We start from the raw sequence: 56,780 nt of genomic DNA, 5'->3' as shown, positions 1-56,780 counted from the left end.
CCATCATCGGCGCCGACAATGACTACCACCGTGAGCCGATGTTCAGCGCGGGCGCCTGGCGTTTTCTTGCCGCCCAGTTCGGCGCGGGAGAGCGCCTCGGTCGACTCGCGGCGCTCGCGCTCACGCGCGCCGGTCGCGATGGCGATCCGCATCAGCGTGCACGCATGGCCGACGTGGCGATAGCCGTGGAATCGGCGGCGCTTTGGGTGGAGCGCGCACGCTGGGCGGCCGATAGCGATGCGTCTTGTGCGGAGATCATCCATATCGTGCGCATGGCCCGCCTTGCCGTCGAACGCCAGCTGCTCGAGGTTATCCAGTGGGTGCACCGGTCGGTGGGCCTTGCGGCGTTCCGGCGGGATAACCCGATCGAGCGCATCACGCGCGACCTGGAAACCTACCTGCGGCAGCCGGTACCGGATCTGGTCAGGGATCGCATCGGCGAGCACATGCTCAGCTTCGCGGTGCGCCCATGACGTATGCCCAGGCGATGCAGCGTTTGCCGCTGGTGGCGCCAGAAACCCTGCTGGCGCAGCGCGGGCTGATGGTGGTAGCGCCGCATCCGGACGATGAAACGCTGGGTTGCGGTGGCCTGCTCGCGTGGGCGGCGCGCTGCGATCTGTTGCGCCATGTGGTGTTCCTTACCGACGGTGAGTGCTCGCATCCCGATAGCGAGCGCGATATGGGAGCGATCCGCCGTGGCGAGGCGATCATTGCGGCGGCGCATCTGGGCCTGAAGCCATCGCATCTGAGTTTCATGGGCCTGCCCGATACCGGCCTGTTGACCCTGGGCGGCGAGCAGCGCTTGTGGGCGACGCATTGGCTACGCCATCTCGCCGCCGAACGCAGCCCGTGCCTGATCGTGGTCACCGCCGATACCGATCCCCACGGCGATCACCGCGCGGCCTGCACCCTGATCCTGGAAGCCACGCGCGGACTGCACGGCGTGGAGGTGATGACGTATCCGATCTGGAGCTGGCTGCTGCACGACGAGCCGGCGTCGGTCAGCGGCATCCGTGTCGATATCAAAGCACATCGTGCCATCAAGGCATCGGCGATCGAGGCTTACGCCAGTCAGCAAGGCCGCCTCTCGCTCGACGTCGATGGTTTCAAGATACCCGAGGAGTTATTGCGCCATGTCCACGCCGACACCGAAGTTTTCCTCCGCCCCCAGCTATGACCATGAGTTTTTCGAGCACTTGTATACCGGCCAGGTCGATCCCTGGTCGGTACTCACCAGTGCCTACGAGCGCGACAAATACGAGGCAACGCTGCAGGCGCTGAGCAAGCCGCGCTATCGGCATGCACTGGAGCTGGGTTGTTCGATTGGTGGGCTTACACGCTTGCTTGCCACCCGCTGCGATGCCGTGACCGCAGTCGATACCAGCGCCACGGCGCTGCTGCGCGCCAGGCAGTTGTGTGACGCGCCGAACGTGACTTTCGTGCAAGCCCATCTTCCCGATGGCGACTGGGGAGGCTCGTACGACCTGGTGGTGTTGTCCGAAGTCCTCTACTACTTCTCGATACCCGCCCTGGTGCGGCTGGCCGACCGACTGTCCAAAGTGGTCATGCCCGGTACGGAATTCGTGGTGGCGCATTGGACGGGCGAGACCGACTATCCACTCACCGGCGATCGCGCCACCGAGCTGTTTCAAAGCCTGATGCGCGCCGACCTGCGCAGCCGCACGCGCCATCCCAAGTATCGGCTGGAGAGCTGGATGGCGAGCGGGACCTCGTGACTGCGCACCTCACCACGTGCGAGAGCGCACGCTAGACGTGCGCGTTCTTGGCGGCAGGCCGCGCGACAGCGGCCTCGACCACACGCACCAGATCGGCGCGACCGAATGGCTTGGGCAGACGCAGCACGTTCCTGGCCGATCCTTCGGGCAGCTCCGCATAGCCGGACGCCAGGATGATGGGCAGGCCGGGCCAGCGCGACTGGACTTCTTCGATCAACTGCAGCCCGTTCATCACCGGCATCGCGTAGTCGGTGATCATCACGTCGAAAAAGGTTTTCTGCGACAGCTGTTCCAGCGCCTCGCGCGCGGAATGCGCTTCGACGGTGACGTGGCCCAGGTCATTCAACACCGCGGTGATGGTCATGGCGATCAGCGGATCGTCGTCCACCACCAGGATGCTTTGCGCGGTGGCGTTGGCCTCGGGCTCAGGCTCGGGCGCGCGTGCCGGCGCGGCGACTGAGGTCCCGGCCATGGGCAGCCACAGTTCGGCGGTGGTGCCGCGTCCTTCCTGGCTGCGCAGCAGCAGGCGTCCGCCGGATTGCTCGGCCAGGCCGTGCACCATGGACAAACCCAGGCCCGTGCCCTTGCCGATGCCCTTGGTGGTGAAGAACGGCTCGGCTGCGCGCTCGAGCGTGGCGGGATCCATGCCGTGGCCATCGTCGGTCACGGAGAGGCTCACATAGTTGCCCGGCGGCAGGGCGGTGCGATGGCCGCTTTGCTCGATCGTCTCGTTCCTTGAAGTGATGATGATGTGCCCACCCTCGGGCATCGCATCGCGCGCATTCATCACCAGATTGAGCAGGGCCAGTTCCAACTGGTTGCCGTCCACCAGGGTCTGATGCAGCGTGAGCGGAAAGACCGTGTCGATGGTGATGGTGGGGCCGGCTGAGCGCTGCAGCAGGCTGCTGATCTCCTGCACGAGTGCGCGCAGATCGATCGCGGTGGGCTTGAGCTCCTGCTTGCGCGCGAACGCCAGCATGCGTTTGGTCAAGGCGGCACCGCGACGCGCACCGGCCAGGGCATTGCCCAGCAGATTGAGCGCCTGCGGATCATGCGTCAGCCGCGGCTCCATCAACTCCAGGCTGCCGATCACCGCCATCAGCAGGTTGTTGAAATCGTGCGCCACGCCACCGGTGAGCTGGCCGATCGCCTCCAGCTTCTGCGACTGGAACAGCGCCTCGCGTGCGTCGGCGAGCGCGGCGTCGGCATCGCGGCGTGCGGTGATGTCGCGGGTGACCTTGGCAAAACCCACGTGACGTCCGTTGTCATCGGTGATGCGGTCGATGATTACGTGCGCCCAGAACGAGGTGCCGTCCTTGCGCACGCGCCAGCCTTCGGCCTCGAAGCGACCCGTGCTCGCGGCGACACCGAGCGCGCGCTGCGGCTCGCCCGCGGCGCGATCCTCCAGCGTGTAAAACGTCGACAGATGCTTGCCGAGTATTTCCTCGCGCGTATAGCCCTTGATGCGCTGCGCGCCGGTGTTCCAGCTGGTGATGAAGCCGTCCTGGTTGAGCATGTAGATGGCGCAATCGCCGACGCCTTGCAGCAACAGGCGAAATTGCTCTTCGCTGTGGCGCAGGCGGTCTTCCGCCTGCTTGCGTTCGGTGAGGTCGCGCGTGACCGAGGCGTAGCCGATCGGCGTGCCGTCCGAGGTTTTCACCAGGTCGAGCACCATATTGGCCCAGTACTGCGTGCCATCCTTGCGGCAGCGCCAGCCCTCCGCTTCCACGCGACCTTCTTCGTAGGCGGTGACCAGCGCCAGTTCGGGTTCGCCGGCGGCGCGCGCCTCGTCGGTATAGAACATGCTCAGATGTGCACCCAGCACCTCGGACGCGGTGTAACCGGCACTACGCTCCGAACCGATGTTCCAGCTGGCAATGGTTCCATCCAGATTGATCAAACAGATGGCGTAGTCGACAACGGAGTCGACCAGCAGCTCGTACTTGTTTTGTCCCGTGGTGTTCAAGCGCCCCTCTTGGTACCGCGTAGGACTGGGTGGTCATTGTTTGTCGAGGAAACGTGTAGAACGCGTCAAATTCACGGGCTTGTTTGGTTGCTGCGTCCAGGACGCACGTCACGTGACCTGGCGCTGCCTCTTCAAGCCGTCAAAACCGATCGGTGCTCGCCAGATACCGCCATTGACCCGGCTGCAGGCGGGACATCGGGATGCGGCCGATGCGCAGGCGCCTGATCGCCAGCACCTTCAGGCCCACCGCGTTGCACATGCGCTCGACTTTCTCGATCGCAATCCGCTTCAAGGCGAAGCGCAGGTGGTTTTCGTTCTGCCAGCTCACCTTGATCGGCGGCAGCGCGTAGTTGTCGAAGCTGAGCCCATGGTTGAGCAGGGCGAGGCCATTGGGCGCCAGCTTGCCGGTCACTTCCACCACCAGTTCCTGCTCGATGCGGTCGAAGTCTTCTTCCAGGCGACGCTTGACCCGCCAGTCCTGCGTGAATACCAGCAGGCCACTGGCCGCGTCGGGCAGGGCCAGTGGCGACTCCAGTCGGGCGAAGTGACGCTTCAGCAAGCGCACGCCCGAGGCGTCGTCTTCGGCGCGGCTTTCCACGCGGACCAGCGCGCGAGCCTCATCGACCGTGACGCCGGCGGGTTTGTGCAACACCAGGGTGGCCGGTTCGGCGGGCTCGAGCTTGGCGTGCGGATCGATCTCGATGTGCTGTTCCAGCACCTTGAACTGCGGCTCCTCCACGGTCACGCCGTCCACGCGCACCCAGCCGCCTTCGATATACATTTCCGCCTCGCGTCGCGAGCACTGGGTCAGGGCGGCGACACGTTTGGCGAGGCGTTCGGGTTCGGTCATCAGCGTTGCCAGGGAGGGATGTGCGCCATTATAGGCGCTGCGGTGCCGGGTGGAGCCCGTCTTCGCAGCCGGCTGGGGCGTCGCCCTGTGGTGGCATCGTGTCTTCAGGGACGATCAGAGCAGGGGGCAAGCCATGTCGGATCACGAATCGATGAAGGAGGCGCGGCCTGTGGGTCCCGAGCGACGCATCGTCGCCATTGATGTGTTGCGGGGCGCGGCGCTGTTCGGCGTGCTCTGCGTCAATCTCATTAATGAGTTTCGGGTGTCCATTTTCCAGCAGTTTCTTCCCGCATCCACTGACGGTTCCTGGCTGGATCATGCCGTCCAGGCGACGGTGAGCATCGGCATGGAGTTGAAGGCCTTCGCGCTGTTCTCCCTGCTGTTCGGTGTGGGCCTGGCCATTCAATTCGAACGACTGGCAGCGACCTCGCGCCGTCTCCCGCTGCTGAGCCGGCGACTGCTGGTGCTGCTTGGGCTTGGCCTTATCCATCTGTGCTTTATCTGGAACGGCGACATTCTCACCGAGTACGCGCTGGTGGGCTTGCTGGCCTTGCCCTTCCTCTATGCGTCAAACCGCCTTCTTGCCGTGGCAGCCGCGGTCGCCCTCGCGATCTATGCGGCCTTGCCGTTCTGGCTGCCGGATACGTTCTTCTGGCCGAGCGGCGTCTCGCTCCAGCAGTATGTGCAAACGGCTACGGCGGTGTATGCAGGCGGCACATGGGCGGACGTCATCCGCTTCAATCTCGCTGAAATACCGCATTTGATACCGCTGCATGTGCTCGTCGCACCGCGCACGTTCGCGTTGTTCCTGCTGGGTGTGATGGCATGGCGAAGCGGTCTGCTGCGACATCCCGAGCATTATCGTCGCCTGCTTGTCGGCATGGCCGTGGTGGGCGTGGTCTTGGGATTCGCTATGAATTTGCTGGATCCATCCTCGGCTTGGCGCAGCTGGGCGCCGGTCATCTCGGTGCTAAGCACGCTCGGCCCGTTGGTGCTGGCGATAGGCTACGGGGCTGCGATCACGGTGCTTTATATGTTCACCCGGGCCGGCCGTGTGCTTGGTGTGCTGGGTCCACTCGGTCGCATGGCCTTCAGCAACTACCTGGCCCAGTCGTTGATCTTCGGCTGGATCTTCTTCGGCTATGGATTGGGTCGCTTCGGCCAGATGAGTCCATCGCACGCCATGGGCCTTGGCGTAACCGTCTATGTGTTCCAGATCATGGCCAGCCGGTGGTGGCTCGGGCGATACCGTTTTGGCCCGATGGAGTGGCTGTGGCGAACGCTCATGTACGGCGCTCGGCAGCCCTGGCGGCGCTCGACCGACACGTATGGCGAAGAGAGCGCTGGCGCCGCGTCCGAGCTGAAGTAGACTGCCGACCAGTCCATGAGTCACCGACCGCTCCGCTCTCGCTGAAACCACCATCGCACGCACACGAAGGAGTTTGGCATGGCCAGGCAATTGCTCCTGAAAGCGCTCGCCCTGATGTTCACCGGCGCGTGTCTGTACTGCGGCCTCACGGCCACGGATTTCCACGCGCTGACAGTCGGTGCTGCCGACGAGTCCACGAGCTGGCCCAAGGTGATACTCGCGGTTGCCTTCGGCATAGCGGCCGTCACTGCGCTCTACTTGTCCGCTCCGGCGAAAGAAAAAGCGTCGGAGCGTTGAAGAGGGCGGTCGGGTGAAAAAGTGGCCCGCCGGGAAGCAGCTCCCATGGCGAGGCGGGAAAGGATCCAGGGGGCACGGAAAGCCAACCCCGGCGTTATGTGCGCCAGCTGGCACTTCTAGGCTGATCGATCTAATTGTGCACCCATGGATGCCGTGACAGGATTTCCCATTCGATCTCAAGGTTGCCATCGCCCTCGCAAGCTACGGCGTCGTCCTCAAGCAAGGGCAGGTGGTACCGGTGGGCGAAGGTGCGACGTGAGCTGCCGGCTTCCGACCCGGAGCGGACGGTCGTAGTCATCGCGTGGAAGCAGATCTATCCAGGGAGCAGGGGGATCAATGCAGCCTGAAGGTTTGAAAGTCATCATCATTGCCGTCATCGCCATGGCACTCTTCGGTGCGAGCTTTGTTGGTTACATCGCCCATCTGAAGAAGGTCGCTCCCGCAAAAAGCGATCCCGCCTGGCAGGTGACCGGTGTCGACGCGGACAAGCGCTTTGCGAGATTGGGCGGGCACAAGGCATGGACAATCAGGTGCATTCAGGCTCTTTCTTTCGTGTTTTGTATAGCCACTTTTACGGCTGTGGCAGAAGATCTATCCCCGTCCCTGGGCAATCTTCCCGCACGCTACACCGAAGCGTTCAAACTCTACAAAGCTAAGCAATACGCCGAGGCCGCTGCCATCCTGGAGCCATTTCTCAAGGCCGGTTCGGAGGGCATGGATGAGCGCTGGAATCTTGCCATGTACGACCTGGCATGCTTCGAGGCTCTGGCGGGTCGCAAGGAGCTGGCGATAGATGCCTTGATGGCCTGGGAGGCCAAGGGTGGTAGTGGGTCCGCGGAGCATTTGGCCACCGATACGGATCTCTCGTCACTCCATGGAGACCCTCGCTTCGTGCAACTGGTCGAAGCGGCCCGCAACCAGGAGCATCTGTGGGCGCGCGAGCCTGGACAGGGGCTGCCAGCGGTACCGGATCTGAACGATGACGCAAAGGTGGCGGGGCTGTCCGTGGTGTGGTCGGAGACGCGCTTCAACTTTGCCTTCTTCGATCGGCAACCGGGCCTGGACTGGAACCAGGCCTATCTGGACTTCCTGCCCAAGGTGCGTGCCACCTCAACCACCGAGGAGTATTACCGCACGCTGATGCGGTTCGCCGCCATGCTCAAGGACGGCCACACCAACGTGTATCCCCCTGAGGCCCTTCAGGACGCCTTCTACGGCAAGCCTGGGTTGCACACCCAGCTGGTAGAGAGCGCGGTCGTGGTGACGAACGTGGATGACCCGGCATTGCTCACGCAGCGGTGGCGGGTAGGTGACGTGTTGCTGACGATCGACGGGGAAGACATCCGACGCTATGCGGAGCGACAGATTGCGCCTTACCAGAGCTCGTCCACGCTACAGGACTTGCAGGTTCGTACGTTCGACTACGCCTTGCTCAGCGGGCACGCAGGCAGCCAGATCCATGTGAGCGTGAAGACGGCCGCGGGCAAACTAGAGGCGCGGAGCCTGACGCGACTTGCGCTAGCGGACTGGGCGGCGTTCAAGCGAGAACGCGCTTCGTTTCAGCAAAGGCCGGACGGTATCGCCGTGCTCACCATCAACGAGTTCGAGGACACGGAAGGCACCAAGACGTTGCTGGCGAACCTGCCCAGTATCAAGGTGGCCAAGGGGCTGGTGATCGATGTCCGCGCCAATGGCGGCGGCAGCACGCCCGTGGACCTGCTGCAGGTGCTGGCCAAGGAACCGATCCGCGGCCCCCTAATCCGCACCCGCAGTTATCGCGCCGCCGACCGCGCGCGTGGCGCGCTGCCCGGCTGGACGGACCTTCCTGCGTTCCAGGCACCCGTCGACCCGGTCCACCACATCGATGTGCCGGTTGCGGTGCTGACCAGCGCACATACCTTTTCCGCAGCGGAGGATTTCGTGGCGATGTTCAAATCCATGCACCGGGGCATAACGGTGGGTGAGACCACGGCGGGAAGCACCGGGCAGCCATTGTTCTTCCAACTACCCGGTGGCGGCAGCGCGCGCGTTTGCACGCGCAATGATCGTGCGCCTGATGGGACCGTGTTCGAGGGGGAGGGCCTGCGCCCGGACATCGAAGTTTCGCCTACCGTGGAAAGTATCAAGCGAGGCAGGGACATCGCTTTGGAACGCGCGGTAAAGGCGCTGTTGGTCGCCAAGTGACGAGGCGCCCTGGCGTCTGAAACGATACGTGACCAACCGGGGGGCGCTTTCGATCCAAAGCGGACCTCGAAGCGTCAGTGGGTCTCGGAGGCCTCGGAAGGAGCGGCTACAAGTCGACAGCGGCTTTCGAGCAGTACCTGATTGATCGCGAAACAGCAGCCAATGCCGGGACCCCGATCTTGATTCTTGAGATCCAGGGGATCCCTAAGGACTTGGGTATCCGTGACGTAGTTCTGAATTTGAAAGATGGCTCCACCTGCCCTACAGGACTTCAATAATGGACGCGGGCTTCTCGCTCAAAATCGGTTTCTTGACGTTTCTTACGTGTCTTAGTTCGACGAGTTGGGCCTTATGTACGAGGGGTCATCCAACGGTCGATCAGGAGGCTGCAAGGAGCAGCGAAGTGATCATTGGCAAGGTCTTGGGCAGTAAAGATGTTATGTCGGAAGACGCACCCGACATAGTTGGCAAGACGGTTTACCGGGTGAATATAGTCAACACTTTTAAGGGCGAGAAACTGTCAGAGGTCGAAATAACCTCCGACAACACGTCTTCCAGATTCAACATGGAGAAAGGGAAGCAGTATTTACTCTTCGTGCAGACTTTTGACGGCGAGAGCCTAGTTGACTCGTGTGGAAACTCCGGAGAGCTAGGTGAGCGCGCAAGCACTGTGAAGTACCTGATGCATCTCAATTCACCAGAATAGTTCTGTGCCTTATGCACACGAATACGGGGTGCTTGATCGAATCAAACGATGGCGCGCATCAAACAGCTCTAGCGTAAGGATGAAGCTGTCTGCAAATCCCTGATGAATCATCGAAACGTCGAGTTCGCGGACCACAATCCGATGCGCGCACTTACGTGTCTCTCGTCCGCCTTCCAAGCCAAGCATATCTATCAACTTCGCCGCATCGATATAGAGGTTCCCTACGGGACAGGTCTGCGCGGAAGCTCGGTGAGGATCAGGTTTGACCACGATAGAGCCGTGGGCGGACAACTATTGAGCATTACCGCAGAAGGATATTAAGAGCGTGGGCGAGATTGTTACTGCTAATGTCTGATTCCGGACCGTAGCGGACGTGGTCGCTGTAGCAGCATTGGACCGACGTGAGGTGGGGTATGGCTATATCGTCAGCAGGTTCGCGCAACATCATCGTTGACGAGTTCAACTACAAATGGCTCGTCCGCCGTAAAGGGACCTATAGCCAGTCAAATGCCTGGACAGGGCTAAGCTTTGCAGCTGAGCTAACTGATGGTGGTGGGAGCACGTTGCATGTGACGCTGTCAGCCCCTAGGTCTGATAACTACCTTGGCGTTCCCTCAGGCGTGGTTACCCCAGGACTTGTTGCAAAGGCGATTCGAGGGGCGATGGCCGCTGGCTGGGAACCGACCAAGCGCGGGCCGAGCTTTGAGATGCAATTTGACTGCTCGGATGGGGATGACACATCCCTCGTGCCACTGGGCTAATGTCCGCTTCCGACCCGAAACGGACATTTCCACAGAGCCAAGAATGCGAGCGAGACGTGGTCTAGGTCGGGAAGAAAGTTCATGCCCATTTGAGCGTTAAGGAATGCCATGCGTACGGTGACGGTGGATCAGTTGGAGTTTGAAGACCCTCAGACCGAAGAGCACTTGGAGATAGCGATCGCATCCAGCGCTCAATTTCCGTTTCCTGACGTCGAGAGCTTCGTTTTGTCTCGAGTGGACCCCGAGGCCATGCCGAAGCCGGGCGGTTGTCACCATGGGAGGATGGATCATGACGTTGCATGATCGCTTAGGGATATTCGTCGGCTTCTTGATCGGATGGCTGGCGAGCCCGTTGGTGCTGGCGGCCGACGCAAAGCCCGAACCGCTGATCGATGGCCAGGCCGCCAGCAACATCGCGGTGATGCTGGCGGGCCGCGTGACGGGTAGCCATGACTTTGCCGTGCCGGGCATTAATTTTGACCCGGCGGCTCGCGAGTGGGTGATCCAGATCGACGCGTCGCTCGATTCCCAGACCACGAAGCACTTCGTGGCGCGAGTCAACGAGTCCACCGCTCTTGCATGCCTTGAAGCGCCGCCCGCGACGGATTGCGTTGCCAAGGAAGATCTCCATTCACTGGTGGCCAGCATCCGTCAGAAGACGGATGCATTGGCGCTGGCCAGGAAACATCCCGCGCCTGACTTGAAGCAGTTGGCGGAAGTCATCCTGCGATATCAGGTGAATGCGGATCGTCCCAGGAACACTGCTGCGCCGAAGACGCGTTATTTCGTGAGCATTCCCTCCCCGGACACCGGAGGGCAAGTGGACCTGCCACCAGAAAACCTCGCCGACCTCCGGAAGGACCATATCGAAGCCTTTCCGGGAAGCACCTGGACACAGGGGGCGGCGAACGGTTCCATGGCCATACGCTTTGCCGTCGGCCTTCCGGTTCGTCGTCAGGATGGCAATTACGACGTGGCCTATAGCTACTACTGCGGTCCCCTTTGCGCCGGCTGGTATACGGCGGTGATGGCGCATGACGCGAGCGGATGGCACGTACTGTCTTCGGTGATGAGTGCTGTTTCGTGAGGGCGAATCGGCATGGAGGGCACCCATGCACGATCGACGCGCCTTCTAGTGTCCCTTGCCAATTCGCCAGCACGCTTCAAGAAAGCGCCGACGTTCGACCTCGCCATCGATCTCTGGTGCGAGGCGTCGGGCGAGCGTCTCCAGATCGCAGCCGCCCAGCGTGGCCCGACGTACCAGATGTCCGGCCACGGGGCCGATGTGCCTGGCCAGTTCCATTTCAAGCAGGCGCAGATGCGCCGCGTCGACGCTGGCGGTTGGATGCGTGGTGCCCGTATGCGCAGTGTTCCGACCTGGCTGCTGTTCGGTGATGGAGTCGATGGTGTCGACTCTGCCGAGCGCGTTGTCGAGGTAATCGCATAGACGATCGATATGCGGCTCTAGCGGTGGCGGGAAGGCATCCATCCAGTGCTGGGTGCTGAGGAAGTACTCCAGGCTCTTGGATGGCAGTACGTTCTCCAGCCGAAACGGAAGGATCGGCAATTGCTTGTGCACGGCCCGCTCGACCTCGCGCCGCACCTGACCCGAATCGTTGCTGCTGGCGGAGAAGATCAGCAACATCAGTCGTGCACTGGTGATCGCATCGATGATTTCGGCGGCCCAGTCTGCTGCTGGGGAGATGTCGCGCGGTGCGATCCATACGCGCATGCCGCGCGCCTCCAGGCGCTGCACCAGCGCGAACGCCACTTGTCGATCCGGCTGCGAATAGCTGACGAACACGTCGTGTGCCATGGTCAGCGGCCCAGCAGTTTCATTGCCTTGTCCAGGCTCTTGCGCATGCGGTTGAAGGCCGCCGACAACGCGGCCACTTCAGAACCGCCGCCGCTCGGAAAATCGGGAGCTGAGTCATCGCCCAGGCTCACCTGGTCGGCTATTCGCGCGATGCGCCGCACCGGGCGGATCACCAGCACGTAGAGCGACGCATTGACGACCATGAGCACGATGACCAGCATCGCGGCGATGGCACTGAGCACGTCGCGACGAACGCGCCCGGCGCTGGCTTCGGCGCTGGCGAATGGCACCGAGACGATCTGCGCGCCGACCACTTCGTTCGCTTGCCAGCCAAAGCCGTTGTCGCTGCCGTAGCGCGCGAGCATGGTTGCGGGCGCTGCCGAGGGCAGGCTGTGGCAACCCAGGCAGCCGGCATCGACACGGATCGGGCGCGCCAGGTAAAGCGTCCGCCCCATCGGGGTATCGCGTGTCCCGCTCATCTCCCGGGCGCTGCTGTCGTTGCGGAAGCGCTGCACGATGTCGGCCTCCCAGTCCGTCGCGCGATCGCGTGGATTGGTCGGATTGAGCGTGGCTTCCTTATAGGCGTAGTCGGGGTGTGTTTTGTGCAGCGTGAGGAAGTTCTGCGTCGCCGCATAGAACGGCACGCTCTGCGGGCGAAACGCGCTGGCCATCTTGTCGTCCAGCAGTGGGACGATCTCGGTTTCGGTGTAGTAGCGGATCGCCGCCGCGCTGTCCATCATCAGGCCGGCCTGCGCCAGCACTTCGCGCGTCGCGTTTTGCTGCAGGGTGGAGGTCACCACCAGGGAGATCGCGATCATGCCGAGCGCGAAGGCGACGAGCAGTATCAGGTTGATCCGCAGCAGCACGCTCGGCTCCCTTGCCGGAACGCAGATCTGCCGACCTGGTCCCGACGGAGTTCATGACGGTTGGAACGTCCGTTGCGTCCTGCAGTCACGTTACTCCTGCCACCGGGAAATCATGACACAAAGCGCCGGAGGCGGGGCTCGGCCGCTTGACGTTGGGTTTGGAGCTCATTGGGGGTTTGTCAGCGCGGCAAGGGGCGCGGTAACGTCAGGTGCGCAGGCCCGGCCCGTCCATCGGAACGTTTGCCTCGGCTCGTTGACCATCCCAACCCCGGTTGCCGAAAGGAACGCCATGAGCAGTGCCGCACCTCCGTTTTGCGCCATCTACCGCTGGCGCTTGCATCCCGGCTCCGAAGCGACCTTCGTCGAAGCCTGGTCGAGGATCACCCAGTTGCTGCGTAGCGAACGTGGCTCGCTGGGTTCGCGCCTGCACCGGGGACCGGATCGACTTTGGTACAGCTATACGCAATGGCCATCGGCGGAAGCCAAGGCCGAAGGGTTGGCGCGCGCGTCGGTCGATCCGCAAGCGTGGCAGCGACTGCGGGATTGCATTGCTGAAAGCCTGCCGGAACTCGTGCTTGAGCCGGTGGCGGATTTCCTGGCGCCGCTTGCGCACGACGCCGATGAAGCGACGCCGTCTGCGTGATGACGTCGCGAGCGGGCCGGCCACCTGCGCGGTCGTGCATCCGTTGTGCTGCCTGGGCGTGGTCATCACGCGGAGAAGTGCGCATTGACTGATGATCCAAACGGACCCTGTGCGTCCTCGTGGGTTCGCGAGCATCCCAACTGCAGGATGCATCAGGCCGGTCTCGCCGATGAATGGCAGCGGTAGGCGCTACACCAATGTCACACGTTCGTGACTTGATGAAAGTAAGTGTGTTGCGCGGCGACTCTGCCGTTGGCGCAAGACACTTCGATTCGCAAGAAAATGTGACATTGAATAAGGACGCAACTCATGAAAACGACACTAGCCGCAGCGATGGCCGCCGCGCTTCTCCTCTCCAACGCAGTGATGGCCCAGGAGCACGAGCATCCCCCCGGCGATGAGCATCATCAGGAAAATGCCGTGATGCATGACCGTGGTGCGAAAGAAGGCTGGTACAAGAAGGGCGGCGCCGTTCCGCGCGAGTATCGCGACGACCGCTACGTGGTTTCGGACTGGCGCTCGGAGCATCTGCGCGAGCCGCCACGCGGCTACCACTGGGTTCGTAGCGACAATGGCGAATTCCTGTTGGTAGCAGTTACCTCCGGCGTGATCGCCGACATCTTGATGAGCCACTAGTCGATCCAGCTTCAGTCGCCTCAGGGCTGTCCATGGCGCATCACCGACGTTGCCGCAATCGATAACGCCCCGGTGATGCGCCAAACTGCCTGCGGAACGCGCTGCTGAATGCAGCGAGGCTGAGATAGCCGCAATCGAGCGCGGTTTGCGCCACGCTGGCGCCGGTGGAGAGCATCGTGACGGCGTGGATCATGCGAGCCTTTTGTCGCCAGGCTTCGATGGTCAGTCCGGTCTCCTGTGGAAACAGTCGTTGCAGGGTGCGCAAGCTGGCGCCTGCCTCGTTGGACAGCGCTGGCAGGTCGCGCTCATCGCCAGGCGCACAAAGAAGTATCTCTGCCAACTTCGCTGCGCGTCTGCTCTGCGGCAGGGGCAACATCAGGTCTTCGCTACGCGCCTGGCACAGCAGGTCAACCAGCAGGCCCGCCAGGCGATCGTGTTGCGGCTGCTCCGGCGTGAGCATGCCGATCCCAACGACATGCAGGATCAACTCGCGCAGCAGCGGCACGACTTCAAGCACGGCGGGCTGGCCTGGCAAGGGCGTCGCGCGCGAGGGACGGATGTAGAGCGTGCGCAGGCTGACTTCACCCTGCATCCTGATGCTGTGCCTGATGCCGGCTGGCAGCCAGATGGCCCGCGTGCCGGGGATAAACCACGCCGCCGTATCGGTGATGACCTGCATGACGCCAGAGGCTGCGAACACCAGCTGGCCCCAGCGATGCTGGTGCTCGGCCAGCAACGTGCCCGCGTGAAAGCTCAGCGCGAGCGTGCGGACGTCCTGGTTCTCGCCCTCGTCATTCAATCGAACACGCCCGGCTCGTATTGCATCGCGCCGACAAAGTTGCCTTCCGTGTCTTCGAAATAGATCAGCTCGCCGACGCCGTCGATGCGGTAGGGCTGCATCAGGATCTTGCCGCCGCTGGCTTCGATGGCGGCGATGGTGGCCTTCAGATCCGCCACGCCGAAACTCGCTTCGTAGCCCGCCATGCGTACGCCGGGAACGATGTCGCGCCGTTCCTGCAGTGCGCCGAGCAGTCCTTGTCCGGCGTTTTTGATCTGGTAGAAGCCGGGCGGCCCCCAGGGCGTGAACGACCAGCCAAACACGCGCTCGTAGAAACCCCTGGCGCGTCCCACATCGTCGGCGTTGATCGCGAAGTGACGAAATACGGCGGGCATCGGGCAGCTCCTTGGAGGAAGAACCACGATCAGCTTATCCGCGCCGGCAATGGCGCGCGCCCTAAGATATGCCAGAAACCGACTGTCGTGCGCCACTATGGCTCGCGCTGCCGCCGTCCGCTTTTCAGCTGACGCCGGTGACGATGCCCGCCGCGATCCAGCTGGCCAGCAGTTCGCCGGCCCGGGCGATGCCTGCGTCTTCGCCGAGGCGCGCCACCAGGGCATCGCAGAGCGCGCTGAAACGTGGATCGTCGCGCAGCAAGAGCAGGGCGTCGTGTTCCACCGCGTCGATCTGCTTCAGCTGGCAGGTATAACCCTGCCGCCACGTCACAACTCCGCCAGGCACCGCGAGCATTTCGCTTTCCGGTACTTCGGCGGCCTGTTGCAACGTAGACCACAGGTCCGGCGCATTCGTCGTCACCGATCGCTGGCGCAGGCTCGGCGCGAGTTGGAGGCGTGCCGTATCCCAATCGACGTCGGCCAGCTGATCGCTGCACAGCGGCGTTGCATCCGGCGCCACGAAGGACTCGGACAAGGACCATTCGATCCACGCGAGCTCGTGCACGTCGGGATTGTCCGGCAGCATGCCGCGCAGCGTGTCGTCGAAATCAGCGCCATACGCATCGAGCGTCCAGCCATGCGGCGGTCGGCTGTCGATATGGCGGATGGCCGCTTCAAGAAACAGCGTCGAACCCAGCCAGGCGTGCAGCAGCGGATAGCTCGCTTCCAGCACGCTCACCAGCTGGGCGCGGTAATTGTTCTGGTAGACCGTCATGCCCATCCCCGCGCGGGGATCGACGCGCCGCGCGGCGTCGGGCGAAGCCCGGGTCAGCCAGTCGCGAAAATCGCGCTGCAGCTCTGCGAGCGTCATGCGGCCTCCCGCAGGTCCCGGGCGCGCTCGCTGATGCAACGTGCGATCGCCAGTTCGTCCAGCAGTTCGGCCAGGGGCGGAATGGCATCGTCGCGCTCGATCATGCTGGCGACTGGTCCGAGCAGCGACATGGCCTCGGCATAGAGCGACCACACGTCGTCGCATACGGGTTGGTCGTGCGTGTCGATCAGCAGATCAGTGACTTCGGTGTGGCCTGCCAGATGGATCTGGCGCACGCGCTCGGCAGGCAGGCCGCGCAGGAAGGCGTACGGATCAAGGCCGTGGTTGCGCGAGCTCACATAGACATTGTTCACGTCCAGCAGCAGCCCGCAGCCGGTGCGACGCGACATCGCCGCAAGGAACTCCCACTCGGTCATGTCGCTCTCGGCAAAGGCCACGTAACTGGAGGGGTTCTCGAACAGCATCGAGCACCCCAGTGCCTCCTGAGCCATGTCGATATGTCGGCAGACCAGATCGAGCGCTTCGTTGGTATACGGAAGCGGCAGCAGGTCGTGGGAGTTGAAGCCCGCCACGCGTGACCAGCTCAGGTGATCGGACACGAACAGTGGCTGGATCTCGTCGACGAGCGCACGCAGTCGGCGCAGGTAATCATGGTCGAGACCGTCGGCCGAACCAATCGACATCGACACACCATGCAAGGCCACCGGATGACGCTCGCGCACCTGGCGCAGGATGTGACGCGGCTGGCCGCCATCCACCATGAAGTTCTCGGAGATCACCTCGACGAAATCGACCGGCACCTTGGTCTCGAGAAAGTCGCGGTAATGCTCCTTGCGCAGGCCGAGGCCGAAACCAGCAAAGCTTGGAGGTGGCATGAACATGGCAGGGTCCTTAAGAGGAGAAAGCGGGGCTTGCACCATGCAGAGCCCCGCAAGCGACTTACTTCGGTTCGGTAAGCGTGCCGCCTTCGGCGACGCAGGCGCTCTTGGTCTTCACAACGACGCCCTGGCCCTTGCAGGTGTTGAGGCCCTTGCAATCGTTCTTGGCGGTGGCGCACAGGCTGGTGCCCTTGCAGGTGTTGACGCCGTAGCAACGCACGGGCTCTTCTTTGGCGCCGGACTGATCGGCCGCACGCACGGGCGAGGCGATCGAGGCGACGGCGAGGGCGACGAGCGCGGCGGCGGAGGCGAAGCTGGTGCGCTTGATGGAGGCGGTAGTCATGCTCAGATTCCTTGATGGATGAAGTTCGATGGGACGGGACGGGATGTGCTCAATGCACACTGGTGGCGGCTTCCTCGATCACCTTCGCCACCGCTTCGGGCTGCGAGATGTAGACGAGGTGGCTGGCCTTGATTTCGGTGACCTTGGAGCCGGCACGCTGGTACATCCAGCGCTGCAGGTCGGGGCTGAGTGCATGGTCTTCGGTGGTGAGCACGGCCCAGCTGGGCTTGCTGTGCCACGCGGCCGCAGACACCGTGGCGTTGAACGCGGCTGAGGTGGCCTGTGCCTGCGACACGGCGAAGAAGTTGGTGCGGTTTGGGGTGAGGTCGGCGGCGAAATCGGCAGCGAATTTCGACGGCTCCACATACAGGTGGCCATCCCGAGTGGCGACGATGTCGTTGCTCGGCGACGGCATCGAGCCGACCAACTGGCTCAGGCTCTCGCCTTCGCTCGGCTGCACGCCGGCCACATAGACCAGGGCCTTCACCTTGTCGCGATTGCCGGCCATGGTGATGACGGCGCCGCCATAGCTGTGGCCGACCAGAACAACGGGACCGTCCTGTTGGCGGATCAGCTCGCGGGTCAGGTCGATATCGTCGGCCAGCGTTTCGATGCGCGGCTGCTCGACGGTGACGTGGTAGCCCTTGTGGATCAGGATGTCGTGCACGACGCGCCAGCCGGAGCCGTCGACGAAGGCGCCGGGCACGATCACGATGTTCTTGACGCCAACGGGGACGGAGGTCGGCGTGGGTGCGGCTTTGGGCGCCTCGTCGGCGAGGGCAGGGCCCATCGATGCCATCAAGGCGATGGTGAGGCTCAGCAGGGTACGCATGGGTGTGTCCTTTCGGTAATCAGGGATGAAAAGTCGTGGTTGAGGTCGTCGTGTTCAGTGCGGCGTGCGGCGCTGGCGCAAGAGCTGGTCGAGCGACCACGTGCCACCACCGCGCACGGCCAGCGGCAGCAGCAGCGCCGCCCAGCTCAGATGCGTCGGCCATGCGTCCGGGTATACGAAAATCTCGATCACCGTGGTCATGCCCAGCAGCGCCAGTGCGGAGATCCGCGTGGACAAACCCAGCACCAGCAGCAGCGGGAACAGATGTTCCGCACCCGTCGCCAGGCGGGCGGCCCAGTCGGATGGAATCAGCGGCAGGCGGTATTCCGATGCGAACAAGTCGTACGTCGAGGGCTTGATCGAGAGGAAACCTTCGACCTTCGTGCGTCCCGACTGGAAGAACACCGCCGCAATGCCCAGACGCGCCACCAGCAAGAGCAGTGCGTCGGGCAGCAGAGACGAGTGGCGTCGGGCGGTCAGCGTCCTCGGCGACTGCGCGACGATCTGCGTACTGATCACGACTTGGCCTCGAGCGTGCCATGCCCTTTGGGCGTCTTGATGGTGGTGCAGGTGCCTTTGTCGACCAGTACCCAGGCATTGCCCTGAAAGTCCGCCTTGGAGGTGCCGGCGCAGCTGGTGCCGGGACCGGCTGCGCAATCGTTCTTGCCGGCAAGGGCGACGCCGTAGCACTTTTCCATCGGCTTCTTGGCGTCTTCGGCGTGGCCGCTCGCGGCGAATGCGGCGAGGCTGAGGGCGAAGGTGGCGGCGAGCGTGGCACGTGTGCGATTCATCGGAGGATTTCCTTGGGTTCGATGGCTGGGATGGCTCAGACGAGCGTGATCACGACGTCGATGTTTCCGCGCGTCGCCTTGGAGTACGGGCAGGTCTGGTGGGCGGCGTCGATCAGCTGCTGCGTGACGTCGCGGTCGACGCCCGGCAGGGACACGTTGAGACGCGCCTGCAGCGCATAACCGTCGCTGCCCTGCACCAGGTCCACTTCAGTGGACACGCGGGTGTCTGCCGGCAGGGCGATCTTGTTGGCGCGAGCGGCAAGACCCATGGCGCCGATGAAGCAGGCCGACCAGCCTGCGCCAAACAGCTGCTCCGGATTCGTGCCGGCCTTGCCGGAACCCGGGGGCGACAACTTGATGTCGAGCTGGCCGTCGCTGCTGTGCGACTGGCCATCGCGGCCGCCGGTGGTGGTGGTCTTGCCGGTGTAGAGAACGGTGCGGTCTGACATGGGAGGTTTTCCTTGGCTTGGTTTGGTTGGCTTGGCTGTCGATCAGCCGGTGTGGCCATGAAACCGTCGCCGCGTATCCGCGATGTGTCGCGCTCCTGGTCGAACAGCATCGAAATGTGTAACGGCGCCCCGCCGATACATTCGGATACAAACCGGCGCCCGCCAGGCCCCATGCGGGCTGGCAGGGCAGATACAAAGCGATACAAAAAGCCGGTGCGCACGACATCCCCGATACAAACCGGGCTGTTCTCATACACATCACCCTGGCGCGTGCGCCGTCCCTGATGTCCTGAGGAGAACCCCATCCATGAAACTTCTGCGTTATGCCCTTGCTGCCGCGGCTTTCGGCGCAGCCCTGGTCGCCGCCTGGCCCGGTGCGTCGAGCATCGCCAATGCACAGACCCCCACCACCCAGGCGGTGGCCCCCGATTTTGCCGGCGCCAATCAATGGTTCAACTCGCCGCCGCTGACCATGCAGTCGCTGCGCGGCAAGGTGGTGCTGGTGGAGTTCTGGACGCGTGAATGCATCAACTGCGTGCATGTGCTGCCGCATACCAAGGCGCTCTACGACCGTTACGCGGTTGACGGCCTGGTGGTGGTCGGCGTGCATACCCCCGAGTACGACGAGGAGCGCGATGCCCACGCACTCAAGGACGCCATCGGCGCGCTCGACATCAAATATCCGGTGGCGATGGACAACGACTACCGGATCTGGAACGCCTGGGGCAATCGCTACTGGCCGGCGATCTATCTGATCGACCGCGAGGGCCACGTGGTCTATCGCCACGTGGGCGAAGGCGACTACGATCGTACCGAGGAACGTATCCGCCAGCTGCTCGGCAAGGCGTAAGGCAGGCGATACGGCATCAGATCATGGGAGACAGCATGGAACACATCGACCAGGTCCTGGTCGTCGATGACGACCACGGCATCCGCACCGGCATCGTGGATTACCTGCGCAAGAACGGCTTGCGCGCCACCGGCGCCGCCGACGGCCGCGAGATGTTCGCGCAGCTGGATACCTCGGCGTTCGACCTGGTCGTGCTCGACATCATGATGCCCGGCGACGATGGCCTGGTGCTGTGCCGCACCCTGCGCGGCGGCAAGCACAAGCATGTGCCGGTGGTGCTGCTCACGGCGCGTGACGACGAGACCGATCGCATCATCGGTCTGGAAATGGGTGCGGACGATTACGTCACCAAGCCATTCTCGCCGCGTGAGCTACTGGCGCGCATCAAGGCGGTGATACGCCGCACGCGCATGCTGCCACCCAACCTGCGCGTGACCGAGAGCAGCGACAGCATTGCGTTCGGACGTTGGCGCCTGGATACCACGGCGCGCCATCTGCTTGATGAGGACGGCACGGTGGTGTCGCTGAGCGGCGCGGAATTTCGCCTGCTGCGCGTGTTTCTCGATCATCCGCAACGCGTGTTGTCGCGCGACCAGCTGCTCAACCTCACCCAGGGCAGGGACGCGGAGCTGTTCGATCGTTCGATCGATCTGCTGGTGAGCCGCCTGCGCCAACGTCTGCAGGACGGCGCCCGCGACCAGACCTATATCAAGACCGTGCGCAGCGAGGGCTATGTGTTCTCGATGCCGGTGATCCTCAACGGTCAGGAACCATGAACGCCGCAACCGTTATCGAGCCGCGTCGCTGGCTGCCGCGCAGCATGGCGTCGCGGCTCTACCTGATCATCTTCGCGGGCTTGATGCTGGCGCAGGGCCTGTCGTTCGCGCTGCTCTATATGGAGCGGATGCAGAGCGCGACCGCGGTGATGTTCAACACGTTGGAACACGACGTGGGCACCTCGGTGGCGGTGATCGACCGGCTGCCGGCGGCGGAGCGCCCGCGCTGGCTCAACCGCCTGGAGCGCGACAACTACTTCTACATCCTCGGTCCAGGCGAGCCCGGCAATCATCTCTCCAACCAGCGCTCCGCGTACGTGACCAGCATGATCGCCAAGGAGGTCGGGCCCGACTTCCGCGTATACGGCAATACCATTTCGACGGCGCCTGAACGGTATCAGGTCCACTTCACCCTGCACGACGGCTCGCCGCTGACGCTGCAAATCACGCCTTACATGAAGCCGGTCGCCAGCTGGCTGCCGTTCGTTTTCATCCTGCAGGTGATCCTGCTGTTGATCTGCACGTGGCTGGCGGTACGGTTTGCCACGCGTCCGCTGAGCACGCTTGCGGCCGCCGCCGATGCCATGACGCCCACCGCTGACGGCCCGCGCATGTCGCAGGAAGGACCGGTCGAAGTGGCGCGTGCGGCCAAGGCGTTCAACACCATGCAGGACCGCATTGCGCGCCATCTGCAAGAGCGCCTGCACATCCTCGCTGCCATCTCGCACGACCTGCAGACGCCGATCACCCGCATGCGTTTGCGCGTGGAAGCGTTGGACGAGTCGCCAGAACAGCAGCGCATTGTCGAGGATCTGAAGGAGCTCGAGCATCTGGTGCGCGAAGGCGTGGCCTATGCGCGCAGTGCGCACGGCGGCTCGGAAACACCGGTACGAATGGACCTGGGCGCCTTCGTCGAGAGTCTGGTGTTCGACTATCAGGATGTGGGGCGGCCGGTATCGATGACCGGTCAGGTGGCTGCCACCGCCACCGTTCGCCCGCAGGCCTTGCGTCGCGTGCTGGCCAACCTGATCGATAACGCGATCAAGTACGGCGGTGCGGCGGAGGTCGCGGTGCAGGACGACGGATCGGGTGGATTCAGCGTCATCATTGCCGATCACGGCCCCGGCATTCCCGAGCACGAATTGGAGCAGGTGCTGCAGCCGTTCTATCGCCTGGAATCGTCACGCAATCGTGACACCGGCGGCGCGGGGCTGGGGTTGGCCATTGCCGCACAGCTCATCGCTTCGATCGGCGGTCAGCTGCGGTTGTGCAACCGGGAAGGGGGTGGCCTCAAGGCCATCATCAGCCTGCCGTGAGCGGCAGGTGTTGCGTAGAGCAATGGGCTTTTTTGTCAGCGCCTACACGCTCCACGCGATATGAGACTGGGCAAACCCTGAGCTCGGTGGCGGCCATGGGGCTTCACTAAGTTCCAAGCCCGCCGCGGCACGCCAGTTCTTCTACTACAGGCCCGAGTGAAGTGTCCTATGCCCGAACCCGTTGTCGGCAGCACGCAGATGGAATTTGCTCCCTCAAGCCCAGGCAGCTTGGGGGCCGCCATGCGGGATCTTGACTGGTCGCAATCGCCGCTGGGTTTGTCCAACACCTGGTCCCCGAGCCTGCGCACCACGGTCGGCATGCTGCTGGCAGCGCAGGCGCAGATCGTGTTGTTCTGGGGGCCGCAGTTCGTCGCGCTCTACAACGATGCGTATGCGCCCACTATCGGCGACAAGCACCCGCGCGCATTGGGTCGCCCAGGTGCGGAAAACTGGGCGGAGCTTTGGGACGATCTCGAGCCTTTGCTGACAGGCGTGCGCACGACCGGCCGTACCTTCACGGCGAACGATCGCCCGTTCTATATCGAACGCCACGGTTACGGTGAAACGGTGTACTTCGATGTCTCCTATTCCGCGGTGCCCGAAGCGGACGGCTCGGTCGGCGGCGTGTTGTGCATCGTCTCGGAGACCACCGGCCGGGTAGTGAGCGCGCGGCGGCAGGCATCCTTGCTGCAGCTGGAAGACTCCTTGCGCCAGATCGCCGATGCGGACGGCGCCAAAGCCGTGGCAGTTGAATTGCTGCAACGCGAATTGCCGGTGGAAGCCGTCAGTTACGCAGACTTGGGTGGCGATGACATGGCGGCCGATCCTTGTCGGCTCGACATTCCCGTATCGCGCAACCACATCGCCGTGGGCGCCTTTCACGTCACCTATCCGGCTTCGCGCCACTGGAATGATGACGATGCGCAGTTTGCGCGCTCGGTTGCAGAGCGCACCTGGTCGGCCTCCGAACGCGCACGCGCCGAGACCTTGTTGCGCGAGTCCGAAGCCCGCCAGCGACAGGATGCCGACCGCGTGCAGTTGGCGCTGTCGGCTGGCGCGATCATCGGCACCTGGATGTGGGATCTGCCGCATGATCGCCTCACCGTCGACGAAAAGTTCGCGGTCAGTTTTGGACTTGATCCTGCACTGGGGCGCGTCGGGCTGAGCCTTGCGCAGGTCCTCGCCACCGTCCATCCCGACGACCGGCCGCGCCTGGAACGGGCGATTGCCGAGGCGATCGAGCACGGCGGTCCGTATGCGCACCAATATCGCGTGCGCCGTGCCGACGGCAACTACTACTGGGTCGAAGCCAATGGTCGCGTCGACCAGGGTGGCGACGGCAAGGCCGCTTCGTTTCCTGGCGTGCTCATCGATCTGGAAGAGCGCCGTCGCGCGGAACAGAAACTCGCGCTGAGCGAAGCGAAGTACCAGACACTGTTCAACGAGATCGACGAAGGCTTCTGCGTCATCGAGTTCCTGGACGGACCACATGGACCGTTGAGCGACTACGTGCACATTGAGGCCAACCCCGCATACAGCGTGAACACGGGCATTCCCAACATCGTCGGCAAAAAGGTGCGCGACATGGTGCCCGATGAGGCCGGGGCATGGGTGGAGATCTATCGCCGTGTGCTGCTCACTGGCGAAGCCGTGCGCTTCGAGCGCGAGCTGGAGGCGACCGGCCGCTACCTCGAACTCGCCGCCTTCCGCATCGAGCCGCCCGAGCGCCGCCAGGTGGCCGTGCTGTTCAAGGACGTCAGCGCCCGCAAGCGTGCCGAAGACGAACTGCTGCTGCTCAATCGCGAACTCGCCGAGCGCGTGGCGCAGGCGGTGGCCCAACGCGAAGCGGCGCTGGCGCATGTGCACGAGATGCAGAAACTGGAAACCATCGGCCAGCTCACCGGCGGCGTGGCGCACGACTTCAACAATCTGCTCACGCCCATCGTGGGTGCGTTGGACATGGTGGCGCACATCCATGAGGACGACGAACGCACCCGCCGCCTCACCGGCGCGGGGCTGCAGGCCGCCGAGCGCGCGCGCACCCTGGTGCAGCGCCTGCTGGCGTTTGCGCGTCGACAACATCTGCAGGCGCGACCGGTCAATCTGCGCCAGCTGGTGAACGGCATGGAGGATCTGCTGGTCCGTTCGCTGGGGCCGCAGGTGCTGTTGAAGATCGAATGCGTGGCCGGGCTGCCGTTGGCCATCATGGATCCCAACCAGTTCGAGCTGGCGCTGTTGAATCTTGCTGTGAATGCGCGCGATGCCATGGTCGATGGTGGCGCGCTCACCGTCAGCGTCGACCTGGACCACGTCGTGCAGCACGCGAAGCTCGCCGAGGGGCGCTATATCCGCGTCTCAGTGTCCGATACGGGCGCAGGCATGGATGAGGACACGCTCAAGCGCGCCGTCGAGCCGTTCTTCACCACCAAGGCGAAGGGGCAGGGCACCGGCCTTGGCCTGTCGATGGTGCATGGCCTGGCCGCCCAATCGGGTGGCGACTTCGCGCTCGCCAGCACGCCGGGACGCGGAACCACAGCCACCTTGTGGCTGCCCGCATCCACCCAGGGCGTGGACGAGCAGGCGGCGCCACCCGCGGTGACATCGCTGCTGCGCCGCGGACAGGGTGCGCACGTCCTGCTCGTCGATGACGAGGAACTGGTGCGTTCCGGCACGGCCGACATGCTGAGCGATGCAGGCTACGTGGTGCGGCAGGCGTCGTCCGGCCATGAGGCACTGGCGCTGTTGCGTGCAGGCCTCGATGTGGCCGTGCTGGTGACCGATTATGCGATGCCCGGCATGTCCGGCACGCAGATGGCGAGCGAAGCCGTGCAACTGCGACCGGCGCTGCCAGTGTTGATGATTACCGGCTTCGCGTCGCTCAACGACGACACCGTCGCCGAGCTGCCGCGCCTGTCCAAGCCGTTTCGGCAGCACGATATCGCCGACGTGCTGGCGGATCTGCTTGAGAAGAGTCACGCGCGCTGATCGGCCGTATCGTTCGCCCTGGCCAAAGCAAGAGAGCCCGGCGGGTGCCGGGCTCTCTTCGAACGTCGCTGCGTGAGCTCAGGGCTCAATACCCGTCCTGGTAGCCCTGCTGATAGCCCTGCTGGTAGCCGTCGCTGGGCTGCTCATAGATGACCTGCCCTTCCTGCGGCTGCTCATACACCACGGTGGCAGGCTGGCGGTAAACCACGGGCGCCTGCTGGTAATACGTCGGCGCGGGTTGATAGTACGTCGGGGCAGGCGCCACCGCCTGCGTCACGATGCCGGCTACCGTCGCGGCGACAATGGCGCCCGCGATCCAGTTGCCGGCATTGCCGTGACCGCCGTGGTATCCGCGATCGTGATGCCAGTCGCCGCGATCGCGGCCCCAGCCGCCTCGATCATGGTTCCAGTTGCCTCGATCGTGGCCCCCGCGATAGCCGTTGTCGTGCCCCCAGCCATCGCGCGCGGATGCAGCCATCGGCACCATCGCGGTGGACGCCACCGCCAGGCCAAGCACTACGCGTTGAGCAAGTGCGAACTTCTTCATGGCACACCTCCGTTGAACTGGAGTCGATGCTCGGGCTGCGGGGCTTAATGACTACTGAAATATCCTGCGATTCCGATGGCGCCCACGATTCGGTTGCCTGCCGTTGTGCTTATCGCTAGAAATTCGTCAAGCCACGCTTAGTGGTCGCTTAGTCGGGCTCTTACAGCGCGTTTGGCGCGCTGCTCAAGGACACAGCAAAGGAATGGAAACCCGCACGCGCAACCCGCGGCCAAACGGCGAGTCGAGCAATTCGATGGTGGCGCGGTGCAGGCTGGCGGCCCGGGCCACGATGGAAAGGCCCAGGCCATAGCCTTCGCCGCGGCTGCCGGCTTCGCGATGGAAGCGGGCGAACACGGCATGGCGTCGCTCGAGCGGGATGCCGGGCCCGTTGTCGATGACTTCCAGCGTGGCTTCCTGCTGGTTCTGCACTACCGCAAGCTGGATGCGACCGCCGGCGGGTACATAGCGCAGCGAGTTCTCCAGCAGATTACGCAGCAAGGCCACCAGGGCGGGCGCATAGCCTTGCACGACCACGCGGCTGTCATGCAGCACGAAACCCAATTCAACGCCACGGCGCTGCAGGCCGGGCGTGAGTTCCTGGACCACCCCACCGGCAAGGTCGACCAGGTCCACTGCCTCGAACGGGCTGGATGCCGCACCCGCCTCCAGCTTGGCCAGCGCAAGCAGCTGTTCGATGCGGCGGCCTAGCGTGACGACGCTGCCGTGGGCGCCGGCGAGACTGTCCTGGATCTCGTCGGGATCGACGGTCTCCATGGCGCTTTCCAGGTTGAGCTGGATCGAGGCCAGCGGTGTGCGCAGCTCATGCGCCACGTCGGCGCTGAAGCGGCGCTCGCGTTCCAGCGCGTCTTCCTGGCGGTCGAGCTGCTCGTTGAGGGCGTTGAGCACCGGACGAAGTTCGCGCGGTGCGTCAGGCAACACGATGCGTGCGCGGCTGCCGGGCTCGCGCTCGGACAAGGCCGTGGTGAGGCTGGCCAGTGGACGCAGTCCGCGACCCACCGCCCAACCGACCAGCAGCGCCAGCACGGGCAGCCCGAACAGGAAGGGCAGGCCGTGATCGAGCCACAGCGTGTGCACGATGTCTTCGCGACTGTCGTAACGGTCGGCGACGCGGATCACATAAGCGCTGTTCGGATCGACGTAGTTGAACACGCGCCACACGTGGTGCTGCTTTTTCAGGTCGTGGTAGGCCGAGCGATCATCCGGGGTGGCCGGCAAGGTCATCAGGTTGATCGTGCCCAGCACCAGCCTGCCTTGCCGGTCGAACACCTGGAATCCCACTTCCGACTCGTGCGTGGCTACTTCGCCCTGCGCAGCCAGCACGCTTTTCTTCTGCACGGGAACCAGCAGGCCCTCATGGCCAGCAAAGGTCTGGACGCCGGCTTGCTGGATCAGCGTGGCGATGGTGTGCGCCGCCTCGGCCAGGCGGGCATCGGACAGCACGGCCATTTCGGAGCTGGTGCGGCGAAAGCTGTAGAACGCCAGCGGCAACAGGAACAGCAGCAACAGCGCGATGATCATCCAGCGCAGGCGACCACGCAGGCTGGTGGGCTTCACCGCGGGTCCCGCGGAATCATGTAGCCAAATGCGCGCACGTTCTGGATCGTGTCGAAGCTCAGCTTGCGGCGCAGCGAATGCACGAGCACATCGAGCGCGCCGTCGGTCACCTGGCGCTCGCTGCCGTAGAGCGAACTCTCCAGCGTGTCGCGGCGGACGACGCGGCCGCTGCGTTCCATCAAGGTCTGCAGCAGCGACATTTCGCGGCGGGTCAGATCCACCCTGTCGCCGCGGAAGGTGACTTCCAGGGTGGCCAGATCCAGGCACAGCGCGCCGGCTTCGATGCGATTGGCGGCCAGGCCTTGCATGCGGCGCGTGAGCGAACGGATGCGCGCGCCCAGTTCATCGAGATGGAATGGCTTGGTGAGGTAGTCGTCCGCACCGGCATCGAGGCCATGCACGCGCGCCTGCACGGCATCGCGCGCGGTGAGGATGAGCACAGGCGTGCGTATGTCGTTGCGGCGTGCCTCGGTGAGGATGTCCAGGCCGTCCTTGCCGGGCAGGCCCAGATCGAGCAGCACCAGGTCGGCCGTCTGGTCCTGCATCGCCCCGATGGCCTGCGCGCCATCGGTGATCCAGGTCACCGCGTACGACAGGCGTTCAAGTGCGCGCTGAATCGCCGCGCCCAATTCCAGATCGTCTTCCACCAGGATGATGTGCATCGCATGCCTCGGCTACGAGAACGGCGGGCCATGGGGCCCGCCGGGTCAGCGTTCGATTGTCTTTCCGTTTTGTTACCGTCCCGGGAAAAGCTGCCCATCCCTGGGCAATCGCACCTGCCCGCGAGCCATGCGGAGCCCGCGGACAGGTACTAGGGGGCCTTGGAAGCGGTGGGCACCAGGCCAGCCGCACGCAATTCCTCGCGGGCGGCCGCGAGATCGTGCTGCAAGGCAGGCGAAGCGAGCATGTCGGTGGCGAGTGCCTGGCCGAATTCGCGGCCCGCGTAGATGTCCTGCAGCGTGTGCACGCCCTTCACCACGCGGCGCCAGCCGATGTCGCGGGCGTGCTGCATCAACGCATCGGCATCCTGCGGAAACAGTTGCGCGAGCAGGATGGCGTCCACCGTGGCGCGGCTGGCATGACCGCTGGGATAGCCGAAGCTCTTCTTCGCCAACGCTTCGGGATGCATCGCGCAGTCCGACGCCGGCGGACAGGGGCGCACGCGCTTCCAGTGGTTCTTGGAGAGGTCGACGGCTTCCTTGGTCTCGTGTTCGGCTTCCTTGAACAGCGCGGCCACGTGAGGGAGCTTGTCTGCACGAAAATCCGCGCCGATCACCGGGGCAAAGTCGAATGCGTTGAATTTCTCTTCCTGCTTCGCCTGGGCGAAATCAGAGGAAGAGCGCGCGGCGAAGGCGCGATCGGTGGCATCGCGATCGGCCTGGTCTTCCGCGCTGCCCGGCGCGCTCGGCGGGGGCAGAGCGGACATCACCGCGTCGACTTGGGCGGTGCTCAGGTAGACGTCGGCATGCGTGTCCTTGGCAGCGGACAGGGACGGTGCGATCAACAGCAGGGCAAGGAGGGTGTGCTTGAACTTCATCGTGAACTCCCCCGTCACAGCGCCAGCGACACGGAGGCGAACCAGCTGCGCCCCGGCAGCACGTAGTACGACCCCACGTTGCCGCTCACCGAGTTGATCACCAGGTTGTGCGCATCAAACAAGTTGTCCACCTGCAGGCGCACCTTGTAACTCTTGATCCACGAACCGGTGAGGTTCTGGCCGTAGCCCACGCTCATCGCCGCCTGCCAGTAGCCACCGGTGCCGATGGTCGAGGTCACCGAGGAGGCCACGTCCGGATTGAAGCTGGAGTTGTACGCCTTCTGGCTGCCGGAATACTTGTCGTACAGCGAGGCGAAGAAGCCGTCGTTCTCATACATCACGCCCAGCGCGGCCGTGCGGTCCGGCACATTGGGGATATCGAGCTTGGAGCCCTTGAACGTCGCGTCCTGCAGCGAACCGTTGGCAAACACGCTGGTGCCCGAACCTACGTAATAGGTGAGCTCGCCTTCGATACCCTTGATGTACGCGCCCTTGGCCAGGTAGTAGACCGCATCGGTGGTACCGGGCACGGTGGTGGAGAACTGGTAGTTCTTGAAGTTGATGAAGTACACATCGGCGTCGGCATTGAAGCGCTCAGTCTTGTAGACCGTGCCGAACTGGTAGTTCATCGTCTGCTCGGGCTTGGTGTTGTCGAGCGCCGGATTGGGCACGTAGAACTCGTTGAGGTTGGGCGTGAGCATGCCCTGCGCTGCGGTGGCGTAGATGCTCCAGTCATCGCGCAACAGATAGTTGGCGGTGAGGTAACCCAGCGTCTTGTCCCAGCTCTGGCTGTAGTACAGCGGCGTCTTGCTGGTCTGGTTGATCGGCGCCTCGATGTCGCGGCTCACGTTGAAGTACTTCACGCCCGGCGTGATGCTCAGGCCGTCGTACGCGTACCACTCGTACTCGGCGTAAAGCTGGCCGGTGTGCAGCTGGTCCTTCATGGTGTACTTGTACGGCCCGCTGTACACGCCCTTGCTGTTGAACGTGCCAAACGTCGACGCGCCCGGCTTCACATCGATGGCGCCGTCGCGGCCGTAGTCGATGGCGATGCTGCTGCGCTCGTTGTTGGTGTACTCGTACCAGCCGCCGGTGCGGAACTGGCCGTGGTCGTCGGCGTGCACCAGCTGGAACACATCGCCCCAGGCGCGGTAGTTGTTGATCTTCACGTAGCCGCCCATGTTGGTCGGCGATGCCTTGGTGCCCACGTAGGGGCTCTCGTGGCTGGTGTTGTCGTAGGCGTAGGTATAGACCTTGTTGTCCACCGACCAGGTGTCCGACAGCAGGCTGTGGATGCCCAGGTATTCCAGGTCGGTCTGCTTGGTCTGGAAGTTGTAGCAGGCGCAATTGGTGCTGGTGGGATCGTTGTTGAGGCCGAAATTGCGGCCCAACTGGTCGATCTGCTGCAACGTCAGCGAGCTGAGGTTCGGGTTGTTGAAGCGGATGTAGTTGTAGTTGCTGAGGAAGGTGATCTCAGTGTTGCTGCCGATCGGCTGCACATATTTGATATAGCCCGTCTTGCGCGAGGTGTCGCCGTCGGTCTTGGCGGTATCAGTGCTGATGTACTGCGCGCTGGCGATCAGCTTGCCGCCACCGAGATCGTCGAGCTTGCCCGTGTTGAGCTCCAGATGGGTCAGCGAGGTGTCGTAGCTGCCGAAGCTTTGCGTGGGAATGAACGAGAACGAATCGGTCGGGTCCTTCGAGCTCAGCGCCACGGTGCCGCCGAACGTCGCCTCGCCAATCGTGCTGGCGCTGCCGGGGCCGCGATCAATGAGAACCTGGCCGATCATCTTGGCCGGGAAGTAGCTGCTGGTGTGATGGCTGAAGTCGTTGGTGTCGCCAAACGGAATGCCGTCGTAGGTGACGTTGAAGGAGTTGTCATTGAAGCCACGCAGCGTCATCTGCTTGGATTCGCCCAAGCCGGGGCCGGCCGTGCTCACATTGGTCACGCCCGGCGCGATCGCCGCGATCGTGGCGTAGTCGGCCGTGGGCGCCACATGGTTGCTGATCCAGTCCAGCCCAATCACCGACTGCGGCTGGGTGATGTTGAGGTCGGCCTGGGTCGGCGCCTGGGTGATGGCCGAGGTCGCAGAAGAGCCCTGCACTTCCACTTCTTCCAGTTCCTTCGGTGCCCTCAAGGCATTGGCGCTGGGCTTGGACGGCGAAGCGTCCGCCGGTGTGCTGGCTGCCGTCGTATCGGTATCGGCGGCACGCGCGGGCAGGCTGAGCGACAGGCTGGCAAGCAGGGCGAGCGCGACTGCGCTGGAAAGAGGACGCAAGACAAGCTGCGACGCGTGATAGCGCCGACGGAAAGAGGAAGACATGGCGGCCCGAGTAGTGGCTGGATTCAGTGCACTAGCGTGGGTTCGCCATTTGACAGTTCCGTTTCACAGGGGTGATGCGCAGTGGCGGTTTGCTTAGCGCCGACTTAGGCCTGGCCTGAACGGCTTCACTGCGGAGGCGCCTACCAGTTAATGCGCATGCCCAGGTTTCCGTTGACAGCCTTCACGCCGTCGTTGAAACCCTTGTCATAGCTGATCGTGGCATACAGCGACGCGCTCTTGCTCAACTGCGCGCTCAGGCCGGTGCCCAACTCCCACCAGCTGCCGCCCAGATCCGAATGGAACGGGATATTGCCGGTCTGCGAGGAGAACAGGGTGACCGCATCGGACTTGAACTCATGCCAGAGGTTGGCGAAGAACCACCCCGACAGCAGGCGGGGCTTGCTCGTCTGGTCCCACTCCCAGGTACGCGACGCCCGCCCGCCCAGGCGTGCGGCGAGTGAATCGGCGTCGCGGAACTGCACGTGCGCCGAGCTATCGTTCGCACTATTGAGATGCAGCGACTGGTAAATCACCTGGCTCTGCGGTTCGAGTGACCAGCCGCTGGCAAAGGTGAACGGGTAGCCGCCCTCCAGCGACAGCGTCGTGCCAAATCCGTGGGTGGCAAGACTCTGCTGTTCGTTCGATGACTTGGCGTCGTACCAGGTGCCTTGAACGACGCCATCGAGGTACCAGTCCTTCGCGCCAAAGCGCGTCCAGTAGCCGCCAATGGAATAGGAATCAAAGCGGTCGTTGCCCGCCGAGGTGTCGTCGTAGTTGGTCACGCCACCATGGCCGTGGCCGACCGACGAGAGTACGCCGGCAAAGTCGCGTGCGCCGTCGTCGTGTTCATCGCGATAAAGATCCAGACCAGCTTGCACCGCGACCATGTTGTCGTCGAACGAAGGACCATCGCGATAGATGCCGCCGCTCTTCGCATCCCATTGCCCGTCCTGACCGATCACGCGTGCCCACACGCCGCTGGCGCCGAAACCATCGCCCGACAGATCGCGCAGCTGTTCCTCTTCGCCCACGCGCTCGTGCAACGTGCCTATCAGCGCCCTGCCGTAGTTGAGCGCCATCGAAGGGAGGGCGGTGTACAGCGATACCTCAGGCCGGTAATACGCCACATAGGGTCGCGTCGCCGTCGGCGTACCAGGCGCGGGCATCGTAATGCCCAGCGCATCGAGCACCTCGGCGGGAGGACTGGGATCTTCCGAGCGCAGATACCAGGATTCGGGCGACGACGCATCGCGTGCACCCTTGAACAAGGCATATTGATAAGGGCCAGCCTCCAGCGACGTGCCGAGCGCGAAAGCATCGGGCGTGGTGACCGCCAGCCCGGAGGCGGCCACCACCAGAATGCCGTTACCCGGCGTGGTGGCGCCCAGGCCGCCGACGTTGGTGATATTGAGCACCGTATGCCCGCTGGTGGTGCCTTTGCTGACGACCAGCAAATCCGAGTTGGATGTGTCGTCGCTCAGCACGGTATTCATCGCGATACGCGAATTGCCCTGACCCACCAGGTTGCCGACGAACAAGCTGTTGCCCACGCCTGCGCCCGCCAGCTGGATCAGGTTGTTGTTGGTCAACGTGCCGTTGATCGAAAAGTCGCCCTTGCTGCCGCCCTGGAACAACGGCAGCGCATCGGCCACGGCAATCGTGCCGTCGTTGGTCACCGGACCACCCGAACCGTCGAAATTGCCGATCATGCCGTAGCCGCCCAGCGTGGCGCCGCCGGCCACATGCACCGCGCCGCCGCCCGCAATCGCTGCGGTGCTGTTGGGCACGTTGCCCACCACCAGCGTGCCTGCATTCACCGACGTCGTGCCGCTGTAAGTATTGAGTGCGGTAAGCACGGTGGTGCCAGTGCCGTTCTGCTGCAAACTGCCAATCGGGTCGGGCGTGGTATTCGTCCAGTCGCTGATGACGCCGTTGAAGGTGACCGTGTCCGAGCGGTTGAAGACCAGCGTGCCGCCATCCTGCACATCGCCCACGATGCTGCCACTCGTTCCGCCGTTGCCCAGTTGCAAGGCTCCGTTGGCGATCACCGTGCCGCCGGTATAGGTGTTGTCGCCGGTGAAGATCGTGGTGCCGCTGCCGAGCTGCTTCACGCTGCCGGTGCCGGAAATGACGCCAGGGATGGTGGCCGTGTCTGAGCGATCGATGATCAGTCGCCCGTTGTTCGTGACATCACCGACGATGCTTCCGCTGGTGCCACCATTGCCTAGCTGAAGCATGCCTGCTTGTATCGTGGTGCCGCCGGTATAGCTGCTGTTGCCGGTGAGCACCGTAGTGCCCGTGCCTTGCTGAATCACCGCGCCGCTGCCGGAGATCGCACCGGCGAACGTTGACACATCGTTCCGATTGAAGACGAGCGCGCCGTTGTTGGTCACGTCGCCGACGATGCTGCCACTGGCGCCGCCATTGCCCAGCTGCAAGGTGCCGGCACTGATGGTAGTGCCGCCGGTATAGCTGTTGTTGGCGGTGAGCACCGTAGTGCCGGTGCCCTGCTGCGTCACCAAGCCGCTACCGGAAATAAGGCCGGAAAACGTCGTGTTGTCGCTGCGATTGAACACCAACGCGCCGTTGTCGATGACGTCGCCGACCAGGCTGCCACTGCTGCCGCCATCGCCTAGTTGCAGCGTTCCTGCGCTGATCGTGGTGCCACCGGCGTAAGTGTTGCCAGCGGTGAGCACGGTGGTGCCAGTGCCTTGCTGCGTTACCCATGCGGCACCGGAAATCGCGCCTGCGAAGGTCGAGATATCGCTGCGGTTGAACACCAAGGCACCGTTGTCCACCACGTCGCCGACGATGCTGCCGCTGGTGCCGCCATCGCCCAGTTGCAGTGCACCCGCATTGATCGTGGTGCCGCCGCCATAGGTGCTGTTGCCAGTGAGCACGGTGGTTCCGGCGCCTTGCTGCGTCACCGAACCTGCGCCGGATATCACGCCCGCGTATGTCGACACGTCGCCGCGGTTGAATACGAGGGCGCCATTGTCCACCACGTCGCCAACGATGCTGCCACTGCTGCCGCCATCGCCCAGTTGCAGTGTTCCCGCATTGATCGTGGTGCCGCCGGTGTAGGTATGGTTGGCCGTGAGCACGGTAGTGCCGGTGCCTTGTTGCGTGACCGATCCAGCGCCGGAAATCGTGCCCGCGTAGGTCGAGACATCGCTGCGGTTGAACACCAGCGAGCCGTTGTCAGTCACGTCACCGACGATGCTGCCTGTGCTGCCGCCATCGCCCAACTGCAACGCGCCACTGCTGATGGTGGTACCGCCGGTGTAGCTGTTGGCGCCGGTGAGCGTCATGCTGCCGGCGCCGGTTTTTACCAGCCCGCCGCCCCCGGCGATCACGCCGCCAAAGGACGTGGATGTTCCCAGACCGCCCGTGGTGAGTGTCCCCGCACCCAGGTTCACGGCGCCCGCGCCCGCGAGGCTGCCGATGGTCTGATTGGCGTTACCCAGATCCAGCGTGGCGCCACTGTTGACGTTGAACGCGCTGGCAGGCGAGAGCAGGTTGGCGCCGCCGGCTTGCAATATTCCACTGGCGACGGTGGTTGGCCCCGTGTATGTGCCGGCACCCGACAGCACCAGCGTGCCGTTGCCCGCCTGCGTCACCGCACCGCTGCCCTGGATAGGCGCGGTGATATTGAGATTGCTCGCGCTGGCGAACACGAGCGTGCCGTTGTCATTGATCTGCCCACCGATGGTCAACGCAGGTGCGGTGAAAGTCGCTGTCGTACCCGGGTCAAGCGATAGATTGGTCAGCGCATAACTGGCACCGGATAGCGTGACATTCGCGCTGTTGCGCAGCGCCACCAGTTGCCAGTTGGGAATGGCGTTGGCAAACGCGGTGGAGCTAAAGCCATCGAACACCAGCGTGTTATTGCTGCCGCCCACGCCTGCGTTGATCGAGCCCGTGGTGGTGGAACCCGCTTCCAGCATCACCGTGTTGTTGGACTGTCCCGCGCCGAACAGGATGGCACCGCGGCTGCCGCTGAGCGTGCCCGCATTGATCACCGTGATGCCGTTCGCATTGGGACCGTTGCCGTAGAAACCATAAGCGTTGTCGCTGGTCACGCTGGCGCCGGCTTCGTTGGTGAAGGTGCCGGGGCCCGCCATTTCCACGCCATTGCCGGCGATTGCCACGGTGTTGCCGCTGGCAATCGTTGCGTACGCGCCGTGGGCCGCCACGATGCCGTAGTTGAGGATGGTGCTGGCCACCACGCTGTCTGAGCGAATGCCGGCGGACGATGACCGTGGGCTGGTGCCGGAAATCGAGCCGAAGGTATCGATCCTGCCGCGATTGATCAGGACATTGCCGGCCGTACGATTGGCAGTGCGCGCAAAGATGCCGACCGAATTGCTGCCCGTGGTCCTGATCGTGCCGTCGTTCTCCAGTGTGTTGCCGAAGCCGACGGTGGTGCTCGATGCATTGTTGGGATCACCCGCCCATATGCCATAGGCATTGATGAAGGTCGTGCTGATGCTGCCGCCATTGGTGACCGAGCTGTTGTTGTTCACCTGCACGGCGGCGCCGGTGGTGGCGATGCCTGCACCGGTATTGACGATCACTTTGGCGCCATTGCCCGGAATGACGAGTGTGCCGCTGCCCACCGTGATCGCATTGATGCTGCTGGTATAGGGATTGGGCGCGTTGGTATTGCAGATGACGGTGACGCCATCGGGCTGCAGTGCGCAGTTCGCGAAGGCGGATGATGACAGCGCGGTCATCAAGCAGGCGAAGAGCAGCTTAGGGGGCGGGTATGTAGCGTGATGTCGATGGGCGCCGCTGTTGCAGGGCTTCGCCGGATGACACGGCCGTCGTTGCAAGCCTTCGCGCATAACCCCGTCCCTATCGATACAAGGGCAGACGGGGTGGTTGAGTAACATCGTGGCGGTGACTTGTTCGTGAAGTGCCACGCGCACGAACGCCTCGTTCCGCAGCGAATTTCAGCGGAATTTCTGTCAGTGGTGACCTAAGTGCTGTGCGGCGCGATGACGCGCGGCAGCGGTTGTCACACTCAGCGCGTATTCTTGAGAACGCAGTAATGCGTCACTTCACCGGCTCGGCCAGCGGCTTGCCCTTGTCGATGATCCACGTCGATAGCGCTGTGCCGCCGTCGCTGCCCGGTGCCGCCGCAAGACTGTGCACGGCGCCGCGCGGATTGAAGAAGTGATCGCCCGCCTTCAGCACCTGATCGGGTTTGCCGCGCGTCTTGAGCACGAGATTGCCTTTCAGCACATAACCCGATTCATCGCCGTTGTGCATATGCCAGCCCACCGCGCCGCCGGGAGGAATATCGGCCGTGCCAAGCACGATCTCGGTGCCCGGCACACCGCTTTGCTCGTGCTGGTCGAGGATGGTGCGCTTGGCCTGCGGCGCATTGGCGGCCGGCGCATCCTGCGCGACGACGTGGCTGCTCACACCAGCGGCCGCGAGCAGGGCGGCGATCAGCACGGGACGGAGTGACATGGCGGCATCCTCGGCACAAGCGGAATCGCTGCGGATGGTGCGCGCGAAAACGTTAGCGCGGCGCGAAGCCGTTTCCGACGGATCGTCGACGGCGGTGGCCTATCATGGGTCTCCCCCGTACCGCCCGAGTCACGATGAACGACCCCTCCACTCCCTTGCACGTGGCGCTGATCGGCTATGGATTTGCCGGCAAGACCTTCCATGCGTCCCTGATCCGCAGCGTGCCCGGCCTGGCGCTGCGCACGGTGGTATCGCGCGATGCCAACAAGGTGCGCGCGGACTTGCCTGAGGTGGACGTCATCGCCGACATCGCAAAAGTTCTTGCGGATCCCCAGGTGGACATCGTGGTGATCGCCTCGCCCAACGACACCCATGCGCCGCTGGCGCGCGCCGCGCTGGAAGCGGGCAAGCACGTGGTGGTGGACAAGCCCTTCGCGCTCGATCTGGCGCAGGCCCGCAACCTGGCCGCCATCGCCCAGCAGCAGGGGCGCGTGCTGTCGGTGTTCCAGAATCGTCGCTGGGATAGCGACTTCCTCGGCGTGCGGCAGCTGATCGCGCAGGGCACGCTGGGCGAGGTGACGCATTTCGAATCGCATATCGACCGCTTTCGTCCGCAGGTGCGTGCACGCTGGCGCGAGCAGGCGGGCGCGGGCAGCGGCCTGTGGTACGACCTGGGGCCGCATCTGGTGGATCAGGCCTTGTCGCTGTTCGGTTTGCCCGAGCGCGTATGGGCCAGTCTGGCCACCCAGCGCGATGGCGGTGAAGTCACCGACTGGGCGCATGTGGTGCTCGAGTACGGCGAGCGTCGCGTGATCCTGCACGCGGGCATGCTGGTGGCGGGCGGCAGTGCGCGCTTCACCGTGCACGGCACGCAGGGCAGCCTGGTCAAGCCGAAGATCGACGTGCAGGAAGCGCAACTGATCGCCGGCATGCGTCCCGGCAACGCTGAATGGGGCATCGATCCGGATGATCTGCTGCTGTACGACGGTGACGGCCAGGTCACGCATCTGACCACGCCCCGGGGCGACCAGAGTCGCTATTACGCGGCCTTCCGCGACGCAGTGCTCGGGCGAGGCCCCGCTCCCGTCACGGCGCGCCAGGCGATCACGGTGATGGCGGTGATCGAGGCTGCGATGCAATCGGCGGCGGAACATCGGGCGGTAGCCCTGGAGCTGGATGCCGATGAACGGGAGGCATGGCACGCCGCATCCAACTGAGCGTTGCCTATGGGCGTGAACAAGCCGATCCGCCCGGTGAGCGAAGCACGCAGTGGCCGTGAGTGGCCCATAAAAAAAGGCCCCCTTTCGGGGGCCTCACGGATCGGCTCTAGGGGGGCGACCGATCCGGGCTGCCGGGGTTCGTGGAAACCGCGACCTGGTTAGATTGCCCGAGGCTTCGAGATTTCGATGTAAGCGAAGTCTTACCCGTTTGGTCAGAAACTGGATGGCCGTTTGTCAGGCCAGCCAGGAGCCTGCGAAATCAGCGATTCACCGTATGCATCATCGGCCCGGCGTAGCGCGCACCCGCGGCGACGTCCGGCGGGAACACGGCATCGATCGCCCGCAGTTCAGCCGCATCGAGCGTCACATCCATCGCACCCAGGTTTTCATCCAGCCGGTCGCGATAGCGGGTGCCGGGAATGGCGAACACATTCTCACCCTGTGCCAGCACCCAGGCCAGCGCCAGCTGAGCCGGCGTGCAGCCCTTCTCGGCGGCAATCGCGTTCACCTTGTCCACCAGTTCCAGGTTGCGGAAGAAATTCTCGCCCTGGAAACGCGGGCTCTGGCGGCGGTAGTCGTCAGCTTCGAAATCCTCCGGGCTGCGGAAAGCGCCGGTGAGAAAACCGCGACCCAGCGGCGAATACGCCACGATGCTGGTGCCGGTCTTGCGCGAGGATTCGAGCATGCCGTTCTCCTGCGGATCGCGCGTCCACAGCGAAAATTCCACCTGCAGCGCCGCGATCGGATGCACCTTGGCCGCCCGCTCCAGCGTGGCGCCGGAGGCTTCGGACAAACCCAGATGGCGCACCTTGCCGGCCTTCACCAGCTCGGCCATGGCGCCCACGGTTTCCTCGATCGGCACGTCGATGTCCACGCGGTGCTGGTAGTAGAGGTCGATGTATTCCACGCCCAGTCGCTTGAGGCTGGCTTCGCAGGAGGCACGTACATACTCGGGGCGGCCATTGATGCCGCGCTTGGCCGGGTCGTTGGGATCGCGCACGATGCCGAACTTGGTGGCGAGGAAGGCCTGCTCGCGGCGATCCTTGAGCGCTTTGCCCACCAGCACCTCATTGGTGTGCGGGCCGTAGACATCGGCGGTGTCGAGGAAGTTGAAGCCACGTTCCAGTGCGTGGTGGATGGTGGCGATCGATTCGGCGTCGTTGCGCTGGCTGCCGTAGAAATCGCTCATGCCCATGCAGCCGAGGCCGAGGGCGGAGACGGAGGGACCATTCTTGCCGAGCTGTCGCATATGCATGGGGCGTTCCTTGGGAGGGTGGGGAGGCTGGCCATGCATTGTTAGTCATGACAGTCTGGCGATAAATGCTCAATAATCGCCATGTCTGTTGTCGAAATGGTCAACAATCGCCATGGATCGTCTGCAAGCCATGCGGGTCTTCACCCGTATCGTCGAAATGGGCAGCTTTACCCGCGCGGCCGATGACCTCAGCCTGCCGCGCGCCACCCTGACCCACACCATCAAGCGGCTGGAAGAACACGTGGGCGCCCACCTGCTCCAGCGCACCACCCGGCAGGTGCGGCCCACCCGCGATGGCGAGGTTTATTACAACCATTGCGTACGCCTGCTTGCGGACCTCGATGCGGTGGAGGCGGATTTTCGCGAGGCGGCCGCGGTGCCCAAGGGTCGATTGCGCATCGACCTGGCCTCCTCGCTGGCGCGCCTGGTGTTGATTCCGGCGCTGCCGGAATTTCTTGCGCGCTATCCGAAGATCGAGCTGGATATCGGCACCAGCGACCGCTTTATCGATCTGGTGCGCGAAGGCGTGGACTGCGTGCTGCGTGCCGGCGATCTGCCCGATTCGACCATGGTCGGCCGGCGCGTGGCCAATCTCTCGCAGGCCACCGTGGCAAGCGTCGCCTACGTGCAGCGTCATGGCATGCCGCAGACGCTGGCGGATCTGCAAAACGGACACGTGGCGGTGGACTGGGCATCCCCCACCACGCGCCGCACCTCGCCACTGGAATTCATGGTGGGCAAGCGCATGCGCGAAGTGACGCTGCCCGCGCCGATTGTGGTGAGCGGTACCGAGGCTTACCTCGCCTGCTGCGAGGCAGGGCTCGGCATCGCGCAGTTTCCGCGCTATCGGGTGGACGAGGCACTGGCCAGCGGCACGCTGATCGAGCTGCTGCCGGCGATGCCGCCGCCATCGTTCCCGATCAGCGTGCTGTACCAGTCGCAGCGGCAGTTGCCGTTGCGCTTGCGCGTGTTCATCGACTGGATCGTCGAGGTGATGGGCGAGGTGCGTTGAGCGCTACCGATCCATCTGGCTGATCGCTTCGCGCATCGGCGCCACCGACACCCTGACTACGCCGGTCAGCGGCGTATCCATTTCCAGGATCACGTAGATCGCCCCGGAAGCCGACAGGGCACATATCAGAAAAAAGAACAGCACCGTGTGGTTATGCGGGGCGAACAGCCCGAACGTGCCAAAGATCACGCACAGCCATGCGGCCAGCACCAGCAACAGCGTCATCGGGATGGTGCCGTTCTTCTGCATCAGCGCCAGCCAGCGTGCAGCGAATACCTCGTCGGAAATATCGAGCGCGCGGTCCTTCAATTGCTGCTCGGCCGGCGTGGTGGGGGTCAGTGCGCCAACGCGGCGCTGGAATTCGCTGACGTGGCTGAGGATCTGCGGACTGTCGAGCTGCGCGATCCGCGCGCGGTCACCCGAGGCCAGCAAGTCCACCCCGTTGGTATAGCTGCGCTTGAGCGTCTCGCGCAGCGGTTGGGCCTCGGGTCCGTACTGCGCCAGCGCGCGATCGAGGCGCAGGATATTCACCGCGTTGCGCTGCAGATCGCCGTTGACCGCGTCATACGAGGTCTTGGCCGACGAGATCAGCAAGCCCAGCACCAGCGCGGCGATGGTGGCGATCAGGCCGGCGGCCAGCTTGATGGACGAGGCCGAATCCTCATCCAGGTGATGATTGGGCAAGCGCGTGCGCGCATACATGCCCAGCAGCGCGCAGCCAAACACACCGGCAAAAATCAGCAGGAAGATCAGCAGGTGCGTCATGGCGCTTGCTCCTCAGACGTGGTCGCCGGTAGGCCTTATTCCTCCCAGGCGGGTCGCTTGCTGATGCCGCCTTCAGTGCGCAGCGCGCTGGCGTCCATCAGCTTGCCGTCCATCATCACCACCTCGGTATGGCGCAGGTCGCCGATATTCTCCGCCGGGTTGCCGTCGACCAGGACCAGGTCTGCGTTCTTGCCCTTTTGGATGCTGCCGGTGTGCGCGTCGGCGCCCACCAGATGAGCTGTAACCGCGGTGGCGCTGGCGAGTGCTTCGGCATTGGTGAAGCCGGCCTGCACGTAGAGCTCCAGCTCGCGCACCAGCTCCAGCCCGGTGCCATCGGTACCGGCGACTATCGGCACGCCCGCCTTGTGCATCGCGCCCACCAGCGCCTGAAGTTTGGCGAAGCTGGCACGGTAGTCGGCCCGCGTGAGGTCCTTGGGCACCGTGAAACCACCCTGGCGGAAGCCGCGTTCTACGGCAGGCGGCAGCGTGCCGACGTAGGGTGCGTACGAAGGCGAGAGATCGCCGTTCTCTGGCACGTACAGGCTTTCGGCGATCACCAGGGTGGGATCGGAGGCGATGTGGCGCTGGGCCATGGTGGCGATCAGCGACTTCATCGGCTCCTTGTCCAGATCCACGTTGCGCGCATAGCGCCCCGGGCCTTCGAAACGTCCCATGCCATTGGACGCCTTGACCACCTCGTCGGGCATCGCCTGCATCATCACGAAGTAGATGTGGGTGATCTCGTCGTAGCCATCGTCGATGGCTTCCTTCGGACGCATGCCGGCAGGCAGGTGGCCATGCACGTGCAGGCCTTGCTTGTGCGCCTCGGCGGCGGTCGCCTTCACCCAGGCCGGGTTGAACGTGCCATAGATCTTGATCGCGCTGAAGCCATCGGCCTTGGCGCGGTCGGCCAGCTTGATCGCCTCCTCCTGCGAAGTCGCCACGGTGGCGACCTGCGCTGTGTTCGGGCCCTTGCCGTCGATCAGCATCGACGGATACACGTGCGGCCCCAGCAATTCACCCTTGGCGCGACGCTGGGCGCGCGAGAGCGTCTGCTCGTTGATGTTGCCCGGATCGCGCACCGAGGTGATGCCCAGCGACAGCAGCATCGGGCCGCTGGCGTCATCGGGCACATGCTGGTGTGAATCCCACAGGCCGGGCACCAGGGTCTTGCCCTTGCCGTCGATCACCTGCGCGTTCTTGGGCACGGTGATCGAGGCGGCATCGCCCACGGCGGTAATCACGCCCTTGTCCACCAGCACCGTTTGGCCGTCCACAAAACGCGTGCCGTCCACGAAGGCGCGCACGTTGGTGAATGCCACCGGGCCGGGCGGCGTCTTGAGCAGCTTGGGCACGATGGCCTTGGCGTGCTGGGCGAGCGCAGCAGTCTGGGCCTTCTCCAGCACTGGAAGCGCGGATTCATAGCCTTCCGGCAGCCACGTCAGGCCATTGACGAAGCCGAAGAAGTGCCCGGACTTATCCACCCACACCGGCACCGGCGTGTTGCTGAGGCCGGTCACCGCATAAGCGGTCACTTGCTGTTTGTTGGCGCCATCGCCCACGGTAGCGACGGTGAGTTTTTCCGCGTGCGCCTTGCCGCCGGGCAGGAGCGTGAGCGTCTTGTCTGGCGCGGCCAGCAATTTTTCGACCAGGTCGGCATTGAGGTCGAAGGGACCGCCAAAGGCGACGTATTCGGCCGGCGCGCTGTACGGCGCGGAACCCGCGTCCACCGGACTCTTCCAACTGGCCGTGCCCGACTGCACGGCAAACGTCTCGCCGGCATCGCCGTTGGGCGTGTGGCCGCGGATCACCACGCGCTCAATCATGCCGTCACGGCCCAGCGTCGTGCTGCTGTCCACTTCGGTCACCATGCCGCGCAGCAACAGGCTTTCGCGGCCCATATGCGTGCCGTCGGCAGTCACCCAGCGCGCCGAGCTGCCGTGCTTGCCGGCAGTGGACACGATGGAAAAGCGCTGCGCATTGGCTGGCGGCGTGGCCAGCGAGTCGGTGGGAGCGGGAGTGTCGGCGAAGCAGGGCAGCGCCACAAAAAGTACGAACGCGACGAACGGGGCACGCATAGGAAAGCCTCCGGTGGGTTCGCGGCGCAGTATGGCTGGCCGGCGCGTCAAGCCATAGTGCTGGGCGGGGTGCCAAATGGGCTAGGGCTGTCCTGATCGCTTCCGCATGCGCGCACGCAGGGCTCTCTTGACGCTGGGACCACGCACGTTGGCGGCAGACTCCCGGTGTCAGGGGCTCGGAGAGGCGAGCATGGCATCGACCCATCCCGACGTGCTTATCGTCGGCGCCGGTCCCACGGGGCTGGCCGCAGCATTGTTGCTCGCCCATCGGCGTGTATCCGTGCGCATCATCGATACGGCCCACGCGGCAGCCACGACATCCAAGGCATTGGCGGTGAACAGCCGGACGCTGGAGATGCTCCAGAGCACCGGTGTCGCCGACCAGATCGTCGCCGAAGGATGGCCCGTGCGCGGCGCCACCCTGCACGAGGACGGCCACGATGTGCTCGCGTTCGACCTGCCGCCCGCACAGGACGCGCGATCGGTCATGACCGTGCTGCCGCAGGCGCGTACCGAGGCGCTGCTGGCCAAGGCCCTGGCGGCGCAAGGCGTGACGGTGGAGCGCGGCGTCACCTTCCACGCGTTGTCGCAAGACCTCACCGAAGTCACGGCCACCCTGCAGCACGCCGATGGCGGCGCCGAGCAGGTCACCAGCCGTCTGCTGTTCGGCGCCGATGGCGCGCGCAGCGCCACGCGTGCCGCGCTGAAGCTCGATTTTCCCGGCAGCGGCCTGGCCGAACCCTGGTTGCTGTGGGACGTGGCGATGCAGACCTCGTTCGATCCCAATCGCGCTCACATCCTGTTCGAGCGCGACGGCTTCATCTTCCTGCTGCGGCTCGCCAACGACGTGTGGCGGGTGATCGGCAACACGCATGATCCGCTGGCGAGCATGCGCCGCTACGGCACGCTGGGCCAGGTGTCGTGGGAATCGCAATTCCACGTCAGCCATCGCGTGGCATCGCAGGCTGGCGTGGGGCGCGTGGCGCTGGGTGGCGACGCCGCGCACATCCATTCGCCGATCGGCGCGCGCGGCATGAACCTGGGGATCGAGGACGCCTATGTCTATGCCGATTGCGCCGCCGACGCACTGGCCGGCGACATGGGCCGGATGAACGACTATGCCTCGCTACGCCACGCCGTGCACAAGTCCGTCGTGCGCCGCATCGGCGCGCTGACGCGCGTGGTACATGGACGGCCGCCGTGGCTGCGCTGGATCCGCGACGGCGTGGTGCCCGTGGCGGGACATCTTTCGTTTGCGCGGCAACTGATGATGCGCACCGCCGGCGGCCTCGATCACCCGCTGAAGACGCGTCGCTAGGCAGGGCGGGCCAGCCTCAAGTTCGCCCCCGCACGGCCGATAACCGGGCATACGCGACATCCGACCACGACGATGGCGCGGTGTCCTGTTGTCGCCGTGCCAAACGCCGCGACGCTGTCGTATCGCCCGATGGGATGTAGCAAACGCATGAACGCACACAAGCCGCACGTGAAGGGTAATCGCGTGGATTGGGCCGATCCTCGCCTGCAGGCGTTATTGCGTCGATCAGAAAACTGGAAGCTCGACAACCGCGGCACCTATACCCCCAAGGATGTGCAGATCCACCTGGGCTGGGGCGCTTCCAGCGGCCGCCCCGCCGTGCTGGTGTGGGAACGCGACCAGGTGATGATGCTCGAAACCCGCTATGCCATTGCGCTGGGCGAGCAGGTGCGGGTGGATGAGCCGCAGGGCGAAAAACTGCGCAGCGTGTGGGGCATCGTGGTCGAGGGCCGCGAAGGTTTCCGCGCGGAAGACCGCGACAACGGCGTCCACCTGCACTGGCTGCATCTGCGCTGAGTGCAGGCCGCCGCGGGCGGCCAGCGTTTAGACGACCGGCAACGGCGGCACCGTCGCCGGCGTGCCGTTCGAGTCGAGCGCAACCATCACGAAACGGCCGGTGGTGCAGACGCGGCGATCGCCGGTGAGCGGGTCTTCGCCCGTCAGTTCCACTTCCACCGTCATCGAGCTGTGGCCCACGTGCACGATACGTGCAACCAGTTCGGCCAGCTGGCCCGTGCGCACGGGCACCTTGAAATTCACTTCTTCGGAGCGCGCGGTGACCACCGTGCGACGGGCGTGGCGCGAGGCGACGATGAAGGCCGCCTTGTCCATCCATGCCAAGGCCTGTCCGCCGAACAGCGTGCCCAGGTGGTTGGTGTGATCGGGAAACACCATCTCGAGCAGGCGTGCCTCAGGCAGCGTGGGAGTGGCGGACAGGGCGTTGATTGGGTTCATGGCGTGATCGGGGAGGGCGAGGGTAGGATGGGGTCGCGGTGCCCGACAAGGAGAACCACATGCGTCACTGGCTTTTCATGGCCGCGGCTATTGTCACCGAAGTCGCCGGCACGTTGGCGATGAAGCTCGGCGCCCATCACGGCTACCTGACCATCGGCCTGTCGACGATGTACGTGATGCTGGTGCTGTCCTATACCTGCCTGGCGATGGCGGTGAAGGTCATTCCGCTCGCAGTGGCCTATGGCGCATGGGAAAGCCTGGGCCTGGTACTCATCACCTTGTGCAGCGCCTGGCTGTTTGCCGAAGACCTCAAGCCGATCAAGCTGGCGGCGATCGCCCTGATCATCGCCGGCATCGTGCTGCTGGAGCGCGGCACCGACGAAGCGCCTGAAGGGAGCCGTCATGCTTCCTGAGTTCGAACCTGTCCATTTGCTTTACCTCGCCATCGCGATCGTGCTGGAGATCGCGGCCAACGTGCTGATGAAGCAGTCGCATGGGTTTGCCTACAAGCGGCCGGCTGTGGCCGCGATTGCGTGCGCGTTGGCGGCGTTTACGGCGTTGAGTTTTGCCATACGCGGGATTCAGTTGTCGGTGGCGTATGGCGTGTGGGGCGGGGTGGGGTTGATGGCGACGGCGGTATTGGGGATCGCGGTGTTTGGGGAGAGGTTGCGGGGGGAGGGGTGGGTGGGGTTGGGGTTGATCACGGTGGGGGTTTGTTTGTTGAAGTTTGCGTGAGGGGTGTTGTGGAGTGGTGCGCGTGCATAAGCCGTGCACTTTCCTGCTCGTCATCCCGGCGCAGGCCGGGACCCAGTAGCGGTGCGCTCCGATCGTCGCGTTACCGCCAGCGTGCCGCCTACGCGGCGGGCGTTTCGAACGGCTGCCGCCGCTCGAGTCACTTTTCTCTTGCTGGCCCAAGAGATCCCACGGGACTAGCTTCGCGTCGAAAGTAACCCAAAGAGAATGGCCTGATAACGCCCGCAGCATCGTGTTGGGATAAGCCCGAGCGCTCGAGGCGACTGGTTGTGGGACAACCTCCGAGGGTACAAAGCGGGTACCTCAAAGCGCTGCGCAACGCGCCCGAATCGCTGAGGACTTAAAGCGGGGCCTCGCTGCGCATCGGCTCCCTTTTCCTTGCCGCGCCTTCTTGTCTGTGGGAGCGCACCCTGTGCGCGACAGCCACGCTGAGGTGTACCGCTCCGTAGGATGGTCGCGCACAGGGTGCGCTCCCACAAATAGCCGAGAGTCCCCTTGTAGGAGCGCACCTTGTGCGCGACCGCAGCGCTTGGGTACACCACTCCTCAGGCTTGTCGCGCAGAGGCGGCATTCCCACCCTCGTGTTCGTGCGCGCTCCGCTCCCCTTGGAACAACTCAACCCAAACCAATGGCAGTCCAACGCCACCTGAGTAACACTACGGGCAATACCCAGGCCGCTCTTCCATGCGCGCCTGTATGTCGCGATTGATCGGGGGACTAAAACATGAGCTTGAACACACGTGGTGCGCGCCTGATGGGCGCGGCGGCGCTGATTGCGCTTTCGACTGGCGCCGTCGCACAGGGGCGTACGCTCACCCATGACGACTACGCGCGCGCCGAGCGCTATGTGGGTTACAACGCCACGCCCCTGGTGGACCACGCCGTGCAAACGGTGACCTGGATCGACGATACCCACTACTGGTACCGCGACCATGATGCCTCCGGCGATCGCTACCTGCGTGTCGATGCTGGCACCGGCAAGGTCGAGCCCGCGTTCGACCACGCGGCCCTCGCCGTCGCCCTTGGCAAGGTGCTTGGCAAGTCCGTCAGCGCGAACAAGCTGGGCATCACCACATTTGTCACCGCGCCGGATGGCCGCCTGGACGTCAACCTGCGCGGCAAACACTACCTGTGCGACATGAAGGGCAACATCGTCTGCGTTCTCGGCCGTGACGAAAGCATCGACGGCACGGGCAACGAACCGGGCGTGTTGTCGCCCGACAAGCACAGCGAAGCCTTCGTGCGCGACTGGAACCTATGGGTGCGCGATGTCCTCACCCACAAGGAAACCCAGCTCACCATCGACGGTGTGGAAAACTACGGTTACGCCACCGACAACGCGGGCTGGAAGCACAGCAGCAAGGCCATCCTCGTGTGGTCGCCGGACTCCAGGCGCATTGCCACCTTCCAGCAGGATCAGCGCAAGACCGGCGACATGGTGGTCGTGGGCACCAACGTGGGCCACCCGAAGGTCGAAAAGTGGAAGTATCCACTGGTCGGCGACAAGGACGTGACGATGATCGAACGCGTGATCGTCGACGTCGACACACGCAAGGTGCTGCGCCTGAAGATGGAGCCGGACCAGCATCGCTCCACCTTGTGCGATGACGTGAGCTGCGGCCGCAATGGCGGCTGGGACGATGTGCAATGGGCGGCCGATGCAAGCTCGCTGGCCTTCGTATCCTCCTCGCGCGATCACAAGCAGGCGTGGTTTCGCGTGGCCGATGTGCACACCGGCGACATACGCACCGTGTTCAACGAAAGCGTGCCTACTTACTACGAAAGCGGCATCGGCAAGGTCAATTGGCAGTACCTGCCGGCCAGCCATGAAGTGGTGTGGTTCAGCGAGCGCAACAACTGGGGCAACCTGTATCTGTACGACCTCGACAGCGGCAAGCTCAAGCACGCCATCACCACCGGCGAAGGCAATGTCACCGAGGTGCTCAAGCTCGATGCTGCCTCGCGCACGCTGTGGTTCCGCGGCGTGGGTCGCGAGCAGGGCGTGGATCCGTATTACCAGCAGTTCTACAAAGTCAGCCTGGACGGCGGCGCGCCGGTACTGCTGGCGCCGGAGCCGGCTGACCACACCATCACCCTGTCGCCGGATGGACGTCTATTCGCAGACGCCTACTCCACACCCACCACGCCGTCGGTCACCGTGCTGCGTAGCGCACAGGATGGCCATGTGGTGTCCACCATCGCCAAGGCCGATATCTCACGCCTGCTGGCCCGCGGGTGGAAGGCGCCCGAACCGTTCACCGTGAAAGCGCGCGACGGCAAGACCGACCTGTACGGCCTGATGTTCAAGCCCACCCAGTTCGACCCGTCGAAGAAATATCCGGTGGTCGACTACATCTACCCCGGCCCGCAGACCGGCTCGGTGGGCTCACGCAGCTTCAATCCCGCACGCGCGGATCACCAGGCGCTGGCCGAGCTGGGCTTCATCGTGGTTGCCATCGACGGCATGGGCACGCCCTGGCGCTCCAAGGCCTTCCACGATGCGTACTTCGGCAATATCGGCGACAACACCATGCCCGACCAGGTGGCCGGTTTGAAGGAACTCGGCAAACGTCATGCGTGGATCGACATGGATCGCGTGGGCATCTGGGGCCACTCCGGCGGCGGCAACGCCACGGTGACGGCGATGTTCCGCTACGCCGACCTGTTCAAGGTCGGCATCGCCGAGAGCGGCAACCACGACAACCGCAACTACGAAGACGATTGGGCCGAGAAGTGGCAGGGGCTGCTGGTCACCGACAAGGACGGCAAGAGCAACTACGACGACCAGGCCAACCAGAGCCACGCCGCCGGCCTCAAGGGCCACCTGCTGTTGGTCCACGGCACCATGGACGACAACGTACCGCCGTACGAAACGCTGCTGGTTGTCGATGCGCTGATCAAGGCGAACAAGGATTTCGATTTGTTGATGCTTCCCAACGAGCATCACACCTATGGCGCCGCGGCCAACTACATGATGCGCAAGCGTTGGGATTATTTTGTGCGGAATCTGGCGGGAGATGTGGCGCCGAAAGAGTTTGAGATGAAGCCGCCGAAGGATTGAGGGGGCGGCTGCGCTCATTCGATCGTCATCCCTGCACGGGCAGGGGGCGCGTTTCAACAGCCGAATGGCTGGTCATCCAGTGACCTTTCGTTCGGTCGCCGCCTTATCGCGATCTGGCTCGCCTGCCGCGGCCCGGCGTTTTCGGGCGCTTGTTTTTCTGATGTAGGAGCGCGCTCGCGCGCGACCAGCCTGCGAAGAGGTACACCCAGTCGCTGCGGTCGCGCACAAGTGCGCTCCTACAAGGGGGCGCAGGTCCGTGGATGGCGGATCAATCTTGCCGGTCGGCTCTTCTGTGGGAGCGCACCCTGTGCGCGACAAACCTACGGAGCGATACACCCCGGCGTGGCTGTCGCGCACAGGGTGCGCTCCCACAGACAAGCGCCAGGCGCGGCACCAGTGCGTCATGCATGGGATAAAGCCAATGCGCAGCGAGGCCCCGCTTTAAGTCCTCAGCGATTCGGGCGCGTTGCGCAGCGCTTTGAACTACCCGCTGTGTACCCTCGGAGGTTGTCCCACAACGACGCGCCTCAAGCGTTCGGGCTTATCCCAACACGATGCTGCGGGCGTTATCAGGCCATTCTCTTTGGGTTACTTTTCTCTTGGGCCAGCAAGAGAAAAGTGACTCGGTCGGCGGCAGCCGATCGAAACGCCCGCCGCGTAGGCGGCACCCTGGCCGTAACGCGACAACCAAACACCGAGGCTCTGGATGACCAGCCCATACGGCAGTTGAAAACCACCTCCGGACTGCGTCGGGATGACGGGCAGAGGCGCAGCCAGCGCCGCGACGACTAGCAAAAACCGCCTGCGCCGCAACGACGATCCAGAATCCGCCAGGCAAACATCCCCACCTACCCCCTGGTCGCCACCACCGGCGGCACCAAACTCGCCCGCATCGCTGGCCCTAGCACCGCCAACTGTCCCAGCAAACACAACGACACCGCCCCAACCGGCACGTACAACCATGGCAACCGCTGCAACGCGTAATGCTGCATCAAGAGCATATTGAGCGCGTAGGCAAGCACCACACCTAGAACGACACCCACACCAACGATCACCCCATTCTCCGTCTGGAAATACCGCAGGATGTCCCGTCGCGTAGCACCCACCGCACGGCGGATGCCGATGGAGCGCCGGCGTTGTTGCACCCAGAAGCTGGCGAGACCCGCGATGCCGGCAGCCGTCACCAGCAGCAAGCCAAGCGCCGCGGAGAGCAGCAAGGTGATCATGGTGCGATCACGGCGAAAGTAATCGTCACGCAGCTGCGTGAAAGTCTGCGGATGTCTCAGCACGCGGTTGTTGTCGAGGCGGGCGAGTACCTGTTGTGCCTGCTTGAGCACGCGCTCCCTGTCCTGCGGCGCAGTGCGCATCACATAGGTGATGTCGGCCGTGTCCGGCAACATGGGAAACAGCGTGGCGTAACCGCTCGCATCGGACTCGCCCAGGGAGGGACGCAGCAACTGATCCACGACACCGACGATGCGCACCGGTCCATCTCCCGGATAGATCACCTTGCCCAGCGGGTCCTGACCCGGAAACAGCTTGGCGGCGAGGGCGCGCGTGATGATGGTGGAGGGCACGCGGTTGATGCCCGCCCAGTCATGCGCCGCATCGAGCGCAATGTATTCCTCCGGCAGAAACCACCGTCCCGCCACCAGACGCATGCCGAGCACGCGTGCTTCTTCCTGTGTGCCGTTGAATGCCGTGGCGGTGGCCGGCGCGGGCCCGTTCGGCACCAGCGAAATGCCGTTGCTCCAGTTGTTGCCGTTGAAGGGCAGGGCATCGACCGCAGCCACCATGGTGACGCCGGGGATCGCGCGCAGCACCGCCATGTCCGCGTTGTGTTTGGCGAGGTGGTTGGCCGATTCGTCGACGCTGATGCTTTCGATCATGGCGAGCTCGTTCTCCACCACGCCACTGGGCAACTGCATCTGCGCCAGGCGATGGCCGATGATGGACGCGACGTTGCAGACGATGGCGCAGGTCAGCGCCACCTGCATCACCAGCAGGCAGACGGTGAGCTTGTGGCGCGACAGGCTGGCGATCAGGGGCGAATGTGACATGACAGGCCTCATTGCGTCTTCAGTTGCAGGGCGGGAGGTATGCGGCAGGCACGCCACGCGGGGAGCAGGCCTGCGATCACGCTGGCCACCAGGGCGAGCAGGAAGGTGCCAAGCAGCATGCCCGCGTCCATCTGCGCGAGTTGCGCGTAACCGTCGGGCCGTTGGCGCACGCTCCACAAGCCCAGGCAGGCGATGCCCAATCCGAGCAGGCCGCCGGCCAGGCCGATCACGCACGACTCCACGCCCAGTTGCAGAAAGATGTCCCAACGCCGCGCACCCAGCGCACGACGCACGCTGATCTCGCCGCCGCGACGCAGAAAAGTGGCAAGCAACAGACCGACCACGTTGAGCATGCACACGGCGAGGAAGCCAAGCGACAGCGATAGCTGCAGGCGCAGGTCGTCGGGGATGGCGTGCTGGCGCGTCAGCCAGTCCATCAGGCCGTAGAGCTGCGCGTCGACGGGGCGTGGCATGCGGCCGTGCGACTGCTGGTCGCGCCAGTAGCTGCCAATGAATTGCCGGTACGCCTGCGCCTTGGCGGTGCTGTCCAGCTGCACCAGCAACTGCAGCCACACGCAGTGGTTGCTGGTGCGGGCGTCGCCACCGCTGTCCCAACAGGACAAGCGGCCGTTGAAGTCGAGCCCCAGATCCTGCGCGGTCTGCAATGGCAGGAAGAACTGGTCGGTCTTGCCGAATCCGCGGCCGTCCACTTGTGCGTAGAACTGCGGCTGCGGGTGCCAGTCGTCGAGCACGCCGACCACGCGAAAGTCGGTGTTCTTCAAGCGAACGCTATGGCCGATCGCCGACGCGTTGCCGAACAGCTTGCGCGCCAGGTCGCGGTTGAGCACGACGATGCGCGCATGGTTCTCGTCATCGTCGCTGCGCCAGGCGGTGCCTGCGGCAAAGGGCACGTTGAACATGCTGAAGAAATCAGCCGTCACGTAGCGTCCCGTTTCGTAGAACGGCAGCTCGCCGCTCTGTGGCGGGCGCACCGGAACCGCGCCGCCCGCCATGACGGCCTGCCGATCTGCCCGCCGTGCGTGCAGCAGATTCATGGCGTCCGGCCAGCTGAAATTGCCGTCCGGCTCAGTGGACTCGCTGTGATCGCGGGCGAGCGGCCGGATGTCGATCACCGGTGCATAGATCTGCCCGCTGCGACCCGGCAGCGGATCACCGGAGAGCACATGGAAAATCGTGATCATGGTCATGCTGGCGCCGATGCCCAGGCCGATGACCAGCACCATCAGCGCGGCCAGTGCCTTGCTGCGGCGCAGACTGCTGATGGCGGTTGTCGCGTAGTAGCCAATCATGTCGCCTCCTTCCCTGCATGAATCGGCTGCGCGTGGGCAACGGTTACCCGTCGCCCCGGCAAACCGGGGCGTGTGTTGATCGATGGGGCTGTGATTCGTGGCGGCGCGCCGGGCACGCCACCACGTTGTGGCTAGCGGTTGCTTACCGGCTGTGCGACGCCCTTGGCCAGCGCTTCGTCCAGCAGACGGCTCATCTGCTGGGTCGCCTGTTCGGTGGCCTGTTCCTCGCGATGGGCGAGTGCTTCCTGCTGTTTGGCCAAGGCTTCCTGTTGCCTTTCGAGGTCTTGCTGTTCGCGTTCGAGACCGGCGCGCTCGCGATCGATCTCCGCGCGCTGAGACTCGAACGACGCGCGCTCGGCGTCGCCGCCATCGGACGACGGACGCTGCGCCTGTCGTGCCGCGATCTCTGCTTCACGCGTGGCCATGCGTGCCAACCGTTCGCCCAGCGCGCCCTGGCGCGCACCGATGCCGCTCTCCTGACCGCTCACGCGACCTTGTTCGCCACTGAGCCGGCCCTGTTCCTTGGACAGCTCGGTCACCGCCGCATAAGCCGCCTTGGCGCGGGTGAGATAGGTTTCATCGCGAATCACATAGGACTTGTTGCCGCGACGGAACATCAACAGCGGCTCTGACTGCCCGCGCATGCTGCGAGCCGTCGTAACATCCAGATCGCTGCCGTTGATGATCACCGAATCCTTGTCGAGCAAGGCGAAGCCGTATTGCGCATCGGTATGCGTGTCGATATCGATGTGATGCGCAGAGAAACCTTCGGAACGCGGCGCCGGCGGTGCGGGTGGGGCCGGCGGCGGGGGCGGCGGAGGCGGCGGAGGCGGCGGTGTCGGAGCCTTGGGCGCGGGTGGTGCCGGCGGTACCGGAGGGACGGCCGGCGGTGTGATGCTGCCGCGCGGCGACGGCTTGGTCTTCGGCGTAGCAGGCGTCGTTGGCGTGGCCGGCGTAGGCGGCGTCAGCGGTGTGGCTGGTGTCGGGGGTGTCGCGGGAACCGACTGGACGCTCGAGGTACTCGCCGGCGCGGACGCCGTCTCGCCCTTGGCCTGGGTCACCCGATACGGCAGCACGCCGATGGCAGCGACCACGGCAACCAGCAACCAGCTGCGCACACGCGAGGTGGTGTCCTGATCGCTAAGCTGCAGCATGGTCAAGCGCCTCTTCAAGTTGTGGAAAGTCGGCGACGCGCCGGCAAGACCCGCATGCAGCGGATGCGCCACACCCAGGCGCAGCAGCAGACGGCCGTAATCCTGCGGTGCGGCATCGTGCTGATGCACCACTTGCGCGTCGCACGCGGCCTCGCGGTTCAAGGCGTACTCGCGCATTGCCCACGACACCATCGGATGAAAGAAGAACAGTCGCTGGGCGATCGCGGGTATCCATCCCATCCACAGATCACCGCGACGCAGATGGGTGAGTTCGTGGGCGAGCGCCAGGGCGCTTTCTTCGGAGGAGAGGTTCTGGTTCGCGGGCAGCAACACCACTGGCCGCCACACACCGCTCACCTGGGGGGAGCGGATCGCATCGGAGACACGCAGTGACGGACAGCGACGCAGCCCCATCGCATGTGCCTGCTCGGCGCACAGCGTCTGCAAGGCGGCATCGGCTAGCGGTCGCGATGCACGAACCACGATGCGTGCCTGGCGCCAGTGACGCAACGTGATGAGCAGCTGCACGACCACACCGGCAAGCCATAGCGCCAGGACTGCCGGTAACCAGCGCGTCCAGCCAGCTGCTGTCGACGTAGTGGAGCGCACGATCACGGTTTGGTCGTCGCTTTCCGGTTCTGCCGAGAAAGACGCAGAGCTCTGGCCAATGCTGGCGATGCGGTGTTCGCTCGGCGATACCGTGGTGATCACCGTGGTTTCGGCAGAAGTGGGCGACAACAGCGGCAGCGCCACCGGCGTGGGCAGCAACAAGCCCAGCAGGAGCTGCACGCCAAGCAGCCACCACAACAGCGAGCGCGTGGCCGCGGAAAGCCGCGGAAGCTGCCGGTTGAGCAGCCACACGGCGCCTACCAGCAGTGCTGCCTGCAGCGACGTCCAGGCCAGTCGGCCAACCACTTCCTGTGCGAGAGAGGCAATGGCGCTCATGTCAGGTCTCCTTGCGGCGCGTCTGCAGTTGATGCACCAGGGCTTCGAGTTCGGCGAGTTCGTTGTCGCTGACGTCCGTGCGTTCGGACATCCATGCCACGAACGGCGATACCGAACCGCTGAGCGTCTTCTCCACGAACTGTCCCACCGCGCTGCGCATGACTTCGCCAGGCCCGGTGGATGGGCTATAGCGATACATGCCCTGTACCTGCTTGCGGCGCAGGTAGGACTTGCCGCGCAGGCGTTCCATCATGGTCAGCACGGTCGATCGCGCGAGGCCGCGCGGTTCGCCGAATCCGGTCGCCACTTCGCCGACCGATGCGTTGTTGTTGTCGGCGAGATATTGCAGGAGCGCCAGCTCCTGATCGCCGATGGTTGGCTTGCCCATGTCCAAGGTTCCTGGTGACTACAGCTGTAGTCAACGTACGCCGTGACTACAGCTGTAGTCAATAGGCCGGTGGTGCTGGATTTGCGTCAGCGCTGACTTGTTGCAACGCACCAAAATCGGAGTAGAGTGCGCCCCGTCCTCATCCTGCAGCGCGCCTGGAGTGCGCTTATATGAAGGCTCGCACGCTACTTATCGCTGACCCATCCCGCCATACACGGCGAGTCATCGCACCCACGGGTTAGCAACGCACTTTGTCCTTCGCACACCGTCTCGACGCGCTGACGTGTCGATGCGGCGCTTGCGAACGGACATCCATACGGCACTCGCCAAACCATCATCACCACGGGGAAAACCATGAAGACGCTTGTCGACTGGCTGGCGCATCGGCTGTGGCCGTTCGTCGTCTGCCTGCTGTTGTACGTCGCTGTCATCGGGCCGGAGCTGATCTCGGCCGCAAGCACGCTGGCCGTGCTGATCGGCCTGGCGTTGCTGGCCTTGCTATTGGCGTGGGGCTATCTGCTGCTGCGCCGCGGTTTCACTCACAAGGAATGATCACCATGAAACGCGTATTGACGCTGTCGTTGTCGCTTTCGGCCCTGCTGCTGGCCGCCTGCTCGAAAGTGCCGGCGGGCAATGTGGGCGTGAAGTTCCAGATGTATGGCGATGACAAAGGCGCATTGCAGGAATTGCCGCCCGGACGCTACTGGGTGGGCTGGGGCTACGAGCTGTACACCTTCCCGACCTTCACCCAGACCTACACCTTCACGCGCTCCACCATGGAAGGCCGTGCAGTGGACGAATCGATCAGCTTCCAGACCGCCCAAGGCCTCACGGTGAACGCGGACGTGGGCATCACGTACCACATCGATCCGTCCAAGGTGACCTTGATCTTCCAGAAGTACCGCAAGGGCATTGACGAAATCACGGACGTCTATCTGCGCAACATGATCCGCGACGCGCTGGTCAAGGAGGCCTCGAACCTGGACATCGAATCGGTCTACGGCAAGGGCAAGGCCAGCCTGATCGAGTCGGTGCAGAAGGATGTGAGCGACGAAGTTTCCGCCGTCGGCATCAATGTGGAGAAGATCTACTGGATCGGTGAGCTACGCCTGCCCGAAAACGTCGTGCAGTCGATCAACGCCAAGATCCAGGCCACGCAGATGGCCGAGCAGCGCCAGAACGAGGTGGCGCAGGCCAGGGCCGAAGCGGAGAAGGTGGAGGCTGAAGCACAGGGACGTGCGCAGGCGCAGATCACGATTGCCACGGCGGAGGCCAAGGCGATTGAGTTGAAGGGTAATGCGCTGCGCGAAAATCCCAACATCGTGCAGATGTCGGCGATTGAGAAGTGGGATGGGCATTTGCCCACTTATACGGGGAGTAGTGCGTTGCCGTTTGTGAGTTTGGGGAGTGTGCAGACTAAGTGAGGTGGTTGGTTGGAGTTAGTTGGAAGGCACCTGGCTTTTCTCCCTCTCCCCGCCGGGGAGAGGGTTAGGGTGAGGGGAGGGTGCTCGCGGGGGCATTTCTGATCCTCATCCCAGTGCTGGCTGGCATTTGATCGTCATTCCGGCGCCGGCCGGAGGCGCTTCTAAACAGCGAAGCTGGTCATCCAGAGCCTCGGTGTTCGGTTGTCGCGATACCGCGATCTGGCTCGCCTGCCGCGGGCTTCCGTGCCGCTGCCGCGGCCCGGGTTACTTTCTCTTGCTTGCCCAAGAGAAAGTAACCAAAGAGAAGGGCCCCCCGGATGACGCGCCTTCCGGGCCGTTGGCCCTCCAGGTGCGCGTGCGGGTTACGGGGTTTTTCGACAGGACATCCCTGTCCTGTCGAAAAACTGGCCGCATCCATGCGGCCACCCTGCGGGCTTTCCTCCACCCGCCCGCCGCGTCATACGGGGACCCCGAGAGCGGAGAGCCACATCAAGAGCCACGCGACGTCCGACGCTGTTGGGCGGCTCTTTTTGTAGGAGCGCACTTGTGCGCGACCAGCCTACGGAG

At 64.1% G+C, this 56,780-nt stretch carries 51 protein-coding genes (1 of these 51 running past the window's edge); 23 read left to right on the top strand and 28 right to left on the bottom strand.

Annotated elements, in window-relative coordinates; all coding sequences use genetic code 11:
* The 3 genes in view from AB4Y82_RS17240 to AB4Y82_RS17230 are tightly spaced (each overlapping or abutting the next) and all read left to right on the top strand, a layout consistent with a single transcriptional unit that may run on beyond the window.
* Nucleotides 1–473, top strand: the end of a protein-coding gene (locus AB4Y82_RS17240) for a hypothetical protein (RefSeq protein WP_441604912.1). 652 nt of this gene lie to the left of the window's left edge; the window shows 473 of its 1,125 coding nt (coding positions 653–1,125); its start codon lies off the left edge, out of view; it ends in the stop codon at nt 471–473.
* A complete protein-coding gene (locus AB4Y82_RS17235) occupies nt 470–1,177 on the top strand; it encodes a PIG-L deacetylase family protein (RefSeq protein WP_441604911.1) in 708 nt (235 codons plus the stop codon). The genes AB4Y82_RS17240 and AB4Y82_RS17235 overlap by 4 nt, the downstream gene beginning before the upstream one ends.
* Complete coding sequence (locus tag AB4Y82_RS17230) at nt 1,134–1,736, top strand: class I SAM-dependent methyltransferase (protein ID WP_441604910.1); 603 nt, start codon at nt 1,134–1,136, stop codon at nt 1,734–1,736. The genes AB4Y82_RS17235 and AB4Y82_RS17230 overlap by 44 nt, the downstream gene beginning before the upstream one ends.
* 31 nt (nt 1,737–1,767) lie before the next feature.
* Here the strand turns inward: AB4Y82_RS17230 and AB4Y82_RS17225 are convergent, their stop codons facing one another.
* Together AB4Y82_RS17225 and AB4Y82_RS17220 are read right to left on the bottom strand one after the other, a co-directional pair.
* Nucleotides 1,768–3,702: a PAS domain S-box protein gene (locus AB4Y82_RS17225; protein ID WP_441604909.1), complete on the bottom strand. Its 1,935-nt coding sequence runs from the start codon at nt 3,700–3,702 to the stop codon at nt 1,768–1,770.
* A 139-nt stretch (nt 3,703–3,841) separates the two neighbouring features.
* Nucleotides 3,842–4,552 carry an rRNA pseudouridine synthase gene (locus AB4Y82_RS17220; protein WP_441604908.1) on the bottom strand — a complete coding sequence of 237 codons (711 nt, stop codon included), beginning with the start codon at nt 4,550–4,552 and terminating at the stop codon, nt 3,842–3,844.
* A 133-nt stretch (nt 4,553–4,685) separates the two neighbouring features.
* On the opposite strand from AB4Y82_RS17220, the gene AB4Y82_RS17215 reads away from it, so the two are divergent.
* The 5 genes from AB4Y82_RS17215 to AB4Y82_RS17195 all read left to right on the top strand — a co-directional run bounded on the left by AB4Y82_RS17215 (nt 4,686) and on the right by AB4Y82_RS17195 (nt 10,956).
* Nucleotides 4,686–5,921, top strand: coding sequence for a DUF418 domain-containing protein (locus tag AB4Y82_RS17215; RefSeq protein ID WP_441604907.1), 1,236 nt, complete (start codon nt 4,686–4,688; stop codon nt 5,919–5,921).
* Nucleotides 5,922–5,999: 78 nt separating this feature from the next.
* Nucleotides 6,000–6,218: a hypothetical protein gene (locus tag AB4Y82_RS17210; RefSeq protein WP_441604906.1), complete on the top strand. Its 219-nt coding sequence runs from the start codon at nt 6,000–6,002 to the stop codon at nt 6,216–6,218.
* A 336-nt stretch (nt 6,219–6,554) separates the two neighbouring features.
* A complete protein-coding gene (locus AB4Y82_RS17205; protein ID WP_441604905.1) occupies nt 6,555–8,402 on the top strand; it encodes a S41 family peptidase in 1,848 nt (615 codons plus the stop codon).
* A gap of 403 nt (nt 8,403–8,805) precedes the next feature.
* Nucleotides 8,806–9,108, top strand: coding sequence for a hypothetical protein (locus AB4Y82_RS17200; protein WP_441604904.1), 303 nt, complete (start codon nt 8,806–8,808; stop codon nt 9,106–9,108).
* Nucleotides 9,109–10,158: 1,050 nt separating this feature from the next.
* Nucleotides 10,159–10,956 carry a hypothetical protein gene (locus AB4Y82_RS17195; RefSeq protein WP_441611526.1) on the top strand — a complete coding sequence of 266 codons (798 nt, stop codon included), beginning with the start codon at nt 10,159–10,161 and terminating at the stop codon, nt 10,954–10,956.
* 45 nt (nt 10,957–11,001) lie between these two features.
* Here AB4Y82_RS17195 and AB4Y82_RS17190 read toward each other — a convergent pair whose 3' ends face one another.
* Both AB4Y82_RS17190 and AB4Y82_RS17185 read right to left on the bottom strand, forming a co-directional pair.
* Nucleotides 11,002–11,685, bottom strand: coding sequence for a toll/interleukin-1 receptor domain-containing protein (locus AB4Y82_RS17190; RefSeq protein ID WP_441604902.1), 684 nt, complete (start codon nt 11,683–11,685; stop codon nt 11,002–11,004).
* A gap of 2 nt (nt 11,686–11,687) precedes the next feature.
* Complete coding sequence (locus AB4Y82_RS17185) at nt 11,688–12,551, bottom strand: c-type heme family protein (RefSeq protein ID WP_441604901.1); 864 nt, start codon at nt 12,549–12,551, stop codon at nt 11,688–11,690.
* Nucleotides 12,552–12,840: 289 nt separating this feature from the next.
* Here AB4Y82_RS17185 and AB4Y82_RS17180 point away from each other — a divergent pair, with 289 nt between their 5' ends.
* Together AB4Y82_RS17180 and AB4Y82_RS17175 are read left to right on the top strand one after the other, a co-directional pair.
* A complete protein-coding gene (locus tag AB4Y82_RS17180; protein ID WP_441604900.1) occupies nt 12,841–13,194 on the top strand; it encodes an antibiotic biosynthesis monooxygenase family protein in 354 nt (117 codons plus the stop codon).
* Between the two features lie 309 nt (nt 13,195–13,503).
* Nucleotides 13,504–13,830, top strand: a complete 327-nt coding sequence (locus tag AB4Y82_RS17175; protein WP_441604899.1) for an RcnB family protein — start codon at nt 13,504–13,506, stop codon at nt 13,828–13,830.
* Nucleotides 13,831–13,870: 40 nt separating this feature from the next.
* Here AB4Y82_RS17175 and AB4Y82_RS17170 read toward each other — a convergent pair whose 3' ends face one another.
* The 9 genes from AB4Y82_RS17170 to AB4Y82_RS17130 all read right to left on the bottom strand — a co-directional run bounded on the left by AB4Y82_RS17170 (nt 13,871) and on the right by AB4Y82_RS17130 (nt 19,128).
* Nucleotides 13,871–14,629, bottom strand: coding sequence for an AraC family transcriptional regulator (locus tag AB4Y82_RS17170; protein WP_441604898.1), 759 nt, complete (start codon nt 14,627–14,629; stop codon nt 13,871–13,873).
* Nucleotides 14,626–15,003, bottom strand: a complete 378-nt coding sequence (locus tag AB4Y82_RS17165) for a VOC family protein (RefSeq protein ID WP_441604897.1) — start codon at nt 15,001–15,003, stop codon at nt 14,626–14,628. The genes AB4Y82_RS17170 and AB4Y82_RS17165 overlap by 4 nt, the downstream gene beginning before the upstream one ends.
* A 124-nt stretch (nt 15,004–15,127) precedes the next feature.
* Entirely contained in the window at nt 15,128–15,874 is a 747-nt protein-coding gene (locus AB4Y82_RS17160; protein ID WP_441604896.1) for an HvfC/BufC family peptide modification chaperone, read from the bottom strand.
* Nucleotides 15,871–16,716 (bottom strand): MNIO family bufferin maturase, encoded by an 846-nt coding sequence (gene bufB / locus AB4Y82_RS17155; protein ID WP_441604895.1) that lies wholly within the window; start codon nt 16,714–16,716, stop codon nt 15,871–15,873. Before bufB ends, AB4Y82_RS17160 begins: the two co-directional genes overlap by 4 nt.
* Nucleotides 16,717–16,774: 58 nt before the next feature.
* The gene (gene bufA2 / locus AB4Y82_RS17150) at nt 16,775–17,056 is read right to left on the bottom strand and encodes a BufA2 family periplasmic bufferin-type metallophore (RefSeq protein WP_441604894.1); all 282 of its coding nucleotides are present in this window, start codon (nt 17,054–17,056) and stop codon (nt 16,775–16,777) included.
* Between the two features lie 49 nt (nt 17,057–17,105).
* Nucleotides 17,106–17,888, bottom strand: coding sequence for an alpha/beta fold hydrolase (locus AB4Y82_RS17145; protein ID WP_441604893.1), 783 nt, complete (start codon nt 17,886–17,888; stop codon nt 17,106–17,108).
* Nucleotides 17,889–17,942: 54 nt separating this feature from the next.
* Nucleotides 17,943–18,407: a DoxX family protein gene (locus AB4Y82_RS17140; RefSeq protein WP_441611524.1), complete on the bottom strand. Its 465-nt coding sequence runs from the start codon at nt 18,405–18,407 to the stop codon at nt 17,943–17,945.
* Nucleotides 18,404–18,679, bottom strand: coding sequence for a BufA1 family periplasmic bufferin-type metallophore (locus tag AB4Y82_RS17135; RefSeq protein WP_441604889.1), 276 nt, complete (start codon nt 18,677–18,679; stop codon nt 18,404–18,406). The genes AB4Y82_RS17140 and AB4Y82_RS17135 overlap by 4 nt, the downstream gene beginning before the upstream one ends.
* A 35-nt stretch (nt 18,680–18,714) precedes the next feature.
* Nucleotides 18,715–19,128, bottom strand: a complete 414-nt coding sequence (locus AB4Y82_RS17130) for an organic hydroperoxide resistance protein (protein WP_441604888.1) — start codon at nt 19,126–19,128, stop codon at nt 18,715–18,717.
* Nucleotides 19,129–19,435: 307 nt separating this feature from the next.
* On the opposite strand from AB4Y82_RS17130, the gene AB4Y82_RS17125 reads away from it, so the two are divergent.
* The 4 genes from AB4Y82_RS17125 to AB4Y82_RS17110 all read left to right on the top strand — a co-directional run bounded on the left by AB4Y82_RS17125 (nt 19,436) and on the right by AB4Y82_RS17110 (nt 25,055).
* Nucleotides 19,436–19,978 carry a redoxin domain-containing protein gene (locus AB4Y82_RS17125; RefSeq protein WP_441604887.1) on the top strand — a complete coding sequence of 181 codons (543 nt, stop codon included), beginning with the start codon at nt 19,436–19,438 and terminating at the stop codon, nt 19,976–19,978.
* Between the two features lie 35 nt (nt 19,979–20,013).
* On the top strand, nt 20,014–20,754 hold the full coding sequence (locus tag AB4Y82_RS17120; RefSeq protein WP_441611522.1) for a response regulator: 741 nt from the start codon (nt 20,014–20,016) through the stop codon (nt 20,752–20,754).
* A complete protein-coding gene (locus AB4Y82_RS17115) occupies nt 20,751–22,070 on the top strand; it encodes a HAMP domain-containing sensor histidine kinase (RefSeq protein WP_441604885.1) in 1,320 nt (439 codons plus the stop codon). The genes AB4Y82_RS17120 and AB4Y82_RS17115 overlap by 4 nt, the downstream gene beginning before the upstream one ends.
* Before the next feature lie 240 nt (nt 22,071–22,310).
* Nucleotides 22,311–25,055 (top strand): ATP-binding protein, encoded by a 2,745-nt coding sequence (locus tag AB4Y82_RS17110; protein WP_441611520.1) that lies wholly within the window; start codon nt 22,311–22,313, stop codon nt 25,053–25,055.
* 85 nt (nt 25,056–25,140) lie between these two features.
* On the opposite strand, the gene AB4Y82_RS17105 is transcribed toward AB4Y82_RS17110, so the two are convergent.
* The 7 genes from AB4Y82_RS17105 to AB4Y82_RS17075 form a co-directional block, all read right to left on the bottom strand.
* Entirely contained in the window at nt 25,141–25,602 is a 462-nt protein-coding gene (locus AB4Y82_RS17105; RefSeq protein ID WP_441604883.1) for a hypothetical protein, read from the bottom strand.
* A 183-nt stretch (nt 25,603–25,785) separates the two neighbouring features.
* A complete protein-coding gene (locus tag AB4Y82_RS17100) occupies nt 25,786–27,177 on the bottom strand; it encodes an ATP-binding protein (RefSeq protein WP_441604882.1) in 1,392 nt (463 codons plus the stop codon).
* A complete protein-coding gene (locus AB4Y82_RS17095; RefSeq protein WP_441604881.1) occupies nt 27,174–27,839 on the bottom strand; it encodes a response regulator in 666 nt (221 codons plus the stop codon). The genes AB4Y82_RS17100 and AB4Y82_RS17095 overlap by 4 nt, the downstream gene beginning before the upstream one ends.
* Before the next feature lie 149 nt (nt 27,840–27,988).
* Nucleotides 27,989–28,714: a phosphatase PAP2 family protein gene (locus AB4Y82_RS17090; RefSeq protein ID WP_441604880.1), complete on the bottom strand. Its 726-nt coding sequence runs from the start codon at nt 28,712–28,714 to the stop codon at nt 27,989–27,991.
* A 14-nt stretch (nt 28,715–28,728) separates the two neighbouring features.
* Nucleotides 28,729–30,993, bottom strand: coding sequence for a TonB-dependent receptor (locus tag AB4Y82_RS17085; RefSeq protein WP_441611518.1), 2,265 nt, complete (start codon nt 30,991–30,993; stop codon nt 28,729–28,731).
* A 185-nt stretch (nt 30,994–31,178) separates the two neighbouring features.
* Complete coding sequence (locus AB4Y82_RS17080; RefSeq protein WP_441611516.1) at nt 31,179–35,774, bottom strand: autotransporter-associated beta strand repeat-containing protein; 4,596 nt, start codon at nt 35,772–35,774, stop codon at nt 31,179–31,181.
* Nucleotides 35,775–36,096: 322 nt separating this feature from the next.
* Entirely contained in the window at nt 36,097–36,516 is a 420-nt protein-coding gene (locus AB4Y82_RS17075; protein WP_441604877.1) for a cupin domain-containing protein, read from the bottom strand.
* A 134-nt stretch (nt 36,517–36,650) separates the two neighbouring features.
* Between AB4Y82_RS17075 and AB4Y82_RS17070 the strand changes: the two genes are divergently transcribed.
* Complete coding sequence (locus AB4Y82_RS17070) at nt 36,651–37,733, top strand: oxidoreductase (protein ID WP_441611514.1); 1,083 nt, start codon at nt 36,651–36,653, stop codon at nt 37,731–37,733.
* Nucleotides 37,734–37,995: 262 nt separating this feature from the next.
* Here AB4Y82_RS17070 and AB4Y82_RS17065 read toward each other — a convergent pair whose 3' ends face one another.
* Nucleotides 37,996–38,991 carry an aldo/keto reductase gene (locus AB4Y82_RS17065; protein ID WP_441611513.1) on the bottom strand — a complete coding sequence of 332 codons (996 nt, stop codon included), beginning with the start codon at nt 38,989–38,991 and terminating at the stop codon, nt 37,996–37,998.
* Between the two features lie 112 nt (nt 38,992–39,103).
* On the opposite strand from AB4Y82_RS17065, the gene AB4Y82_RS17060 reads away from it, so the two are divergent.
* The gene (locus AB4Y82_RS17060; protein ID WP_441604874.1) at nt 39,104–40,003 is read left to right on the top strand and encodes a LysR substrate-binding domain-containing protein; all 900 of its coding nucleotides are present in this window, start codon (nt 39,104–39,106) and stop codon (nt 40,001–40,003) included.
* Nucleotides 40,004–40,006: 3 nt separating this feature from the next.
* Here AB4Y82_RS17060 and AB4Y82_RS17055 read toward each other — a convergent pair whose 3' ends face one another.
* Nucleotides 40,007–40,768, bottom strand: coding sequence for a bestrophin-like domain (locus AB4Y82_RS17055; RefSeq protein WP_441604873.1), 762 nt, complete (start codon nt 40,766–40,768; stop codon nt 40,007–40,009).
* Between the two features lie 35 nt (nt 40,769–40,803).
* Complete coding sequence (locus AB4Y82_RS17050) at nt 40,804–42,846, bottom strand: amidohydrolase family protein (protein WP_441604872.1); 2,043 nt, start codon at nt 42,844–42,846, stop codon at nt 40,804–40,806.
* Between the two features lie 190 nt (nt 42,847–43,036).
* On the opposite strand from AB4Y82_RS17050, the gene AB4Y82_RS17045 reads away from it, so the two are divergent.
* Both AB4Y82_RS17045 and AB4Y82_RS17040 read left to right on the top strand, forming a co-directional pair.
* Nucleotides 43,037–44,164 (top strand): FAD-dependent oxidoreductase, encoded by a 1,128-nt coding sequence (locus AB4Y82_RS17045; protein ID WP_441604871.1) that lies wholly within the window; start codon nt 43,037–43,039, stop codon nt 44,162–44,164.
* 147 nt (nt 44,165–44,311) lie between these two features.
* Nucleotides 44,312–44,680 (top strand): hypothetical protein, encoded by a 369-nt coding sequence (locus AB4Y82_RS17040; protein WP_441604870.1) that lies wholly within the window; start codon nt 44,312–44,314, stop codon nt 44,678–44,680.
* 27 nt (nt 44,681–44,707) lie between these two features.
* Here the strand turns inward: AB4Y82_RS17040 and AB4Y82_RS17035 are convergent, their stop codons facing one another.
* The gene (locus AB4Y82_RS17035; protein WP_441604869.1) at nt 44,708–45,118 is read right to left on the bottom strand and encodes an acyl-CoA thioesterase; all 411 of its coding nucleotides are present in this window, start codon (nt 45,116–45,118) and stop codon (nt 44,708–44,710) included.
* A gap of 59 nt (nt 45,119–45,177) precedes the next feature.
* Between AB4Y82_RS17035 and AB4Y82_RS17030 the strand changes: the two genes are divergently transcribed.
* The 3 genes from AB4Y82_RS17030 to AB4Y82_RS17020 all read left to right on the top strand — a co-directional run bounded on the left by AB4Y82_RS17030 (nt 45,178) and on the right by AB4Y82_RS17020 (nt 48,932).
* Nucleotides 45,178–45,531, top strand: a complete 354-nt coding sequence (locus tag AB4Y82_RS17030; RefSeq protein ID WP_441604868.1) for an SMR family transporter — start codon at nt 45,178–45,180, stop codon at nt 45,529–45,531.
* Nucleotides 45,521–45,853, top strand: coding sequence for a multidrug/spermidine efflux SMR transporter subunit MdtI (gene mdtI / locus AB4Y82_RS17025; protein ID WP_441604867.1), 333 nt, complete (start codon nt 45,521–45,523; stop codon nt 45,851–45,853). Before AB4Y82_RS17030 ends, mdtI begins: the two co-directional genes overlap by 11 nt.
* A 742-nt stretch (nt 45,854–46,595) precedes the next feature.
* The gene (locus AB4Y82_RS17020) at nt 46,596–48,932 is read left to right on the top strand and encodes a DPP IV N-terminal domain-containing protein (protein ID WP_441604866.1); all 2,337 of its coding nucleotides are present in this window, start codon (nt 46,596–46,598) and stop codon (nt 48,930–48,932) included.
* Nucleotides 48,933–49,780: 848 nt separating this feature from the next.
* Here AB4Y82_RS17020 and AB4Y82_RS17015 read toward each other — a convergent pair.
* From AB4Y82_RS17015 to AB4Y82_RS17000, 4 genes are all read right to left on the bottom strand, one after another.
* Nucleotides 49,781–50,992, bottom strand: coding sequence for an ABC transporter permease (locus AB4Y82_RS17015; RefSeq protein ID WP_441604865.1), 1,212 nt, complete (start codon nt 50,990–50,992; stop codon nt 49,781–49,783).
* Nucleotides 50,993–51,000: 8 nt separating this feature from the next.
* The gene (locus AB4Y82_RS17010) at nt 51,001–52,302 is read right to left on the bottom strand and encodes an ABC transporter permease (RefSeq protein ID WP_441604864.1); all 1,302 of its coding nucleotides are present in this window, start codon (nt 52,300–52,302) and stop codon (nt 51,001–51,003) included.
* A 131-nt stretch (nt 52,303–52,433) separates the two neighbouring features.
* Entirely contained in the window at nt 52,434–54,401 is a 1,968-nt protein-coding gene (locus AB4Y82_RS17005; RefSeq protein WP_441611511.1) for a M56 family metallopeptidase, read from the bottom strand.
* Between the two features lies 1 nt (nt 54,402).
* Nucleotides 54,403–54,789 carry a BlaI/MecI/CopY family transcriptional regulator gene (locus AB4Y82_RS17000; RefSeq protein WP_441604862.1) on the bottom strand — a complete coding sequence of 129 codons (387 nt, stop codon included), beginning with the start codon at nt 54,787–54,789 and terminating at the stop codon, nt 54,403–54,405.
* Nucleotides 54,790–55,143: 354 nt separating this feature from the next.
* Here AB4Y82_RS17000 and AB4Y82_RS16995 point away from each other — a divergent pair, with 354 nt between their 5' ends.
* Nucleotides 55,144–55,341, top strand: coding sequence for a hypothetical protein (locus AB4Y82_RS16995; RefSeq protein ID WP_441604861.1), 198 nt, complete (start codon nt 55,144–55,146; stop codon nt 55,339–55,341).
* 5 nt (nt 55,342–55,346) lie between these two features.
* Nucleotides 55,347–56,213, top strand: a complete 867-nt coding sequence (locus AB4Y82_RS16990; protein ID WP_441604860.1) for an SPFH domain-containing protein — start codon at nt 55,347–55,349, stop codon at nt 56,211–56,213.
* Nucleotides 56,214–56,780: the final 567 nt, after the last annotated feature.

Origin of the sequence: Dyella sp. 2YAF14, assembly GCF_052114725.1 — a bacterium.
Lineage (GTDB): Bacteria > Pseudomonadota > Gammaproteobacteria > Xanthomonadales > Rhodanobacteraceae > Dyella.
This window is presented reverse-complemented; position numbering and strand designations above follow the sequence as displayed.

Bases quoted from the DNA above. Each gene is read 5' to 3' on its own strand.
- AB4Y82_RS17060 (WP_441604874.1), top strand. From the start codon at position 39,104: ATGGATCGTCTGCAAGCCATGCGGGTCTTCACCCGTATCGTCGAAATG.
- AB4Y82_RS17210 (WP_441604906.1), top strand. From the start codon at position 6,000: ATGGCCAGGCAATTGCTCCTGAAAGCGCTCGCCCTGATGTTCACCGGC.
- AB4Y82_RS17230 (WP_441604910.1), top strand. From the start codon at position 1,134: ATGTCCACGCCGACACCGAAGTTTTCCTCCGCCCCCAGCTATGACCAT.
- AB4Y82_RS17045 (WP_441604871.1), top strand. From the start codon at position 43,037: ATGGCATCGACCCATCCCGACGTGCTTATCGTCGGCGCCGGTCCCACG.
- AB4Y82_RS17195 (WP_441611526.1), top strand. From the start codon at position 10,159: ATGACGTTGCATGATCGCTTAGGGATATTCGTCGGCTTCTTGATCGGA.
- AB4Y82_RS17165 (WP_441604897.1), bottom strand. From the start codon at position 15,003: ATGCCCGCCGTATTTCGTCACTTCGCGATCAACGCCGACGATGTGGGA.
- AB4Y82_RS17040 (WP_441604870.1), top strand. From the start codon at position 44,312: ATGAACGCACACAAGCCGCACGTGAAGGGTAATCGCGTGGATTGGGCC.
- AB4Y82_RS17190 (WP_441604902.1), bottom strand. From the start codon at position 11,685: ATGGCACACGACGTGTTCGTCAGCTATTCGCAGCCGGATCGACAAGTG.
- AB4Y82_RS17035 (WP_441604869.1), bottom strand. From the start codon at position 45,118: ATGAACCCAATCAACGCCCTGTCCGCCACTCCCACGCTGCCTGAGGCA.
- AB4Y82_RS17110 (WP_441611520.1), top strand. From the start codon at position 22,311: ATGCGGGATCTTGACTGGTCGCAATCGCCGCTGGGTTTGTCCAACACC.
- AB4Y82_RS17055 (WP_441604873.1), bottom strand. From the start codon at position 40,768: ATGACGCACCTGCTGATCTTCCTGCTGATTTTTGCCGGTGTGTTTGGC.
- AB4Y82_RS17000 (WP_441604862.1), bottom strand. From the start codon at position 54,789: ATGGGCAAGCCAACCATCGGCGATCAGGAGCTGGCGCTCCTGCAATAT.
- AB4Y82_RS17080 (WP_441611516.1), bottom strand. From the start codon at position 35,774: ATGACCGCGCTGTCATCATCCGCCTTCGCGAACTGCGCACTGCAGCCC.
- AB4Y82_RS17050 (WP_441604872.1), bottom strand. From the start codon at position 42,846: ATGCGTGCCCCGTTCGTCGCGTTCGTACTTTTTGTGGCGCTGCCCTGC.
- bufB (WP_441604895.1), bottom strand. From the start codon at position 16,716: ATGTTCATGCCACCTCCAAGCTTTGCTGGTTTCGGCCTCGGCCTGCGC.
- AB4Y82_RS17205 (WP_441604905.1), top strand. From the start codon at position 6,555: ATGCAGCCTGAAGGTTTGAAAGTCATCATCATTGCCGTCATCGCCATG.
- AB4Y82_RS17125 (WP_441604887.1), top strand. From the start codon at position 19,436: ATGAAACTTCTGCGTTATGCCCTTGCTGCCGCGGCTTTCGGCGCAGCC.
- AB4Y82_RS17020 (WP_441604866.1), top strand. From the start codon at position 46,596: ATGAGCTTGAACACACGTGGTGCGCGCCTGATGGGCGCGGCGGCGCTG.
- AB4Y82_RS17145 (WP_441604893.1), bottom strand. From the start codon at position 17,888: ATGCGTACCCTGCTGAGCCTCACCATCGCCTTGATGGCATCGATGGGC.
- AB4Y82_RS17005 (WP_441611511.1), bottom strand. From the start codon at position 54,401: ATGAGCGCCATTGCCTCTCTCGCACAGGAAGTGGTTGGCCGACTGGCC.
- AB4Y82_RS17135 (WP_441604889.1), bottom strand. From the start codon at position 18,679: ATGAATCGCACACGTGCCACGCTCGCCGCCACCTTCGCCCTCAGCCTC.
- AB4Y82_RS17235 (WP_441604911.1), top strand. From the start codon at position 470: ATGACGTATGCCCAGGCGATGCAGCGTTTGCCGCTGGTGGCGCCAGAA.
- AB4Y82_RS16995 (WP_441604861.1), top strand. From the start codon at position 55,144: ATGAAGACGCTTGTCGACTGGCTGGCGCATCGGCTGTGGCCGTTCGTC.
- AB4Y82_RS17180 (WP_441604900.1), top strand. From the start codon at position 12,841: ATGAGCAGTGCCGCACCTCCGTTTTGCGCCATCTACCGCTGGCGCTTG.
- mdtI (WP_441604867.1), top strand. From the start codon at position 45,521: ATGCTTCCTGAGTTCGAACCTGTCCATTTGCTTTACCTCGCCATCGCG.
- AB4Y82_RS16990 (WP_441604860.1), top strand. From the start codon at position 55,347: ATGAAACGCGTATTGACGCTGTCGTTGTCGCTTTCGGCCCTGCTGCTG.
- AB4Y82_RS17030 (WP_441604868.1), top strand. From the start codon at position 45,178: ATGCGTCACTGGCTTTTCATGGCCGCGGCTATTGTCACCGAAGTCGCC.
- AB4Y82_RS17010 (WP_441604864.1), bottom strand. From the start codon at position 52,302: ATGATTGGCTACTACGCGACAACCGCCATCAGCAGTCTGCGCCGCAGC.
- AB4Y82_RS17215 (WP_441604907.1), top strand. From the start codon at position 4,686: ATGTCGGATCACGAATCGATGAAGGAGGCGCGGCCTGTGGGTCCCGAG.
- AB4Y82_RS17175 (WP_441604899.1), top strand. From the start codon at position 13,504: ATGAAAACGACACTAGCCGCAGCGATGGCCGCCGCGCTTCTCCTCTCC.
- AB4Y82_RS17070 (WP_441611514.1), top strand. From the start codon at position 36,651: ATGAACGACCCCTCCACTCCCTTGCACGTGGCGCTGATCGGCTATGGA.
- AB4Y82_RS17095 (WP_441604881.1), bottom strand. From the start codon at position 27,839: ATGCACATCATCCTGGTGGAAGACGATCTGGAATTGGGCGCGGCGATT.
- AB4Y82_RS17105 (WP_441604883.1), bottom strand. From the start codon at position 25,602: ATGAAGAAGTTCGCACTTGCTCAACGCGTAGTGCTTGGCCTGGCGGTG.
- AB4Y82_RS17120 (WP_441611522.1), top strand. From the start codon at position 20,014: ATGGAACACATCGACCAGGTCCTGGTCGTCGATGACGACCACGGCATC.
- AB4Y82_RS17090 (WP_441604880.1), bottom strand. From the start codon at position 28,714: ATGAAGTTCAAGCACACCCTCCTTGCCCTGCTGTTGATCGCACCGTCC.
- AB4Y82_RS17220 (WP_441604908.1), bottom strand. From the start codon at position 4,552: ATGACCGAACCCGAACGCCTCGCCAAACGTGTCGCCGCCCTGACCCAG.
- AB4Y82_RS17065 (WP_441611513.1), bottom strand. From the start codon at position 38,991: ATGCATATGCGACAGCTCGGCAAGAATGGTCCCTCCGTCTCCGCCCTC.
- AB4Y82_RS17015 (WP_441604865.1), bottom strand. From the start codon at position 50,992: ATGTCACATTCGCCCCTGATCGCCAGCCTGTCGCGCCACAAGCTCACC.
- AB4Y82_RS17160 (WP_441604896.1), bottom strand. From the start codon at position 15,874: ATGACGCTCGCAGAGCTGCAGCGCGATTTTCGCGACTGGCTGACCCGG.
- AB4Y82_RS17075 (WP_441604877.1), bottom strand. From the start codon at position 36,516: ATGTCACTCCGTCCCGTGCTGATCGCCGCCCTGCTCGCGGCCGCTGGT.
- AB4Y82_RS17115 (WP_441604885.1), top strand. From the start codon at position 20,751: ATGAACGCCGCAACCGTTATCGAGCCGCGTCGCTGGCTGCCGCGCAGC.
- bufA2 (WP_441604894.1), bottom strand. From the start codon at position 17,056: ATGACTACCGCCTCCATCAAGCGCACCAGCTTCGCCTCCGCCGCCGCG.
- AB4Y82_RS17130 (WP_441604888.1), bottom strand. From the start codon at position 19,128: ATGTCAGACCGCACCGTTCTCTACACCGGCAAGACCACCACCACCGGC.